Origin of the sequence: Lachnospira multipara ATCC 19207 (assembly GCF_000424105.1) — a bacterium.
In the GTDB taxonomy this organism is placed as follows: Bacteria; Bacillota; Clostridia; order Lachnospirales; family Lachnospiraceae; genus Lachnospira; species Lachnospira multipara.
In genome coordinates this window covers 1-57671 of record NZ_AUJG01000010.1, presented here as the reverse complement: position 1 = coordinate 57671, position 57671 = coordinate 1, and the positions used below count along the sequence as shown (strand labels likewise).

At 36.0% G+C, this 57671-nt stretch carries 50 protein-coding genes and 1 riboswitch (1 of these 51 running past the window's edge); of the genes, 5 read left to right on the top strand and 45 right to left on the bottom strand.

Features of this window, described 5'->3' with window-relative positions; translation table 11 throughout:
* A protein-coding gene (locus G600_RS0108730; RefSeq protein ID WP_027431602.1) for a 5-methyltetrahydropteroyltriglutamate--homocysteine S-methyltransferase crosses the window boundary here: on the bottom strand, nt 1–891 show its 5' portion. The gene continues 222 nt to the left of window position 1, outside the view; 891 of the gene's 1113 nt are visible here — the first part of the coding sequence; the start codon lies at nt 889–891; the stop codon falls past the left edge of the window.
* A 130-nt stretch (nt 892–1021) separates the two neighbouring features.
* On the opposite strand from G600_RS0108730, the gene G600_RS0108725 reads away from it, so the two are divergent.
* Complete coding sequence (locus tag G600_RS0108725) at nt 1022–1918, top strand: LysR family transcriptional regulator (protein WP_027431601.1); 897 nt, start codon at nt 1022–1024, stop codon at nt 1916–1918.
* Nucleotides 1919–2046: 128 nt separating this feature from the next.
* Here G600_RS0108725 and G600_RS14175 read toward each other — a convergent pair whose 3' ends face one another.
* Nucleotides 2047–2472 (bottom strand): MarR family winged helix-turn-helix transcriptional regulator, encoded by a 426-nt coding sequence (locus G600_RS14175; RefSeq protein WP_051195445.1) that lies wholly within the window; start codon nt 2470–2472, stop codon nt 2047–2049.
* A 21-nt stretch (nt 2473–2493) separates the two neighbouring features.
* A complete protein-coding gene (locus G600_RS0108715; protein WP_027431600.1) occupies nt 2494–3867 on the bottom strand; it encodes an MATE family efflux transporter in 1374 nt (457 codons plus the stop codon).
* 210 nt (nt 3868–4077) lie between these two features.
* Here G600_RS0108715 and G600_RS0108710 point away from each other — a divergent pair, with 210 nt between their 5' ends.
* From G600_RS0108710 to G600_RS14170, 3 genes are read left to right on the top strand one after another with little or no spacing between them, the layout of a single operon-like run.
* Complete coding sequence (locus G600_RS0108710) at nt 4078–4458, top strand: PH domain-containing protein (protein WP_027431599.1); 381 nt, start codon at nt 4078–4080, stop codon at nt 4456–4458.
* Complete coding sequence (locus G600_RS0108705; protein ID WP_027431598.1) at nt 4458–5393, top strand: DMT family transporter; 936 nt, start codon at nt 4458–4460, stop codon at nt 5391–5393. The genes G600_RS0108710 and G600_RS0108705 overlap by 1 nt, the downstream gene beginning before the upstream one ends.
* Before the next feature lie 17 nt (nt 5394–5410).
* Complete coding sequence (locus tag G600_RS14170; protein WP_051195444.1) at nt 5411–6286, top strand: pyridoxamine kinase; 876 nt, start codon at nt 5411–5413, stop codon at nt 6284–6286.
* A 173-nt stretch (nt 6287–6459) separates the two neighbouring features.
* Here G600_RS14170 and G600_RS0108695 read toward each other — a convergent pair whose 3' ends face one another.
* The 9 genes from G600_RS0108695 to G600_RS0108655 all read right to left on the bottom strand — a co-directional run bounded on the left by G600_RS0108695 (nt 6460) and on the right by G600_RS0108655 (nt 19032).
* The gene (locus tag G600_RS0108695; protein ID WP_207637196.1) at nt 6460–8793 is read right to left on the bottom strand and encodes an RICIN domain-containing protein; all 2334 of its coding nucleotides are present in this window, start codon (nt 8791–8793) and stop codon (nt 6460–6462) included.
* 261 nt (nt 8794–9054) lie between these two features.
* On the bottom strand, nt 9055–10956 hold the full coding sequence (locus tag G600_RS0108690; RefSeq protein ID WP_027431596.1) for a heavy metal translocating P-type ATPase: 1902 nt from the start codon (nt 10954–10956) through the stop codon (nt 9055–9057).
* Between the two features lie 97 nt (nt 10957–11053).
* Nucleotides 11054–11269, bottom strand: coding sequence for a cation transporter (locus tag G600_RS0108685; protein WP_027431595.1), 216 nt, complete (start codon nt 11267–11269; stop codon nt 11054–11056).
* 82 nt (nt 11270–11351) lie between these two features.
* On the bottom strand, nt 11352–11711 hold the full coding sequence (locus G600_RS0108680; RefSeq protein ID WP_027431594.1) for an ArsR/SmtB family transcription factor: 360 nt from the start codon (nt 11709–11711) through the stop codon (nt 11352–11354).
* 134 nt (nt 11712–11845) lie between these two features.
* On the bottom strand, nt 11846–13204 hold the full coding sequence (locus tag G600_RS15070) for an HD-GYP domain-containing protein (RefSeq protein ID WP_051195443.1): 1359 nt from the start codon (nt 13202–13204) through the stop codon (nt 11846–11848).
* 121 nt (nt 13205–13325) lie between these two features.
* Nucleotides 13326–15242 (bottom strand): ABC transporter ATP-binding protein, encoded by a 1917-nt coding sequence (locus G600_RS0108670; RefSeq protein ID WP_027431593.1) that lies wholly within the window; start codon nt 15240–15242, stop codon nt 13326–13328.
* A gap of 11 nt (nt 15243–15253) precedes the next feature.
* Nucleotides 15254–16996 (bottom strand): ABC transporter ATP-binding protein, encoded by a 1743-nt coding sequence (locus tag G600_RS0108665; protein ID WP_330361994.1) that lies wholly within the window; start codon nt 16994–16996, stop codon nt 15254–15256.
* A gap of 31 nt (nt 16997–17027) precedes the next feature.
* The gene (locus G600_RS0108660; RefSeq protein ID WP_027431591.1) at nt 17028–17465 is read right to left on the bottom strand and encodes a MarR family winged helix-turn-helix transcriptional regulator; all 438 of its coding nucleotides are present in this window, start codon (nt 17463–17465) and stop codon (nt 17028–17030) included.
* Between the two features lie 259 nt (nt 17466–17724).
* Nucleotides 17725–19032 carry a glutamate-5-semialdehyde dehydrogenase gene (locus tag G600_RS0108655; RefSeq protein WP_027431590.1) on the bottom strand — a complete coding sequence of 436 codons (1308 nt, stop codon included), beginning with the start codon at nt 19030–19032 and terminating at the stop codon, nt 17725–17727.
* A 143-nt stretch (nt 19033–19175) separates the two neighbouring features.
* Here G600_RS0108655 and G600_RS0108650 point away from each other — a divergent pair, with 143 nt between their 5' ends.
* The gene (locus G600_RS0108650) at nt 19176–20120 is read left to right on the top strand and encodes an NmrA family NAD(P)-binding protein (protein WP_027431589.1); all 945 of its coding nucleotides are present in this window, start codon (nt 19176–19178) and stop codon (nt 20118–20120) included.
* A gap of 85 nt (nt 20121–20205) precedes the next feature.
* On the opposite strand, the gene G600_RS0108645 is transcribed toward G600_RS0108650, so the two are convergent.
* The 33 genes from G600_RS0108645 to G600_RS15830 all read right to left on the bottom strand — a co-directional run.
* The gene (locus G600_RS0108645; protein ID WP_027431588.1) at nt 20206–21885 is read right to left on the bottom strand and encodes a sensor domain-containing phosphodiesterase; all 1680 of its coding nucleotides are present in this window, start codon (nt 21883–21885) and stop codon (nt 20206–20208) included.
* 404 nt (nt 21886–22289) lie between these two features.
* A complete protein-coding gene (locus G600_RS0108640; RefSeq protein WP_027431587.1) occupies nt 22290–23741 on the bottom strand; it encodes an aminoacyl-histidine dipeptidase in 1452 nt (483 codons plus the stop codon).
* Between the two features lie 116 nt (nt 23742–23857).
* The gene (locus G600_RS0108635) at nt 23858–24322 is read right to left on the bottom strand and encodes a MarR family winged helix-turn-helix transcriptional regulator (RefSeq protein WP_027431586.1); all 465 of its coding nucleotides are present in this window, start codon (nt 24320–24322) and stop codon (nt 23858–23860) included.
* Between the two features lie 347 nt (nt 24323–24669).
* Complete coding sequence (gene fabZ, locus G600_RS0108630; RefSeq protein WP_027431585.1) at nt 24670–25107, bottom strand: 3-hydroxyacyl-ACP dehydratase FabZ; 438 nt, start codon at nt 25105–25107, stop codon at nt 24670–24672.
* A 32-nt stretch (nt 25108–25139) separates the two neighbouring features.
* Nucleotides 25140–26393, bottom strand: coding sequence for a beta-ketoacyl-ACP synthase II (gene fabF, locus G600_RS0108625; protein WP_027431584.1), 1254 nt, complete (start codon nt 26391–26393; stop codon nt 25140–25142).
* Nucleotides 26394–26617: 224 nt separating this feature from the next.
* Nucleotides 26618–27355, bottom strand: coding sequence for a 3-oxoacyl-[acyl-carrier-protein] reductase (gene fabG / locus G600_RS0108620; protein ID WP_027431583.1), 738 nt, complete (start codon nt 27353–27355; stop codon nt 26618–26620).
* On the bottom strand, nt 27355–28344 hold the full coding sequence (locus tag G600_RS14160; protein ID WP_034246027.1) for an ACP S-malonyltransferase: 990 nt from the start codon (nt 28342–28344) through the stop codon (nt 27355–27357). Before G600_RS14160 ends, fabG begins: the two co-directional genes overlap by 1 nt.
* A gap of 10 nt (nt 28345–28354) precedes the next feature.
* Nucleotides 28355–29293, bottom strand: a complete 939-nt coding sequence (locus tag G600_RS0108610; RefSeq protein ID WP_027431582.1) for a nitronate monooxygenase — start codon at nt 29291–29293, stop codon at nt 28355–28357.
* 13 nt (nt 29294–29306) lie between these two features.
* Complete coding sequence (locus G600_RS0108605) at nt 29307–30275, bottom strand: beta-ketoacyl-ACP synthase III (protein ID WP_027431581.1); 969 nt, start codon at nt 30273–30275, stop codon at nt 29307–29309.
* Nucleotides 30263–31120 carry an acetyl-CoA carboxylase carboxyltransferase subunit alpha gene (locus tag G600_RS14155; RefSeq protein ID WP_034246025.1) on the bottom strand — a complete coding sequence of 286 codons (858 nt, stop codon included), beginning with the start codon at nt 31118–31120 and terminating at the stop codon, nt 30263–30265. The genes G600_RS0108605 and G600_RS14155 overlap by 13 nt, the downstream gene beginning before the upstream one ends.
* 12 nt (nt 31121–31132) lie before the next feature.
* Nucleotides 31133–31882 carry an acetyl-CoA carboxylase carboxyltransferase subunit beta gene (locus G600_RS14150; protein WP_051195442.1) on the bottom strand — a complete coding sequence of 250 codons (750 nt, stop codon included), beginning with the start codon at nt 31880–31882 and terminating at the stop codon, nt 31133–31135.
* A gap of 21 nt (nt 31883–31903) precedes the next feature.
* Nucleotides 31904–33286 (bottom strand): acetyl-CoA carboxylase biotin carboxylase subunit, encoded by a 1383-nt coding sequence (gene accC, locus G600_RS0108590; protein ID WP_027431580.1) that lies wholly within the window; start codon nt 33284–33286, stop codon nt 31904–31906.
* Nucleotides 33268–33795, bottom strand: coding sequence for an acetyl-CoA carboxylase biotin carboxyl carrier protein (locus G600_RS0108585; protein ID WP_051195441.1), 528 nt, complete (start codon nt 33793–33795; stop codon nt 33268–33270). Before G600_RS0108585 ends, accC begins: the two co-directional genes overlap by 19 nt.
* A gap of 141 nt (nt 33796–33936) precedes the next feature.
* Nucleotides 33937–34173: an acyl carrier protein gene (gene acpP / locus G600_RS0108580; protein ID WP_027431578.1), complete on the bottom strand. Its 237-nt coding sequence runs from the start codon at nt 34171–34173 to the stop codon at nt 33937–33939.
* Between the two features lie 490 nt (nt 34174–34663).
* Nucleotides 34664–35107, bottom strand: a complete 444-nt coding sequence (locus G600_RS0108575) for an Hsp20/alpha crystallin family protein (RefSeq protein ID WP_027431577.1) — start codon at nt 35105–35107, stop codon at nt 34664–34666.
* Between the two features lie 263 nt (nt 35108–35370).
* Nucleotides 35371–36066, bottom strand: coding sequence for an MIP/aquaporin family protein (locus G600_RS0108570; RefSeq protein WP_027431576.1), 696 nt, complete (start codon nt 36064–36066; stop codon nt 35371–35373).
* A gap of 93 nt (nt 36067–36159) precedes the next feature.
* On the bottom strand, nt 36160–37773 hold the full coding sequence (locus tag G600_RS0108565; protein WP_027431575.1) for a bifunctional diguanylate cyclase/phosphodiesterase: 1614 nt from the start codon (nt 37771–37773) through the stop codon (nt 36160–36162).
* Nucleotides 37766–38698, bottom strand: coding sequence for a zinc dependent phospholipase C family protein (locus tag G600_RS0108560; RefSeq protein ID WP_027431574.1), 933 nt, complete (start codon nt 38696–38698; stop codon nt 37766–37768). Before G600_RS0108560 ends, G600_RS0108565 begins: the two co-directional genes overlap by 8 nt.
* A gap of 188 nt (nt 38699–38886) precedes the next feature.
* Nucleotides 38887–39849, bottom strand: a complete 963-nt coding sequence (locus tag G600_RS14145) for an alpha/beta hydrolase (protein ID WP_051195440.1) — start codon at nt 39847–39849, stop codon at nt 38887–38889.
* A 185-nt stretch (nt 39850–40034) separates the two neighbouring features.
* On the bottom strand, nt 40035–41588 hold the full coding sequence (locus G600_RS0108545; protein ID WP_027431573.1) for an ABC-F family ATP-binding cassette domain-containing protein: 1554 nt from the start codon (nt 41586–41588) through the stop codon (nt 40035–40037).
* A gap of 357 nt (nt 41589–41945) precedes the next feature.
* Complete coding sequence (locus G600_RS0108540) at nt 41946–42827, bottom strand: YitT family protein (RefSeq protein ID WP_027431572.1); 882 nt, start codon at nt 42825–42827, stop codon at nt 41946–41948.
* Between the two features lie 378 nt (nt 42828–43205).
* On the bottom strand, nt 43206–44921 hold the full coding sequence (locus G600_RS15065) for a DUF975 family protein (protein WP_242826369.1): 1716 nt from the start codon (nt 44919–44921) through the stop codon (nt 43206–43208).
* Nucleotides 44922–45176: 255 nt separating this feature from the next.
* Nucleotides 45177–47168: a sensor histidine kinase gene (locus G600_RS14135; protein WP_051195439.1), complete on the bottom strand. Its 1992-nt coding sequence runs from the start codon at nt 47166–47168 to the stop codon at nt 45177–45179.
* 6 nt (nt 47169–47174) lie between these two features.
* On the bottom strand, nt 47175–47930 hold the full coding sequence (locus G600_RS0108525; RefSeq protein WP_027431570.1) for a response regulator: 756 nt from the start codon (nt 47928–47930) through the stop codon (nt 47175–47177).
* Nucleotides 47931–48011: 81 nt separating this feature from the next.
* Entirely contained in the window at nt 48012–49388 is a 1377-nt protein-coding gene (locus G600_RS14130) for a glycoside hydrolase family 28 protein (protein ID WP_051195438.1), read from the bottom strand.
* Between the two features lie 32 nt (nt 49389–49420).
* The gene (locus G600_RS0108515; RefSeq protein ID WP_027431569.1) at nt 49421–49777 is read right to left on the bottom strand and encodes a PqqD family protein; all 357 of its coding nucleotides are present in this window, start codon (nt 49775–49777) and stop codon (nt 49421–49423) included.
* 166 nt (nt 49778–49943) lie between these two features.
* Nucleotides 49944–51863, bottom strand: a complete 1920-nt coding sequence (locus tag G600_RS0108510; RefSeq protein ID WP_027431568.1) for an OPT family oligopeptide transporter — start codon at nt 51861–51863, stop codon at nt 49944–49946.
* 23 nt (nt 51864–51886) lie between these two features.
* On the bottom strand, nt 51887–52744 hold the full coding sequence (gene folK / locus G600_RS0108505; protein WP_027431567.1) for a 2-amino-4-hydroxy-6-hydroxymethyldihydropteridine diphosphokinase: 858 nt from the start codon (nt 52742–52744) through the stop codon (nt 51887–51889).
* Nucleotide 52745: 1 nt separating this feature from the next.
* Nucleotides 52746–53555 carry a dihydropteroate synthase gene (folP, locus tag G600_RS0108500; protein WP_027431566.1) on the bottom strand — a complete coding sequence of 270 codons (810 nt, stop codon included), beginning with the start codon at nt 53553–53555 and terminating at the stop codon, nt 52746–52748.
* A 13-nt stretch (nt 53556–53568) separates the two neighbouring features.
* Nucleotides 53569–54051: an HD domain-containing protein gene (locus G600_RS0108495; RefSeq protein WP_027431565.1), complete on the bottom strand. Its 483-nt coding sequence runs from the start codon at nt 54049–54051 to the stop codon at nt 53569–53571.
* A gap of 1 nt (nt 54052) precedes the next feature.
* On the bottom strand, nt 54053–54604 hold the full coding sequence (folE, locus tag G600_RS0108490) for a GTP cyclohydrolase I FolE (protein WP_027431564.1): 552 nt from the start codon (nt 54602–54604) through the stop codon (nt 54053–54055).
* A 42-nt stretch (nt 54605–54646) separates the two neighbouring features.
* A complete protein-coding gene (locus G600_RS0108485; protein ID WP_051195437.1) occupies nt 54647–55945 on the bottom strand; it encodes a bifunctional folylpolyglutamate synthase/dihydrofolate synthase in 1299 nt (432 codons plus the stop codon).
* Nucleotides 55946–56002: 57 nt separating this feature from the next.
* Nucleotides 56003–56100: riboswitch (THF riboswitch) on the bottom strand.
* 749 nt (nt 56101–56849) lie between these two features.
* Nucleotides 56850–57671: hypothetical protein (locus G600_RS15830; protein WP_027431562.1), on the bottom strand; the 822-nt coding region annotated here is incomplete at its 5' end.

Below are 57671 nucleotides of genomic sequence, written 5' to 3'. Positions count from 1 at the left end.
ATTTTTATCCTCACTTACATACTTTAAAGGTTCAAAGCCGCCACTTCTTGCGTCATCAAATTCAAGATAATAGCTATTCACATTTTCACCGGCAAATAAAACCTTAGCCACTGAGTCGTAAGGACCGGAATTAGCATAAGTAGAATGAAAGTTACCTCTACAAATATGAGTAGTAATATCCATATCCTTAGGAAGTGCGTCAATTACTGCATTATTAAGGTCTTTATGGAATTCCTGAACCTTAACTGAATCTTCCTTTGAAACGCCATAAGCTAGGTGTCCCTTGTCATCTGCAAGCATCCCCCAAGTACAGTCATCTAGCTGTAAATGTCTACAACCTGCATCGTATAACTGCTTGCAAACTTCAGTGTAGGCAGAAGTTAAATCCTTCGCCAATTCATTTTCATCCTTATAAAACTGAAGACTAGGTTCTCTAAGCACTGGCATCCAAAACTGAGCAAAAACCTGGGCTGGGGCAGGAATTGTTTGTTTTGCAAATGTATTCTCATCCTCAAAGTTTTGTACAAACTTGAAATGCTCCACAAAAGGATGCTCCTTAGGTGCTCTAAACTTTCCAGTTAAATAAGTATCATCAATCATTGCTGCCTCATCATGGAAAGGAAGGCCTGTAGCTGTCTTTTTATGGCCTACTCCCTCAAAGCCCCACATAAAGTCAAGATGCCAAGTAGCTCTTCTAAACTCACCATCTGTAATAACTCCATAGCCTAATTCCTTCTGCTTATCTATAAGTTCCTTTATACACTCATCTTCTACTTCTTTTAATTCTACTTGATTAATCTTTCCTTCCTCAAAGGCAGCTCTTGCCTCCTTTAACTTCTCTGGTCTTAAAAAACTTCCTACGTAATCAAATTTTAATCTTTTATCTGCCATAATTACCTCCAAATTTGTTTAAGTGTATACATTTTAATTGATAATTTCTTATAAATGAAATACAATAAATCTTGCTTTGTGATAAATTTTTTCTATGGAAATTATTTTTAGTTTAAACCGGAGGTGCATCATGACTCTTAAACAATTAGAATACATCGTTACTGCTGCCAAACTTGGTAACATTACAGAAGCTGCCAACAAACTCTTCCTATCACAGCCAAGCCTTACTCACGCAATACTTGAGCTTGAAAAGGAAATGGGCATTACCATATTTAATAGAAAAAATAAAGGTATCACTGTAACAAAAGAGGGGGAGGAATTTTTAGGTTATGCAAGACAGGTTCTAGAACAGGCCAACTTACTTACTGAGCGCTACACCGCCATTAGTAATAGAAAGCCAAGATTTTGCGTATCCTGCCAGCACTACTCTTTTGCTGTAAATGCTTTCGTTGACGTAATTAAAGAATATGATAGCAATCAGTACGACTTCATTTTAAGAGAAACACAGACAAACGAGATCATCTCTGATGTGGCTAATCTAAAAAGCGAAATCGGCATAATCTACTTATCAAAGGAGAATAGCGACGTACTAACAAAGCTCTTTAAGAAAAACGACTTAATCTTTGAAGAACTAATTAAGACAACGCCTCACGTATTTATTGCCAATAGTCACCCACTAGCTAAAAAAGATAAGCTAAGTCTAAAAGATTTAGAGAACTACCCTTATCTATCCTATGAACAAGGGGACTATAACTCCTTCTACTATTCAGAAGAATTATTAAGTTCTATAGATAGGAAGAAAAACATTATGGTTCGTGATAGAGCCACCCTATTTAACCTAGCTGTAGGCCTTAATGGCTACACTGTCTGCTCAGGTATTATTAGTAAAGAGCTAAACGGCGGTAATATTATTTCAAAACCCCTTATATCAGATGAGTACATGAGCATCGGTACTTTAAGAAAGAAGGGCCTTGTATCTTCCATTTACGGAGAGGCTTATTTGAATGCTATAAGAAAATATATCTAGAGATCAATTTTTTACAAAATAATTAAATGCCTATTTCTTACAAAAATTAAGGCAACTACTTAGTATTACTAAGTAGTTGCCTTTACTAATTATTATCTTTTACGTATCAGTAACTATATTTTATAAAACTAGAGCTCATCCAGAGCCTCATCCAGCTTTGTTAGATACTCCTTAAATTGTAGCTTTTCCTCTAAACTAAAGTCCTTTGTGGCACTTTTATTATTATCAGATAGAAGTTCTGAGACTTCCTTGTGAAAAGAAAGTGCTAGTTTTGTAGGATATACGTGATTAATTCGCTTATCCTTCTCATCCTTTTCTCTATAGATATAGCCCTTATCTTCTAAGCTTTTTAGAACTCTAGCAGTAAAGCCTTTATCAACGTACACGTATTCAGATATCTGCTCTTGCGTAAAACCCTTGTTATTACATATGGCCATATATATAGGAAATTCTCCAGCAGTAAGATTATACTTTGTCATCATTTTCGAAATCTTACTCTGTTGCTTTCTTGCTATGAAAGAAATAAGTCGAAGTATTCTTACATTTTCATCCATAATAATAAATCTCCTCTAATTCTACATTCTAGTTAGTCTCTTAATCTCCCTAAAGGCAAATACCCCTGAAACTATGGCTGCTACTAAATCTGCCACTGGACCTGCAAACATGATACCTTCTATATTTAAGAACAAAGGAAGGATTAAAATTAATGGCAATAAGAAAATGATCTGTCTTGTAAGGGATAAGAAGCCACCAATCTTTGCTTTTCCAATAGCTGTAAAGAAATTCGAGCTTGTAAGCTGTAGGAAATTAAGCATTGTAAAGAATAGATAGATTTTAAAATATCTCACTGCAAATAGGTAGTAAGTCTCGCTTGTTCCCTTGCCAAAGATAGAAATAATCTCTCTTGGGAAAAAGAAAAATAAAATCCAGGCAATACAAGATATAATAAAGCTTACTCTAATGGTCTTTTTGTAGACCTCAATAACTCTGTCATATTTTCTAGCACCGTAGTTAAAGCTAGCAATAGGCTGCATTCCTTGAGACATACCTATTACAAAGGATAGGTAAACCTGATTAACCTTTGTAGCAATACCAACTACTGCAATAGCTGTCTCTGCCCCATAAATTGAAATTGCCCCGTAATACTTTAGCGAATTATTTAAAACAATCTGTACAAGCATCATGGCAAGCTGATTTATAAAAGGCGCCACCCCAAGAGATATAGTTGGGAAAATGTATCTTGTCTGCATACGGAAATGCTTAAGCCCTAAATTCACCGACTTAGTATGAGCTAAATAGTAAATTACAAATAGGCAAGATACGCATTGTCCAATTACTGTAGCAATAGCTGCACCTGCCATGCCGTATCCCAGTACAAATACAAAAAGAGCATCAAGTATAGTATTAACAATAGCGCCCACTAAGTTACAAAGCATACTGATTCTTGGTCTGCCATCAGCTCTAATTAAGTGTCCACCTGTGGTTGTAAGAATTAGCATTGGAAAACCAATAGCAGTAATTCTTGTATATTCACAAGCTAATGGAAGAATTGAGCTTGAGGCTCCAAAAAATGTAAGCATAGGCACCAGAAAAATCTCAGCTATAAAAGATAGCACAATACCACAAATAAACGCTGTTATTGCTGCATTTCCCATAAAATATTCTGCCATATCCTCTCTTTGCTTACCCATATGAATATTAAAAGTTGATGCTCCTCCTATACCAAATAAAAGAGCAATAGCTATACATGAAGTAGATAGAGGGAAAGCAATATTAGTTGCGGCATTACCTAACTCTCCCACCTTCTGTCCAATAAAGAACTGATCCACTATGTTATATAGGGAACCTACAAGCATAGACACAATGCTTGGAATAGCAAAACTTCTAATTAGCTTGCTTACTGGCTTTACTGCCAATGGATTATTATTAAAATTAACCTCTTCCTTCATAAAATAAAACTCCTATAAACATTTTTTTCATCAATGATAATATTCTATATTAGTTGACTTGTCAACCTTTTTATCTATAAAAGATTGAAGGATTTTAAGATTAATGGTAAACTAATTTATGAAGGGCATTCGCTAAAGAAAGGCTTATATATATGCCCCTTGCCTAGCCTTAATTAAGCTGGCAAATTAAACAAAACGGAGGAAAATTTTATGTGGAAAGAACGTAAAAGATTATGGTGTGGATTGCCTTGGACTTTTACAGTATATAGCGGAGACGATCAAAGACTCTTTGTAGAAACTGGTTTCTTTAACAAGAGCCAGGATGAATGTCGTCTATATAGAATTCTTGACATTTCAGTTACAAGATCATTTGGTCAAAGACTTTTTGGTCTTGGTACAATAAAGCTTTGTACATCAGATAAAACACTTGGTGATTTTGAAATTAAGAATATCAAGCACGTTATGGCAGTAAAAGAAGAATTATCTCAGGCTGTTGAAATTATGCGTGATAAGAAGAGAGTAACTAGTAGAGAGTTCCTCGGGCATGAAGAAGATGAGCATAATATGTATGATGGAGACTATGAAAACTAATGAGTAAAGAATCATCAGTCTTTACAAAGCCTTGGCTTGTGTTTATTCTAGCGCTACTCTGTTGTTTTTTATGGGGTAGCGCTTTTCCATGCATTAAGATTGGTTATAAGCTTTTTAATATAGACTCTACTGATACAGCTTCCCAAATTCTTTTTGCAGGAATTCGTTTCTTCCTAGCCGGTATCCTTACAATTGCCATTGGAAGTTTAATTGATAGACGTTTCCTTTTTCCAAAAAAGGGCTCTTTTAAAATGATTTCAACCCTAAGTCTTTTCCAGACTATTATTCAGTACTTCTTCTTTTATGCTGGCCTTGCCCATGCATCAGGAGTTAAGTCATCAATCATTAATAGTATGACAACATTTTTTGCCATACTAATCGCTTGTCTTATAAGAAAGCAGGAAAAACTTACTATTTATAAGATTCTTGGATGTTTCCTTGGAATCGCAGGTGTTGTAATCGTTTCATTATCAGATGGCGACTTTGGTTCAAGCTTTGCCCTAAACGGCGAAGGCTTCATCCTTATTGCTGCTGTCTCTTATGCTATTTCATCAGTACTTGTAAAGGAATTCTCCCTTAAGGAAAATCCTGTAGTACTTAGTGGCTATCAGTTCCTAATTGGTGGCCTTTTTATGATAATTGTTAGCTTAATCCTTGGCGCTAGTATTTCAATAAATTCTGTTGGCGCTGTGATTCTTTTAATTTATATGGCTATGATTAGTGCTGTTGCCTACTCAGTTTGGGGCATTTTATTAAAATATAACCCTGTATCTAAGGTAACAATCTACGGCTTTACAAACCCAATCTTTGGTGCCCTACTATCTGCCATCTTCTTAAAGGAATACGATAAGCTAAACCTTAATTGCCTTCTTGCCCTAATCCTTGTATCCATCGGTATTTACGTGGTTAACAAGTTTGGTGGAAAGAAAGCCTAAACTTTGGAGGTAATTATATGAAGAAAGTAGCTGTAATTAACGATTTATCAGGCTTTGGAAAATGTTCTTTATCCGTAGCCCTACCTATAATATCGGTTTTATCAGTTCAGTGTGTTCCCCTAGCCACTGCGGTTTTCACATCTCAGACAGGCTTTGAAGACTATTCCTACACTGACCTTACAGACATGATTGAGGAATACATTAAAAACTGGAAATTAAATAACGCAAGCTTTGATGGCATTTACTCTGGCTACATCACAGATCACAAGCAGGCTATTCTAGTTAAGCGTTTCATTGAGGAATTTAGAAAAGAGGATACATTTTTACTAATCGACCCAGTACTTGGGGATGACGGTGAAACCTATAAGATGTTTACTAACGACCTACTAAACATCCACAAGGAACTTACAAGACAGGCCAATATCATCACTCCAAACCTAACGGAGGCTTGCCTTCTTGCCGACATTCCTGTAGGGGACATTTTAAAATGTAATAAAGAACGTGACTCACTAATTGCCCTTGCAAGTTCTGCAGCCACTATATTAAGTAAGAACGCCCTTACAAATCAGGAGGTTATTATTACTGGTATTAGTGTCCGTGAAGGAGATTCTTATTACGTTTATAATCTCGTTTTATCAGAGGGTGAGATTAACTTAAGTAAGACTCCTATGATTGATAAGAGCTTTTCTGGTACAGGAGACATCTTCGCCTCTATTATTACAGCACTTAAGCTAAACGGCCTTATGACTTTTAAGGCTGTGGAGATTGCCCAGGACTTTATAGCCGAGGCTATTAATGATACACCAAATGATGCTGATACAAGAGATGGAGTTTACTTTGAAAAGGAACTTGCAAATCTTGCCAGTGTCTTAAGAGATAATATTTATTATTAAAATCAGATTATATACTAAAAAGAGCCGCTAATTTAGCGGCTCTAGTGCATTAAATTTTTCTATTATTGTTTTATATTTTTACCACATTTCGGTAGTTTTCTCCTAGTAATTTTTAAATTTATCTATATGTCCATTATGTAAGCTTATGTACTAGTCAATAATAATTTGTAGGCCTAGTAATTGTAAATATCAAAGTAAATAGCACCTGGAATTCCATCATTTTCACAAGTAGAAATAATAGAATTCTTTGTTGAAGTTACAACACTTCTAATTGAAGACTGTGTTGATGAACTTGGTGTTGTAATTGAATATCCACTTGGTAACTTGTTGCTAGATGTACCAGAGAATGCGTATACCTTAGACCATGTCTTAATTGTAAGTGGCTGAATATAATAGTTATATCCATTATCAAATGCTACACAGTATGAGAATGAACCTGTTACTGAACTATTATTATTATCAAAGCCCTTCTTATCATGATCAAAAGTTAAACAGTGTGAGAAGATTCTTGTTGCTGTACTTGTTGAGTAAGCTGAACCCATCTTAAATCCGTTAGGATTACCATCATAGTTAGTTCCTGTCCAAGAAGATACTGAAATTGTTCCTGCACTTGTAACAATGAAACTTGATGTAGGTAATGAGAATGTTCCCTTAGCATAATTTGATGCAAATGATGAATCCTTAGCCATAATTAACTGAACTAATAAAAGGTTAGTATCAAGTTCGTCACCATTATCAAAATCATACTTTCCTGTGAATACGTCTGGATTACCATTGTTCCAGCATGCACACTGAGTATATGTAAGATCTGGAGTTACATCTCCTGACTTATCATAAGAATCCCAGCCATCATCTGAGTTATCCCATGCATAGCAGCAATAGAAAGTATTACCTGAACCTGCGCCAAGCTTTGGAGCAAATCCATCTGCATTACCACCAAGTGTATAAACGTCACAGTTACGGTAGCTTGAAACATACTCAATTGTGTTAGAATATGCACCACTTGTAATCTGTAAACCTGCATCGTTATTGTATCTTGTTACTACGTTAGAAACTGTATTGTTTCCTGCTGAAGAACCCTTAATCTGAATACCATTATCTGGTGCCTTCTGAACAATTAAGTTCTTAATTGTGTAATATGATCCTGTAATTCTAATACCTACAGCACTATCAGATGTAGACTTTCCAATATAGCTGCTTAAGAATGAAGAAAAATCAAGTACAGGATAAGAACCATCACTGTTTTGAACACCAATAATCTGTACATTTGCATTTGAAGCTGAAAGGGCAATCTGTCCTGAACAAGAGATTGTTGTTCCCTTTACATATACCTTACCGCCACCTGCTTTTTCAGCACTAGCAATAGCTGATACAAGGCTTGAGTAAGATGTAACTACAGTACCATCAGAAGTATCTGTTGTGCTAGATGAACTTGATGATGAACTGCTTGAGCTTGATGAACTACTTGAGCTTGATGAACTACTTGAAGAATCAATTGCCTCAAATACGAACTGCTGGCAAGCAAGTCCGTTATATGTCCAAGTATCAATATTTCCACCTGAAGCTGTTGACCAACCATAGACATCAAGGGCTTGAGCGCCACCACTAACTACAGTTGTTAAGCAATAAACGCCATCTGTTCCTGTTGTTACAACATTAAACTGCTGTGCAGTAGAACCGTTAGCACTACAAATATCAATGTTAGTACCATCTGTTGTTCCACCATAGTAAACATCAAGCATTCTTCCACCTGACATACCATTTGTAAGTGTAATTACGTTATTACCCTTATTAGTTACATACCATCTCTGGCTCTTATCACCAAGACCAGTTTCCTGATCTACGTTAGCGAAATCTGAATCGCTATCTCCAGTTACATCTAAGTACTTCTGGCTATTTACATTTTTAATGTAATACCAACCATCAGAAATCTCGTATGAGCTTGATGATGATGATGATGAAGAATTAGAATCTACCTGAATCTTATAGATGTTAATTCCGCTATTAGAAGAGTAAAGGTAAACATATCCTGATGAACCTGAATAGCTATAGCTTTGTGTGCTAGCTGTTGTAGATGCTGTAAGTGTTGTAAGCTGATTGCCTGAAGCATCTGCTACTACTAATGATCTACTTGATGAACCTGAGCTCATCATTGTTACCTTAATTGTGTCATTACCTGAAACAGGAACCTTTACGGCACGGTAAGAAGTTGAACCACTACCTCCTGTTGCTAGACAATATGTGTACTCTGTTCCATTGACAGTCTGTGTGTCTGCCTTAACACTCATAGTCTTTGAGCTTGTTGCAATAAGTGTTAAACCATCTACTGTTGTAGTAGATGAAATAGTTCCTAGGCTCTTAAAACTGCTATTCTTGAAATTCCAAGATGTAGTTGTAGATGCCGATGCAGTGAAACTCATAGAACTTGCAAAAGTAGCAAAAGCCACAACGAAAGCTAATACTGCTGTTAAGCTTGTTCTAAGGCCTCTTTTCAAAATCGATCTCATAAAACCTCCCATAAAATTTAATGCAAAAATATCTTAGCATTTTATAAAAACTTTTTATATAGTAAAAAAGTTGGTTTTAGGTCTTATTTTTTAGGCACTTTTAACATATAAATAGCGTAAAAGTATCATTTTCTTGTTAAATGTAATCATATACTAGTACTTAAGAACCAACAAAATACAATCTGACTAATCCTAGTCTAGAAGTATAAAAAAAATTCCCCCTCTTAGAGGGGGATTTTTAAAACTAACTTATATATTTGACTAATTTTTCTCATCATAATTGCTAGATAAGACTCTCATAGAGTTTAAAATTGCAATTACAGCAACACCAACGTCAGCAAAAACTGCTTCCCACATAGTTGCAAGTCCAAAAGCGCCTAAAGCTAAAACTATAATCTTAACTCCAAGTGCAAATACAACATTTTGCTTAACAATTCTAAGAGTTTTTCTTGCAATTCGAACTAATTTAGGAATCTTTCTTAAGTCATCATCCATAATTACAACATCTGCGGCCTCAATAGCTGCATCAGAACCTAAGCTACCCATAGCAATACCCACATCCGCTCTCATAAGTACTGGAGCGTCGTTAATACCATCGCCAACAAAGCCAAGCTTCTCGTCCTTCTTGCAAGCCTTAATAAGCTCTTCCACGTTAGAAACCTTGTCTGTTGGAAGTAACTCATATCTGCAATCTGTTAAAGAAAGCTCCTTTGAAACAGCCATGGCCACTTCTTTTCTATCGCCAGTAAGCATTACAAGCTTTGAAACGCCTACCTTTGATAAAGCCTTCATAGCTTCCTTAGAACCTTCCTTAATCACATCAGAAATAATGATGTAACCTGCAAACTTGCCATCAACAGCTAGGTAACAAATTGTTGCTGGACTGTCATTTATCTCACAGTCAATGCCATTTGCCTGCATTAACTTATAATTACCAATTAAAACTTCTCTCTTATTAACTACTGAGCTAATACCCTGACCTGATACTTCCTGCTGATTAGAGATAAGGCTTAAATCTACGTCTTTACCGTAAGCTGTAAGAATAGATTTAGCAATTGGATGTGTTGAAAATTTTTCAGCATAGGCAGCGTAGTAAAGAATATCTTCCTTACTAAAGCCGTTAAGATTAATAACTTCACTAACCTTAAATTCACCCTTAGTTAAAGTACCTGTCTTATCAAAGACAAGGCTCTTCATCTGAGCAATAGCCTCTAAATAATTACTACCCTTAACTAATACACCAATCTTTGAAGCTGCACCAATACCACCAAAGAAACCAAGTGGCACTGAAATAACCATAGCACAAGGGCAAGATACAATTAAGAAAATACATGCTCTGTGAATCCAGCTTACATAAGCAAAGATACCTGACATAATTCCAAGAATAGTTGGTGGAACTAATGCAAGTAAAACAGCGCCTATAGTAACTACTGGTGTGTAATACTTAGCAAATCTAGTAATGAAATTCTCCATTCTAGACTTCTTAGATGATGCATTTTCCACAAGCTCTAAGATCTTACTTACTGTAGAATCTTCATAAGCCTTAGTAGTTCTAATCTTAAGGGCTGTATCTCCATTGACACATCCACTAATTACATCTGCCCCAGGGCTTACCTTTCTTGGTACTGACTCCCCTGTAAGGGCTGCCGTATCTACAAAAGACTCCCCTTCTATAACAACTCCATCAATAGGAATCTTCTCACCTGGTCTAACTAAAAGAATTGATCCAACTTCTACATCTTCTGGGTCAACTTCTGATATGTTGCCCTCTTCATCTTCTAAATTTGCAAAATCAGGAGCGATACTCATCATCTCAGCAATTGAAGCTCTAGACTTACCAACTGCGTAAGACTGGAACAACTCACCTACCTGATAGAAAAGCATAACTGCTACACTTTCTGTAAATTCCCCTGTGGCAAATGCAGCAAATGTTGCAATCATCATAAGGAAATTCTCATCAAATACATGTCCTTTAGAAATGTTCTTAAAGGCTCTTAAAATTACATCATAGCCTATAATTAAATAAGGTACTAAAAAGGCTATGGCCACTGCAAGTATTGGAAAGCCTTCAAGTGCTCCTAGCTTATCTGCTATAAACAAACAAGCATAGAGAATACCTGAAACGATAATTCTTGCTCGCATCTTTTTTTGTTTCTTAGTCATACTATCTCCTATTGTCACAATCCTTAGTTTACGTAACTCTTGGGCTTTGTGACGCATTTTCCAATAAATCTAAATATAAATCTTTGACAAATAGAAATTATAAAATAACTTCGAATTCGTCTTCTGCCTTCTTACCTGCCTTAATTGCCTTCTCAAGTACTTCTTCAAAGCAATCATCTTCTGCTTCTAACATAAACTTCTGTGTGAGGAAATTAACAGATGCATCCTTTACACCCTCAACCTTCTTAATTGCTTCCTCAACCTTTGCTGCGCAGTTAGCACAATCAATTTCACACTTAAATTTCTTCTTCATAATGAATTACCTTCCTTTTCTTAAATATAGTTAATACTCTTAGAATATATATTCTCTTAAATTTATCCTATAAATTATCTTATTATTCTTCTATGTGTTCTCTTCCCTGGTCAATTATTGTTCTAACATGATCATCTGCTAGAAAATAAATAACCTGCTTTCCTTCTCTTCTGCTACCAACTAGCTTTGAATTTTTTAGAATCTTTAGCTGATGTGAAACTGCTGACTGAGTCATGTTTAGGGTGTCTGCTAAGTCGCATACACAAATCTCTGATTCGAAAAGAGCAAAGAGAATTCTAATTCTAGTAGAATCTCCAAAGACCTTAAAGAGTTCAGCTAAATCATATAACTCATCCTCAGAAGGCATAGCGGAAAATACCTCTTTTACTTTCTCTGTATGAACATGTTTAATATCACATCTATCTACGTCATTTATTGCCATCAGTTAAGACCTCCGTTTGTTTATTTAACTCCTATAAAACTTTTCTTAATGAGTTAAACATATGAGCAAGTGTTCATATGTTGTAATTTAAATATACCACTTTCTAAGCTGATGTCAATAGAAAGTGGTAATATTTATGAGAGTTCTTCCATTATCTGTTTAACCTTATCCTTATTCTCTACAAAGAGTCTACTAAGGATTGGATCAAAATGTTTACCTATATTATCGTTAATAATAAGCATAGCCTCATCAAAGCTGTAGGCTCTCTTATAGCATCTCTCCGAAACTAGGGCATCAAAAACATCTGCCACAGACATGATTCTTGCTGAAATTGGAATTTCCTCTCCCTTAAGACCATAAGGATAACCACTGCCATCCCACTTTTCATGGTGGAAAGTGGCCACATCTGAAGCTATATTAATAAACTCGATTTCCTCAATACTTCCAAGGGCTTCTCTAATAATTCTTCCACCCTCTTTAGTGTGGTTTTGCATAATGGTATATTCATCATGAGTTAAGATTCCTGGTTTCTTTAAAATGGAATCTGGTACATTAATCTTACCAATATCATGCATAGGCGCTGCCTTTACAAGGAATTCAATGTAATCCTTAGTGAGGATGTTAGTGTAATAACCTTGGTTCTTTGCAAGCTGCGCTAACATTTTCACATAAGCACTAGTTCTTGCAATATGCATGCCCGTATCTCCATCACGACTTTCAATTAAAGAAGCCATAGCATCTATAGTGCTATTCTGGATACTCATGATTCTATTATTATGTTCGTTTATCTCTTCGCTTTGCTTATTGACCTTAAACTCTAGGATATCACTGTAATCTTCTAGCTTTGAAGTTATCTGATTACATAAATAGACAATTACAAGTGTAGTAGCAATAATAACAATAATTGCTACCACTGAGATGATACTAATACTTATAAGTCGGTACTTAAGAGTGTCTTGTGCTACCTTTACCTCGTCATTAATCTGCTCCTCTAAAACATTTAATTCCTTATTTATGCTTAAGACCTTGTTATTAATAACATCGCTTACATAGCTTTCTGCCTCTTCATAATTTCCAGCCTCAATATATTCTTCCACCTTAGAAACCATATTTAAATACTCATTAAGCTCTTCGCTTATGTTACTATACATGGTTCCATAATTGTCGCTAAGGGCACTTTCTGAAAGCTCACTAAGTATTGCTCTTATATCCTCTTCAGTATTAATGGATTCATAATAGCTATTACCCACATAAGACTCTTCTGACCAAACCTTACCGTATACGTAAAAGTTCTCCTTATAAATATCTTCCGTCAAAGATTCTATATGATTCTTGTCTTGAAAATTCATAGTTACAATAGTTTCAAACTCATCTATTGCCCGCTCTATATTAATCTTCAAAACTAAAATTACTACAATACTAACAGCACCTAAAAATATAACTAACAATGCAGTTAAAAGGGATGTTGTTCTATCTGATTTTTTGCCAAGCATGTTATCCTCCCTGCATGCTGTAAAGCATAATAAAAATGACGTTGTTTAATTTTATTAAACAACGCCATAATTATAACATATATCTATATAGATAAAAATACTTTATTTATTTAATTTTTCTCTATTCTAGCTCAAAAGCACCAGTATATAACTGATAATATGTGCCCTTTTGATCAATTAAGGTATCATGGTCACCTCTTTCAATAATTCGACCATGGTCAAGAACCATAATTGCCTTACTGTTTCTAACTGTTGATAATCTATGGGCAATAACAAATACTGTTCTACCAAACATAAGATTATCCATACCCGCCTGAACAATAGCCTCAGTTCTTGTATCAATTGAAGATGTAGCTTCATCTAAGATCATTACAGGTGGGTTAGCTACAGCAGCTCTTGCAATTGAAAGTAACTGTCTTTGTCCCTGTGAAAGGTTAGCGCCATTAGCTGTAAGCATTGTGTTATAGCCATCTGGTAATCTTTCAATAAAGTGATGAGCATTAGCTAACTTAGCTGCTGCAATACATTCTTCATCTGTTGCATTTAATTTACCATATCTAATATTATCAAGTACTGTACCTGTGAATAGGTTAACATCCTGTAAAACAATACCAAGAGAACGTCTAAGGTCAGTCTTCTTAATCTTATTAATATTGATTCCATCGTAACGAATCTTACCGTCTTCAATATCATAGAATCTGTTAATAAGATTAGTAATTGTTGTTTTACCTGCACCTGTTGCTCCAACAAAAGCAATCTTCTGACCTGGTTTAGCGTAAAGAGATACGTCATGTAAAACTAACTTATTCTTAACATAACCAAAATCAACATCCTCTAAAACAATATCACCCTTTAAAGGAGTGTAAGTTACTGTTCCCTCTGCCTTATGTGGATGCTTCCAAGCCCAAAGAGAAGTGTCCTCATCGGCCTCAACTAGCTCGCCTTCCTTGGTATATTTTGCACGAACAAGTGTAACGTAACCCTCATCAAATTCAGGTTCCTGATCCATAAGTTCAAATACTCTTCTAGCACCAGCAAGACCCATGGCAATCATTGATACCTGCATAGATACCTGGCCAACTGTCTGTGATAACTGTCTAGACATGGAAAGGAAGGAAATAATAATACCCAGAGAAACTACTGAATTAGTTCCTGTAAAAATGCTCTGTAAACTTAAATTATAAACTGAATAATAAACTAATAAGCCACCAACAACTGCAAGAACTACGTACATAATATTACCAATATTACCTAGAGTTGGCATAAGCATATTACCGAATTTATTAGCTTTCTCACTAGCTTCAAATAATTCTTCATTCACCTTATTAAAGGCATTTTTACTTTCTTCTTCATGATTAAAGACCTTAATAACCTTAGCGCCTTCCATCATTTCCTCAACAAAGCCTTCCTCTTTAGCAAGGGTTCTTTGCTGAGCCATCATATATTTAGCAGAATTTCCACCGAAATTCTTAACTACTCTAGTCATTAAGAAAATAAATAACCCTACAACTATCGTTAACCAAAAACTATAAAAACACATCATTATAACAATGCCTATGATTGTTAAGCTTGACTGAAAAAGCTGTGGTAAACTCTGTCCAATTAACTGTCTAATAGCATCTGTATCGTTAGTGTAAGTACTCATAATATCGCCATGAGCGTTAGTATCAAAATACTTAATAGGAAGTGTCTGCATTCTCTCAAACATATCGTTTCTTAAATGCATTAAAGTTCCCTGAGTAACATTTGCCATAAGACGAGTGTATGTAAAGGAAGCTATAACACCAAGGATATAGATAACCCCCATAGTAATTATAATTCCAATAAATTTATTCCAAACTGAATCCATACCAAGGCCCATTGCTGGTGTAATAACTTCATCAATAATTCTTTGTAAAAAAATTGTTGCAATAACTGATGCAAGTGCTGCAATTATAATGCAGATAATAGTTACTATTAACTGAGGAGCATAATGCTTGAATATATAGCCTATTAATCTGCCAAATGTATTATCTTTCTCTACATTTTTCTTATTCATACATATACCTCCTATTCTTCCTTTGATTTAGTCTGTGATTCAAATACTTCGCTGTAAATTCCGCCAAGAGCCACAAGTTCATCATGTGTTCCCTTTTCAACAATTTTACCCTGATCTAAGACTATGATGACATCCGCATCCTGAACTGAAGAAATACGCTGTGCAATAATAATCTTAGTTGTCTCTGGAAGATATTTAGCAAGAGCTGCACGAATAAGCGCATCTGTCTTAGTATCAACAGCACTTGTAGAATCATCCATAATTAAAACCTTAGGATTCTTAAGAAGTGCTCTAGCAATACAAAGTCTTTGCTTCTGACCACCAGAAACATTAGAACCACCCTGTTCAATATAAGTGTCATACTTATCTGGGAAGCCCTGAATAAATTCATCAGCGCAAGCTAACTTACAAGCTTCTTCAATCTGCTCATCTGTAGCTTCCTTATTACCCCAGCGTAAGTTTTCTTTAATTGTTCCTGAGAATAGGACATTTTTTTGTAATACAACTGATACAGCATCACGTAGAGATACTAAGTCATAATCTCTTACATCAACTCCACCAACTCTTACCATACCCTTTGTTGTATCATAAAGTCTTGGAATAAGCTGAATAAGTGATGTTTTAGAATCACCTGTACCACCAAGAATACCTACTGTCTGACCAGATTTAATATGAAGATTAATATTAGTAAGAGCATAATTCTCACTAGTCTTCTTATATTTAAAGGATACGTCGTCAAAATCAATTGCACCATCTCTAATCTCTGTCTTACCATTAACAGGCGACTGTAAATCGCTTTCTGTTTCAAGTACTTCCACAATACGATCTGCAGATTCTGCTGCCATTGAAACCATAACGAATACAAAGCTTAACATCATAAGAGATGTAAGAATCTGAACACCATAAGTTAAAAGAGAAGATAACTCACCTGTTGTAAGGCTTGTAGCTCCTGAACTAACAATAATCTGTGCACCTATAAAACATACAAGTAAGATTGATGTAAACATACTAAGCATCATTGTTGGTGTGTTAAGAGCTAAAATCTTTTCTGCGTGTGTAAAGTCATTCTTTACATCACCACTAGCTTTAAAGAATTTCTTAGTTTCATAGTCTTCTCTTACAAAAGACTTAACAACTCTAATTGCAGAAACATTTTCCTGAACTGAATTATTCATTGCATCATACTTCTTAAAGATTCTCTTAAAAATAGGATGTACCTTAAAGAAAATTCCAAATAAAACAAGTGCTAAAAATGGCACAATACATACAAAAATAAGAGCCATCTTAACATTAATACTAAAACTCATTGCTACTGAGAAGATAAACATTAAAGGAGTTCTTACAGCTACTCTAATAATCATCTGATAAGCATTCTGCACATTAGTAATATCTGTTGTAAGACGTGTTACTAAAGAAGATGTTGAAAATTTATCTACATCTGCAAAGGAGAAATCCTGAATCTTATAAAACACATCCTGTCTTAAGTTTTTAGCAAAACCAGCTGAAGCTGTCGCTGCTTTTCTAGCTGACATAATACCACAGAACAAAGAAGCCATTGCCATAACAAATAAGATTAAACCGTACTTTATAATTGGTTCCATGGAATCGCCTGTCATGTTATTAATAAGTTCAGCCATAATTAATGGAATAATACATTCCAAAATAACTTCTAAAGTTACGTATGTTGGAGTAAGAATTGAAGCTTTTTTATACTCTCTAATACTTCTAGCTAAAGTCTTTACAATCTTAATCATAAATAACTTTCCTTTCTTATAAATTTAGTAATTATTCGTTTCTAAAATTCTTGATATTCTCAAGTATAATATTAGAAATTCTATCATATGTTTCTAAATCCTTAGGACTAATACCCTTTTGTATATATTCTTCTAAGCTGACAACATCATTAATGATTCTTTCTTCATGTTCTTTTGCCTTATCCGTAAGCGTTAACTTTTTAAGTCTAGCATCAGTCTTAGAAACTTCTCTAAGTATATATCCTTTAGACTCCATTTTTTTTAAGAGTTCAGATGCTGTAGATGGACGAAAGTCAAATTCAATTTCTACATCTTTTTGGAATATATCCCTGTCTTGATTTAAGATAAGAAAATGTATCACACGACCTTCCGTGCCGTTTATCCCTGTAGAATCTGCAAGCTTATCAAACTTTCTTTTAATACACTTTTCGATTTTTAAAATTTTTTTGATTACACTTTCATCATTCATAAAAGACTCCCTTTCATCTTCTAAGCATGTAATAGCTACTCTTTATGCTATCACTTAATTTTCTTAAATATAAACGAACCATGATTATTATAATTATATCATGTTATATAGTAATATTACTATACATAAAGTTTACTTATAATAAAAATACTTCGCATACGAATAGTTCGTTACCTAACTGTTCGTGTACGAAGTATTATAACACTTTTATTATTAACTTCAAGGGCTTTGTATACAATTTATAAAATGTTTATTAATGTTAATCTAAATCTCTATGCTTAAAAGTCTTAATTCCACTAGCATAGTCAGTAACAATCTGGCCATTACCTGTAAGCTTATACTTATAAGTAACTAAGCCCTCAAGACCCACTGGGCCTCTTGCATGAATCTTACTTGTACTAATACCAACCTCAGCGCCAAAGCCATATCTAAAGCCATCTGCAAAACGAGTTGAAACATTGTGATAAACCCCTGCTGAATCTACCATATTCTGGAACTTGTCAGCTGTTGCCTGATTCTCAGTAATGATGCTATCTGTGTGATGTGAACCATACTTATTAATATGGGCAATGGCCTCGTCAACATTTTCAACAATCTTAATACCAAGCTCGTAGCGAAGATACTCTACATTATATGCATCATCCTTAATTACATGAACCTCAGCATCAGAATCTTTCTTATAAGCATTGTAAACATTAGTTGTGTAAGCATCAGCATTCACCACAACCTTTGCCTCATTAAGAGCTCTAACTAACACTGGAAGTGCCTTTGCAGCAATTTCACTGTGCACTAAAACTGTCTCTACTGCATTACAAGCTGCGCTATACTGAGTCTTAGCATCCACAACAATAGGAATCGCCTTAGCAAGGTCTGCATCCTTATCTATGAAAATGTGACAAATACCGTCAGCGTGTCCCATTACAGGAATCTTAGTATTATTCATAATGTACTGGACAAAGGCGTTAGAACCTCGTGGAATAAGTAGGTCAACTAAGCCGTCACATTTTAATAATTCATCAATCTCAGAGTGAGCCTCTGCCTGAATTAAGCAGATTTCTGGAAGGCCAGCCTCAACAATTGCCTCTCTAATAACTCCAAAGAGGCATCTATTACTTTCAGCAGTTTCCTTACCACCCTTTAAAATCGCACAGTTACCACTCTTAATACATAAAGAAGCAATCTGCACTAGGGCATCTGGTCTTGCCTCAAAAATCACTCCAATAATTCCGATAGGACAAGTTACTCTCTTTAAAATCAAGCCCTCATCAAGCTCTCTATTTAGAGTTACCTTGCCCACTGGGTCTTCAAGTCCTATTAACTGATTAATACCATCTATAACATCCTCTAACTTGTGATTATCAAACTTAAGTCTTTTAAGTACTGACTCCTGTACCCCATTGGCATAGGCATTAGCTATATCAATTTCGTTAGCCTTAAAAATCTTGTCAGCATTCTTTCTTAAATTCTCCGCCACCATCTTAAGTGCCTTATTTCTTAATTCAATGTTTGAGCTAGCAAGCTCTGCTGCAACGCTCTTCATTCTTGTTACGTCTTCTCTAATACTCATAAAGCGACCTCCTACAAATACTACCAATCTATTATAAGTTATTGAATGACAAAACATCAATACGAAAAATTGTATAAAAATATATAAGATGTTATGATATATTACAAGTAGATATTTTTATAATTTAATATAGGAGGTTTTTCATGGGTAAATTATTATTAACTGGTGTCGATGGAAATCTAGGCGGCGAGGCTGCTAGAGTATTACTTACTTTAACAGATAAGTCTAATATCATTTTAACAGGCTATAATCCTGAAGTTTTAAAGACTTACAGCGACCAGGGCATCGAGACTCGTGTGGCAGATTTTAACAACATTGAAGGATTAAAAGAAGCTTTTGCTGGTGCTGAAAGACTCGCACTTATTTCCATGCCTTTCGTTGGAGCTAAAAGACAGGCTGCTCATAAAAATGCTATCGATGCCGCAAAGGCTGTTGGCGTAAAGCAAATCATCTATACTTCTTTAGTTAATGCAGCAGACGAGACAAATCCATCTGTTGAAAAGAAGGATCACATTTACACTGAAGAGTATGTAAAGTCTTTGGGACTTGATTACATTTTCCTAAGAAATTCTCAGTATGCCGAGGCTATGATTACTAATTACTTTACATATGTAAAATCCGATGGCGTATTAAAGAATTCCCAGGGCGATGGTAAAATGGCCTATATCTCAAGACGTGACTGTGCTAAGGCTGTAGCTCACGCTCTTGTAAAGGGAGATAAGTATCCAAAGAAGGTATTTGATATTAATGGTCCTGAACTTATGACAATTTCTGAATTCTGTGAGATTGGTAACAAGGCTACAGGAAATCACGTAACATATAAGTTCATCACTGATGAAGAGAACTATCAGGTATTTGATGCCATGGGCGTTCCAAGAACAACAGATGGCGTATTTAAAGATGGTAGCGAAGCTCCTTTCTCTTCTGATGGTATGGTTACCTTTGCTCAAGCTATTCGTGAAGGCAAAATGGATAACTTCACTAAGGACTTCGAGGAACTTACTGGAGACAAGGCTTTAACCGTTCAATACATGTTTGAGCACAACGCAGACTTCCAGATTGGTGATAGACATTCAAAGGATAAGTAATGCCCTTTGATAAGATAATAGAAAATAAAAATAAGCCGGTAGATTATTTAAATCTACCGGCGAAAAAGCATATCATAGTCATCATCTATTTATTCATCTTCTCATAAAGCTCTCTAAACTTAGTTAAAACCACAGGCTTTGAATAATAATAGCCCTGTGCGTAACGTATATTATAATTATCCACAAAGAATTTTAAAACTTCTTCGGACTCTATACCTTCAATACAAACCTCCTTATCTAGCTGTCTAATACAGTCAATTATGGCATTTAAAGTTATTTGCTTAGTCTTACTCTTATCAATATCCTTTACAAATTCCCTGCTAATCTTGATTCTATCTGCAGGATAATTAGAGAGCAAATTAAGGGAAGAATAACTACTGCCATAATCATCAATAACTAGTCTTACCCCCTTATTAAACATAGTAATCATCTTATCCCTAATTTCTTTGCTTTCAAGAATCCTACAACGCTTTGTAAATTCTAGATTTAAGTTTTTATAAGGAATATCTTCCTCTTTTAAAATGCTATCAAGATCTGACATAAACCTATCATTATGTAATTGCGCATGAGATAAATTTACACTAATAAAAAAGTCTGGGTCCTTTCGCATAAATTCCTTACTATCTTCAATTGCCCTTTTAATAATCCAATTTGAAAGACCATAAAAAGCAGCTTCCTTTTCAATCTGATCAATAAAGTTTCCCGGTGTAATAATGCCTCTCTGGCTATCCTGCCATCTAAGTAAAGCCTCCATACCAATGATTCTATTTTCCTTAACATTCATAATTGGCTGATAAACAATTAAGAAGCCTCTGTAATTATCATTTAAACAGCGAATAACGTCATATATCATCTCCTGTTGTCTTCTATTACTTAGTAAAATGTTTTCGTTATAATAAACAAATTTATCACTGCCACTGTTCCTACCCATAGTGAAGGCTTGATATAAAACGTTATTTATATACTCTGAGGAAGAAATAAAGTCCTTAGAATTAATCATACCGCCATATATTCCAATAGAAACCTTATTAGAATTAATTGTTAAATCGTTTTCTACAAAGTCCCTTATTTTCTCATATATTCCCTTAATTTTTTCTTCCATTCCCTCAACATCTTGGTCAAAAAATACTGCAAACTTTGTTCCACTACATCTATATATTATGTTAGATCCTGATAATTCCTTTAGTTTTACAACAATCCGAATAATCAAGTCACTACCATTGTCATACCCATAAGAAGAATTGATATAATCAAAATTTCTAAGGCCAAAAAACATAAGACCAAAGTTACGTTCTTCAGAAATGAAATATCTTACCCTAGCAATAAGTGCCAACTTGTTGCCAACTCCAGTTAAATCATCTATTTCCACATCTGCATCATGATTTATAACCACTCCAAGATAAACGGATGGCACACCATTTCTATCTCTTAAGAGCTTAGACCTAGTTGTAAAGGAAACATAATCCCCATTCTTATTCTTAATAAGATAATTACAATTAAAGCCCGCAGTTTCCCCTCTAAACATGGCATCTGCGCCTTCAATATATCTAACTCTATCCCTTGGATGAACTATAGCATTATAAAAACACTCTGCATCATTTACATCCATTTCACTAGATGGAAAACCTAAATATTCAGTTATTTCATCTGACCAATATACAAGCCCCTCATTGTAATCGGCCCAGAAAGGATAGATGTTTCCTGAAACCTCAGAAAAAATCTTAAACATCTCCTTAAAAAAAGCAATCTTTTCCTCAATACTCATCTATTTTCCCCCAATAAATAATAATTTTCATAGTTTTGTATTCAATTGTGATTTCGTAGTTTATAACTATATTTTATCATAGCAAAGTAATCATATCAAATGAATAGTTAAATATTTTGCCTAATGCTAGTAACTTTTGAAAATGTTACATTTTCATAAAAATAAAAAAGCTAGGAGAAAAATCTCCTAGCTCTAAAGTAAAGCGGACATTCGGAATCCGCTTCGCTACTTCCTCATGAACGCAGTGGCACTTTGTGCCACCTGTCAGAAGGGGCTTTAACCCCTTCTGACACTAGTAAGCTTTATACCCCCGCTTAAAGCTTACGCTTTTGAAGCGGGGGATTGCTTACACTGCGTTCAAATAGTAAATTGTTATTACAAGGGCTTAAATAAGCTGCCTTATTCTACTTTAAGCTTGCAAGTACGTCAACTAAGTAATCCCAAGTTCTCTTAACACTTGCAACATCCATTGATTCATTAGGTGTATGAACATCCTTCATATCAGGACCAAAGGAAACTGCATCAAGTCCTTCAATCTTACCTGCAAATAAACCACACTCAAGACCTGCATGGATTGCCTGAATTTCAGGATCATGGCCATATTGTCTCTTAAAGGATTCAACCATTATGCTACGAAGTTTAGAATCTTCCTTGTATTCCCAAGCTGGATATTCACCCATTGAAGTTACGCAACCACCAAGAAGTTTAGCTAAGCTTTCAAGCTGTAAATATAAATCCTGCTTTTCAGATTCTACTGAACTTCTTACTGAATATGAAAATGCTACTTCAGTCTCTGTTGTCTCTAAAATACCTAAGTTAAGAGATGTCTGAACTAAACCTTCAATATCAAAGCTCATGCTCTGAATACCTAATGGAAGGTTCATTAAACCAGTAATTACTCTAGATGTTGAGTCTGCGTCAAAAGCTGTGATCTCATCTTCACTAACAGCTGTTAAGCTAACCTTAACTTTAGCATCTGTTGTCTTATATTCATGCTTAAAAGCAGCATCAAAGTCTGCAAGACAAGCCTTAACTGCTTCTAAATCAGTGTTAGGAGCAAATACAAGTTCTGCCTTAGAAGCTCTAGGAATAGCATTATCCTTAAGACCACCATTAACTGAAACTAAGTTAAAACTAAATTCCTTAGAAAGACCGTAAAGCACTCTACCAACTAACTTGTTAGCATTAGCTCTACCCTTATTAATTTCAACACCTGAGTGTCCACCAACTAAACCATCTACTACTAAAGCTGCCTTAGTTCCCTTAATTGCTTCCTTCTTTACTGGAACATGAACTGTTGCTGTCATACCACCAGCACAGCTAGCAAGTAAGATACCCTCTTCCTCTGAGTCAATATTAATCATAAGCTTTGACTTAAGAGGTGTTGTATCAAGATCTGCTGCACCAAGCATACCGATTTCTTCATCTACTGTAATAACTACTTCTAATGCTGGATGAAGAATTGTATCATCATCTAAAATAGCTAGAGCATAAGCTACTGCAATACCATCATCACCACCAAGAGTTGTACCCTTAGCGCTAATGATTCCGTCATTAACTTCAAGTCTTAATGGATCCTTGCTAAAGTCGATATCACAATCGTCTTCCTTCTCGCAAACCATATCCATATGACCCTGAATGATTACTGAATCTGTATTCTCGTAACCCTTACTAGCGTCCTTAAATATAATAACGTTATTTAATTCATCCTGAATATACTTTAAATTATGTTCCTTAGCAAATCCTACTAAATAGTCACTAATTCTTTTGGTATCTCTTGAACCATGTGGGATTTTAGTAATTTCCTCGAAATAGTAAAACACCTTCTCTGGCTCTAAACCTGTTAAAATTCCCATTTCTTTACCTCACTTGTATAGATTCTTGCAATACACATTTACTTTAGCCATTTTATAATAAAATAGCCATCACTTCAACCCTGAAGTGATGGCTTAAAAATTATTGATTTATTGTCTTACTGTGGTATTTCACGATTCTTGAAATCTGGTACCTCAGGCATCATCTCTGAAGTCATGATATTAAGAATTCTTGTAAGTGCCTCTAAATCTTCTTTTGAAAGGTTATCTTTCATTCTCGAAATAACAGTATTTGCGTAATTTACACTGAAATTGAAGTAGTCAAGATACTTATCTGTTACTTCAAGGTAAGCCTCTCGTCTATCTGCGCTTGAAGGAATTCTGTTTAAGTATCCCTTCTTTACAAGGCAGTTTACCTTGTATGCTGCATTAGGAGGTGAAATACCAACAAACTTGGCAAATTCACTAATTGTAGGCTTGTTCATTGCATAAATAACTTCCATACAGAATGTTTCTACTGTAGTTAGAGTTGCTTCACGATTGCCAAAATTCACGAAAACATCCTTATAGAAGTGCAACTTAAACTTGTTATAGACGTCGAAAAATAGTTCTTCCATTGTCATTGTTTAAATCCTCCAATCATGAGATTTTTTATCTTTTAAGACAAAATATGCACAACGTCTCATAGCTTAACATGATTTTATCATAAAATCAATATTTTTACTTAAAAAATTACGAAAAATTTTCCTAACTAAAGTGCACGTCTTATAAGATTTAAACTTTAACCAATTGTCACCGAAACTTAACTTAAGTGTATTATATCATACATTTTTAAAAAAATCTAATATATCAATGAATTTATCAAAACCGCTTATTTACTGAATTTATTGAGCTATTAAAAATCTTGATAGCCCGCAAAGCCAGTAAACAAGCGGATTCTAATTTTTGATATTTTTTGTAATTTTTTTTATTATTCGTTTCTGTCGCCAATAGCGAAAGTTAACTCACCCATTGCAGCAACCTTGCCATCTACCTTAGCTACAGCCTTGCCGATACCAACGTTTGCACGTCTTGTAATAATCTCGCAGCTAAGCTCTAACTTATCACCAGGTACGACCTGCTTCTTAAATCTAGCATTCTTAATACCACCAAAGAATACTACCTTTCCCTTGTTTTCTTCCTCTGAAAGAAGTGCAACAGCGCCAGTTTGAGCTAAAGCTTCCATAATTAATACTCCTGGCATTACATGCTGTCCTGGGAAATGTCCCAGAAAATGCATCTCGTTAGCAGATACACACTTAACGCCTACTGCATATTCTCCTGGTTTATAATCTAGAATTCTATCCACTAAAAGAAATGGATATCTATGAGGTAAAATCTTTTCGATTTCATTTGAATTTAATTCCATTTTTATGCCTTCCTCTCTCTACTATAATGTAATTATTCCTCTACTGCCTTAAATACTAAGGAAGCATTGTGGCCACCAAAGCCAAATGAGTTAGACATTGCATAGTTAATCTTGCCAGTTCTAGCCTTATCGCCTAAGCAGTAATCAAGATCTAATTCATCATCTAATTCCTTTGTGTTAACTGTTGGTGGAATGATTCCATTTTCCATAGCAAGGCAAGTAATAACAGCTTCAACTGCAGCTGAGGCACCAAGTAAGTGTCCTGTCATAGACTTTGTTGAACTCATTACTAATTCCTTAGCATGGTCCTTAAATAAGCTCTTAACGGCTCTTGTCTCACCTAAATCGTTAAGGTGAGTTGATGTTCCGTGAGCATTGATATAATCAATTGCCTCTGTTGAAAGATTTGCATCCTTAAGGGCAAGTTCCATACACTTAGCAGCGTACTTTCCTTCTGGATGTGGAGCTGTAACGTGGTGAGCATCACAGTTTGCACCATAACCTATAACTTCAGCTAAAATCTTAGCTCCTCTATTCTTAGCATGCTCGTATTCTTCAAGTACGAGACAAGCAGCACCTTCACCCATAACAAAACCATTTCTTTCCTTATCAAAAGGAATTGAAGCTCTGTTCTTATCTGTTGCTGTTGAAAGAGCTGTAAGACTTGTAAATCCACCAATTGATAACTCAGTAATTGAGCTTTCTGAACCACCAACTACCATTAAATCAGCATAACCATCTCTAATGTAGTGGAAGCCATCACCAATAGCGTTACCACTTGAAGCACAAGCTGTTACAGTACATGTTGTGTATCCATGAAGGCCAAATCTAATAGCAACATGACCTGCTGCCATATTAGAAATTGCCATTGGAATATAGTGTGGGCTTACCATATCGTAACCACGCTTCATTCCTCTCTCATGCTCTCTTTCAGTTGTAGAAATTCCACCGATACCGCTGGCAATAATACAACCATATCTTTCTCTATCATCTGTCTCTTCGTCATGCTCTTCCTTAATTCCAGCCATGTGACATGCATCTGTTGCAGCTGCAATAGCAAACTGGCTGTATGGATCTAACTTTCTAGCATCCTTCTTTTCTACATACTTTGTAATATCAAAGTCCTTTACTTCTGCTGCAAGGCTAACCTTACGGCCTGTTGTGTCATATTTTGTAATCTGGTCAATACCACACTTACCATTCTTAACACTCTCTAGTACTTCCTCTAAACTGTTACCGATAGGGCTTACGATACCCATTCCAGTAATAACAACTCTCTTTCCCATATTTATCCTTTCCTACTGCTCGCGCGGGGCGAGGGCTACATCTCAACTGCTAAAGCGATTACGACATTAGAGAACCCTCTCGCATTAGAATTTGCCTTTGGCAAATCTGCTCGGGGCTACATCGCAACTGCTTCGCAGTTGCGACATTGGGGAACCACCCGCCATTAAATCAGCCTTTCGGCTGAGGGCGGGGGCTACATCGTAACTACTTCGTAGTTACGACATTACATGCTCATACCACCATCGACGCTAATTACCTGTCCTGTTATATAGCTTGCTTCTTCTGAAGCAAGGAATGCTACTGTATTTGCAATATCCTCTACGCTACCCATTCTCTTTGTTGGAATTGATGCAATAGCGGCTGTCTTTGCATTTTCATTCATTGCTGCTGTCATATCTGTATCAATAAAACCTGGAGCTACTGCATTAATTGTTACCTTCTTTGCAGCAAGTTCCTTTGCCATTGATTTTGTAAGACCAATAATACCAGCCTTTGAAGCTGAATAATTAGCCTGGCCTGCGTTACCGTGAAGACCAACAACACTTGTAAGGGAGATGATTCTTCCATACTTAGCCTTAAGCATTAACTTATAGGCTTCTCTCATACAGTAAAATGTTCCATAAAGATTAGTCTTTACAACTGCATCGAAATCCTCATCGCTCATTCTAAGGGCAAGACCATCTCTTGTAATTCCGGCATTGTTTACTAAAATTTCAACCTTACCTGTAAGAGTTAAGGCTTCCTCAAAAAGCTTCTTACAATCCTCTGAATTAGATACATTTGCCTGAACACATAAAGCTTCAACGCCTAATTCTCTAATTTCCTTTGCTGTCTCTTCTGCTGCCGTACTGCTTGAATTGTAGTTAATTACAATATTGCAGCCTTTCTTTGCAAGTCCAAGCACTATTGCCTTACCAATACCCTTAGCACCGCCAGTTACAATTGCTGTCTGTCCCTTCATTAACTTGCCATCTCCTTTACTAGATTTTCATAATCAGCATAACTATCTATTGAATAGACCTTAATGCCCTCAACTGTCTTTTTAACAAAGCCAGCTAAAGTCTTACCTGGTCCGATTTCTACGATTGTGTCAACGCCTAAATCCTTAAGCTTTACAATAGTCTGTTCCATTCTTACAGGATTTTTAACCTGTGCAATTAATAGATCAGAAACTTTTCTTTCCTGCTTCTCATCTGCAATAGCATTGAAAAGTACTGGCTTAGATAGCTTTCTTTCATCTACTAAAAGGCCATTGTTGTTGTCGTTAAAATATTCCTCTAGCTTTTTGCTAGCAGGTGCCATGTAGCTTGTGTGGAAAGCTGAGCTAACCTTTAGAGCTACACATCTTTTTGCACCGGCTTCCTTTAACTTTTCTTCAGCCTCAGTAACTAACTGGCTTGCACCAGAAATAACTACCTGACCCTTGCAGTTAAAGTTAGAGATTTCAACGCTTAAAAGCATCTCTCCCTTGCTTTCTCTTTCCTTATTCTCTGCCTCATATTTTTTATTTATTTCATCTAAAACTGGCTTAATGTCCTCACCTGTTAAACCTAAGATTGCACTCATCTTAGTATCAAGGCCATTAGCAGCCTCCTGCATTGCTGCACCCCTAAAGCCTACAAGCTTAACTAATTCCTTCTCATCCATAAGACCCGCTGCATGAAGTGCACTGTATTCCCCAAGCGAAAGGCCTGCAAGATAATCTGGGCTAATGCCAGCCTTGTTTAAAAGCTTTGTAACCCCTGCTGCAAAAGCTGCAAGACAAGCCTGTGTATATCTTGTGTTATTGATTCTGCCTTCCTTATCTTCAAAACAGATTTCCTCTAAATCAAAACCTGCCTCGTTTCTAACTTCATCAAAAATGTTCTTAAAATCTGTACTGTTATCGTAGAAATCCTTACCCATTCCTACCTTCTGGCTTCCCTGTCCAGCGTAAAGAAATGCTATCATTTTTATCCTCCTATACTGCAATTGATGATAATGAGTTTAATCTTTCCTTTGTTTCCTTCATTAAGTCTTCAAGGATTGTCTCAAGTGGCTTAATTTCATTTAACTGACCACATACCTGACCTGACATTAATGAACCCTCATCAACATTGCCGTCAAATACAGCTTTTCTTAAAGAGCCAAGTGTATACTTTTCAAGTTCATCTCTTGTAGCACCACTCTTTTCAGCTCTTGTATATTCTCTAGCCATCTTATTCTTTAAAATTCTAACTGGAGCATTTACAGATCTACCTGTAACGATTGTTCCATTGTCCTTAGCTTCAATAATAGCCTTCTTATAATTTTCATGAATTGGGCACTCATTACTTACAAGAAGTGATGTACCAATCTGAGCACCACAAGCACCAAGGCTAAGGGCTGCTGCAAACTGTCTGCCATCTGCAATACCACCGGCTGCAATAACAGGAACATCCACTGCATCTACCATCTGTGGAACAAGTGTCATTGTTGTCATTTCACCAACATGACCGCCACTTTCTGTACCCTCTGCAATAATTGCATCAGCGCCACTTTCAATCATTCTCTTAGCAAGCATAACTGAAGCAACAACTGGGAAAACCTTAATTCCAGCTTCTTTAAAAGAATCCATGTACTTACCAGGATTACCAGCACCTGTTGTAACTAAGCTAATCTTTTCTCTGCAAACAAGTTCTGCCATTTCATCACAATGTGGATTCATAAGCATTAAATTTACACCAAAAGGCTTATCTGTTAACTTCTTAGCCTTGTGAATTTCCTCTTCAAGCTTTGCTGCATCCCAGCCACCAGCTGCAATAATTCCAAGTGCGCCTGCATTTGAACAATCTGCTGCAAACTGACCTGTTGCAATATTTGCCATAGCACCCTGAATAATTGGGTATTTAATATTTAAAATCTCATTAAGTAGTTTCATTTCATCCTCCTATTTACTTACCGCTATAATTAACTAAAATTCCGCCCCAGGTTAAACCTGCGCCAAATCCTACTAGGTAAGCATCATCACCAGTTTTTAATTTTCCCTTTTCCTGCATTTCCTTTAAAGCTATTGGAACGCTGGCTGCTGATGTATTGCCATAGTGCTCTAAATTCATAAAGAACTTTTCCTCTGGCTGTTTTGTTGAACGAATTACATGATTAATAATTCTTTTGTTGGCCTGATGACAAACTATATGTCTAATTTGTTCTAAAGAAATTTTACTTTCTTCTACTAACTCTCTTAATAACTGTTCTATTGCTCCAATGGCAAATCTATAAACTGTGTTACCCTCCATAGATAACTTTCTAGTGCTTGCAACCCCACCTGATATTAGGCAAATGTCATCGCCTCTTGTATGGTTTGCACTAGCATAGGCCTTAGTCTCATCGATTTTTACAACTGCTGCCCCTGCACCATCACCAAAAAGTACACATGTGGATCTATCTTTAAAATCTAAAATCTTACTGAATTCCTCTGCTCCCACAACTAAGGCGTATCTATCTTTTCCCTTAGTTAGTAACATGTCGTGGGCTACATTTAGAGAATATATAAAGCCTGAACAAGCTGCACTTAAATCAAAGGACATGCAATTTTCTGATAGACCTAATTCCTTAGCTACCATACAAGCAGTAGCAGGGAAAGCATACTTTGGAGTTGCTGTGGCTACTATGCAAATGTCGATTTTATTCAAATCTATTTTTGAATCCTCTAGAGCTTCCCTAGCCGCTGCAACAGCAAGACCTAACTGATCTTCTTCTCCCTTATATCTATCTTCTAAGTTACAAAGTCGTCTTTCTTTAATACCTGTTCTTGTGCTTATCCATTCATCTGATGTATCTAAAAATTCGCTGAAATCATCATTTGAAAATGTCTTTATAGGTAAGGCCTTACCTAAACCTACAATACTTAATCCGCCCATTTTAATACCTCACCATTAGTTGTTTCCTTTGGCGCTCTCTCGCCTTCAATATGACGATATTTTTCATATCTTTTTTGAACTAAATCTTCTTTGTCCATTTTCTTCAAAGAACTAAGTTCCCTTTCTAGCTTGCCATCAAGCTCTTCTATCATCATCTTGAAGCCATCTTCACTAGTAATAGGCTTAACCTCGCTTATAACATCATCAACGATTCCATACTTCTTAAGGCTATCTGCTGTAATATTCATTACCTCGCAAGCTTCCTTAACTCTCTTACTATCTTTCCATAAAATGGATGCGAAACCTTCTGGTGAAAGTACTGCATAAATTGCATTCTCTAACATCCAAATTCTGTCTGAAACGCCAATTGCAAGGGCGCCGCCGCTACTTCCCTCACCAGTTACAATACTGATAATAGGTACTTTTAAATTGCTCATCTTAGCAATATTTGTTGCAATTGCAATTGACTGACCATTCTCCTCAGCTTCCATTCCAGGATATGCTCCAGGAGTATCTATAAATGTAATTACAGGTCTGTTAAACTTCTCCGCTTGCTTCATTAAACGAAGAGCTTTTCTATAACCTTCTGGACTTGTCATACCAAAATTGTACTTTACATTTTCATCAAGATTCTTACCCTTTCTGTGACCAATTACTGTTACTGGCATGCCATGAAAACTAGCAATTCCACCAAGTAGGGATAAATCTTCTTTTCCAAGTCTATCTCCAGAAAGCTCTATAAAATCATCAAATAGCGCATCAATGTAATCCGTTACCTTTGGTCTATCCTTATGTCTAGCTGTCTGAACTCTTTGGTATGCGCTTATTTCCTTCTTCTCCTTCATAAAGTCTCCTTTTTACAATTCCTTGCATCCGTGTAACTTCAAAATCTTATAAAGTGTCTCTTTCATCTCTTCCAAAGGAACAATCTTATCTACAAGACCGTGATCCTTTTGGAATTCAGATCTTTGGAAACCAGCTGGGAGCTTCTGCTTAATTGTCTGCTCAATAACTCTAGGACCTGCAAAACCAATTAATGCATTTGGCTCAGCTAAAATAATATCTCCAAGAGTTGCAAAACTTGCACTAACTCCGCCTGTGGTTGGATGTGTAAGAACTGAGATGTAGAGGCCTCCATTTTCCTTAAACTTCTCAACTGCCGCACTTGTTTTAGCCATCTGCATTAAAGAAAACATACCTTCCTGCATTCTTGCGCCACCGCTGGCTGAGAAAATAATAAGTGGAAGATTTAGGCTATCTGCTAACTCGCAAGCAAGTGTTACCTTTTCACCAACTACAGTTCCCATACTTCCCATCATGAAGCCCTTATTTAGCTCAACGCCAATAAAGTCGATTCCATTAATCTTTCCGCGGCCCACTAAAGCTGCGTCGTTAGAACCTGAGTTTTTATAACCCTCTTCTAACTTTTCTTCATATTCAGGGAATTCTAGTGGATTATTAAACTTAAAGTCTCCATACATTTCTGAAAATGTACCTGCATCGGATACGAAACGAAGTCGTCTTCCTGTCATAGATAGCATTTTATTCTTTGTACGAAGCTTTCTATAAGCTAATAAAACCTGTCTTTTATTGCTAAACATATTCATGTTAAAAGCTTCCTTTCTTCATTACTGAGCTTCTTTTCTGCTTTCCTTGCCCCACTTAATAATTCCTTCGCAATTCTTTTCAAGGAAGGAAGTATCAATTCGGCCCATGATGTATTCTGGGTTATACATAAGCAAATATAAGAAGTCGATGTTTGTATCTATACCCTCACATGTAAGCTCTTCAAGAGCTACTCTCATTTTTCTAATAGCCTCAAGTCTTGAAGGTGCATTTACAATAACCTTAGCAATCATTGAATCATACCAAGGACTTACCATTGCGCCTGAGTACATAGCACTTTCAACTCTAACTCCTGCACCACCTGGTAAATGAAGAAAATCAATTTTACCTGGATTTGGAGCGAAATCCTTTTCAGGATTTTCAGCATTAATACGACATTCAATAGCATAACCATGAGTCTTAATGTCGCTTTGCTTAAAGGAAAGTGGAAGACCTGCTGCCACTCTAATTTGTTCTTTTACAAGGTCAACTCCTGTAACCATCTCAGTTACTGGATGTTCCACCTGAATTCTTGTGTTCATTTCAATGAAATAGAAGTTCTTATCGTGATCAACTACAAATTCCACAGTACCAACTGAGGAGTAGTTAACTGCCATAGCTGCCTTAATGGCTGCCTTTTGCATTGCTGCTCTTTGCTTTTCATTAAGGATTGAAGCCGGTGCTTCCTCGATTAACTTCTGATTTCTTCTCTGCATTGAACAATCACGTTCTCCAAGAGAAACAATATGTCCATGTTCATCACCAATAATCTGGAATTCTACGTGATGAGGATTTAAAATGAGTTTCTCAATATACATTGAATCATCACCGAAAGCAGATAAAGCCTCAGCTTTTGCGCTTTCAAAAGCATTAGCAAGCTCTGACATATCATAAGCTCTTCTCATTCCTCGACCACCGCCACCAGCAGAGGCTTTAATAAGAATTGGGAAACCAATCTTTAAAGCAATTTCCTTAGCCTCTTCAAGGCTATTTACTAGACCATCTGAACCTGGAACTACAGGAACGCCCTTAGATTTCATAAGACTTCTAGCTGTAGATTTCTCACCCATGTTTCTAATCATCTCACTACTAGGTCCAATAAATTTAATTCCTGCATCTTCACATTTTTTTGCAAAGTCAGGATTCTCTGATAAAAATCCATATCCTGGATGAATCGCATCACATTTATAACTAATAGCTGCTTGAATTAATGCATCCTGATTTAAGTAAGACTTTGTTGGGGATGCAGGTCCAATACAGACGCTAACAGGTGAAAAAGTAACTGGTAATGTGTTTGCATCTTCGCTCGAATAAGCAACTACTGTTTCAATACCCATTTCCTGACAGCAACGAAGTATCCTCATTCCTATCTCGCCACGATTGGCAATTAACAATCTTTTAAACATATTAACTCCTGTCCATATTCTACAAATGTTTCATCAGAAACATTAATTTTCTCAACTACACCATCTCTTGGAGCTAGAAGTTCATTCATAACCTTCATAGCTTCAATAAGTCCTAGCACATCTCCTTTTTTAACCTTATCGCCAATCTTAACAAAATCAGCTTCTCCTGGCTTACTAGCACTATAAAAGATTCCTGAAACTGGAGCTGTAACAAAGCTTCCTTCTAACTTCTCTTCTTTCTTTGCTGACTCTTCTAAAGGAGCTTCTACAGACTCATTTGCTGCAACTACATTTGATTCCTTAGCAGACACTGTAACTTCCTTTGCCTGATTTACTAAATTATTGTTTGTATACTCAACTGCACTTGCACCAATATTCTTCTTAAAAACAAAACTAACCTTATTGTCATTAACTGACATCTCGCTTAATGAACTCTTTTCAAACTTGTCCATTAATCTCTCTATATCTTGTATTTCTAAACTCATACCCTTATCATCACTAAATAGCATTATTTAGTCCCTTTCCTTAAAAATTAACGGGGCTTGTTAAATAACAAGCCCCTTCTTAAAGAACATCAGCCATTAGAATTTTGCTTGAGCAAAATCGGGCTGACGCTACATCGTAACCGCTTAAGCGGTTACGACATTGCCTTAGGCTGCCTTATTAGCATCGATATAATTTACGATAGCTTCAACAGTTGTTAAGTTAGGAATTTCTTCGTCTGGAATTGTTACGTTGCACTTCTCATCGATAGCCATTACTAATTCCATAACGTCTAATGAATCAATACCTAAGTCATTGATTAAATCGCTTTCTAACTTAATCTCGTCTGCATCAAGGCTTAATGTGTCTACAATAATTTCTTTTACGTTTTCAAATGTTGTCATAATAATTACTCCCTTTACTGTTTGATTTTTTTGTTTACAAATTGTTTAACTGAAAACGTTATGACTATAAAACAATTAAATTTTTTTGTCAAGCTAGTTTGAATATCAAAACAGTATACGTATAAACCCTTTAAAACCTAGTTTTTTAAACCACTTCTTAGCGTGGGTTTCCAATCTCGCTCCAGCACTTATTTTGATAGTCAAATAGTTGTATACAATCTATTTATTTTTTTATACAATTTCCTTATGAATTAAAAATATTAGAAAAAAGCAAAAAAATAAACCCGCTTAAAGCTTACGCTTTTGAAGCGGGGGATTGCTTACACTACGTTCAAAAAAGTTTAAATCAGGTTTATTATTTAGTAGTTGATTCTCATCATAAAACTAGCTGCCCCTAAAGGCAGCTAGCCAAGAAATTTTCTATTGTAAGTTTTTTGTAATATTACCCTTGTAACATTAACTTGTATGTTTATTTTTGATCTATATTTGATTAGTCAATTGCAATGTACTTCTTCTCTTCAACCTTCTTAGTTTCAAGCTTCTTAGGTACAATTACATTTAAGACTCCATCCTTGAAGGATGCCTTAATATCGTCATCCTTAATTTGATTTCCGACATAGTAGCTTCTGCAAACCTGTCCAGAATATCTTTCTCTTCTTAGGAAGTTGCCATCCTTATCTTTCTTTTCATCATCTGATTCTCTAGATGCCTCAATGCTTAAGTATCCATCGTTTAGAGAAATCTTGACGTCATTTTTATCATATCCTGGTAAATCGATTGCAAGATCATAGCTTGTCTCTGTCTCTTTTACATCTGTGTTAAGATGTCCAAGACAAGGGCTTACATAGCCAGAAAATAAAGCTGGTGTCTTATCCATGAAATCCTCAAATAAATCATCAAACATACCATTTCTAACCAATAATGAATTTAACATACTCAATTCCTCCTTAATCTTCAAGAGCTATTTTTTAACTTCTGTTCTTATCCTCTTGACAATTATGTTATAACACCTGTTAGCACTCACGTCAATAGAGTGCTAACAAAACATTTTATAAACTTTATTAAGAAAAAATTAAGCCTGCCCTCGAAATCACTCGAAAGGCAGGCTATTACTGCATTTGTAATGCATAGTAAATTCTGTTTTGTTAGTTTAGTATTATCTATTACTATTCTTTTTTCTTATATTTATCTTTTATATTACTCGTTCTTACCCTCTAAGAGCTTTGTGCAAAGGGCTGCAAGAGCTGCACCAATAAGTGGAGCCACAATAAATACCCAAACACACTTAATAGGATCTGAGTTACCATCGATTGCTGCTACAATAGCTGGGCCTAAGCTTCTAGCTGGGTTTACAGATGTACCTGTAAGGCCGATGCCTAGGATATGAACTAATGTAAGTGTTAAACCGATTACAAGACCAGCTACATTACCATGCTTAGCCTTCTTTGATGTAACGCCAAGAATTGCCATTACAAAAATGTATGTAAGAACAATTTCAACGATTATAGCTGTTGCATAGTTGTCGCCAACACCCGATACGCCATTGCTTCCATAACCCCCAGTCATGTCCACAAGCTTACCTGTGTTAAATATAAATGCAAGAATACCTGCACCTGCAAGTGCACCTAAAATCTGAGCACAAACGTATGAGCAGAAATCCTTAATAGATAAATCTCCCTTAATTAAGAAAGCAAAAGAAACTGCTGGGTTTACATGGCAACCTGAAATGTTACCAATTGAGTAAGCCATAGCTACAATTGAAAGGCCAAAGGCAAGAGCTGTTAAAATATAACCTCCACCCATTACAGCGTTACAGCCAACAAGCATAGCAGTTCCACAACCTAGTGTCACAAGTACACATGTACCGATTAATTCGGCAATAAATTTTTTCATACTTATCCCTCCCGATAATCTTTTTAGAAATAATTATTTAGTTTTAGATAACACTAGGTTAAGTATATCATTTATATTTTTAGAAATAAACATTTATTTTAAACTATCGTAAAATTCATCCATTGGAATAGGCCTTGAATAATAATATCCCTGAATTACATCACAGCCTAAGCGAGTCAAGAGATTTAGCTGTTCCTTGGTCTCAACCCCCTCTGCAATAACCGTCATTCTAAGGGATTTTAAAAGCTTAATTATACCCTCTAAAATTATTAGGCCGCTTTCTTTATTTGAATCTTCCCTAACAAAATTCATATCAAGCTTTACCACATCAATGGAGATTTTCTGCAGCATATTAAGAGATGAATAACCACTTCCAAAGTCATCAATCTCCACTAAGAAGCCGTTTCGCCTTAGATCCTTTACAACTCTAATTAACTTCTCGTCTGAAGCAATAGCACTTTCCGTAATCTCAAGTCTAATTAGGTCATGAGGAATATTATATTTCTTTGTTAATATGCAAAATGCATTGTTAACATTTATCTTATCAAAGTCCTTGCAAGAAACGTTAACTGCAATTGGCACTACTTCTGACTTGTTGTCGATACATTTTCTTAAAAATCTACAAGCCTCTTCCCAAACGTAATAGTCCATCTCAGTTATATAGCCATTCTTTTCTAAGATTGGCACAAAATCATAAGGAATCGAAATACCACTTTTCCTCTTTAAACGAACCAAAGCCTCAGCCCCCACTAAATTGCCAGTTTTGCAGTCGTATTGAGGCTGCATATAAACTAGGAACTTGCGCTCCCTAATATACATGGCAAAGTGCTTTAAAATGTGCTGCTCCTTTATTAGGTTTTCCTTCATAACCTCGTTATAAAAGCAAACCTTCTTTTCAAGTCCATCATGCTCAAGGGCCATTCTAGCTCGCTCGCACATAGTTGGCACATCTATTTCTTCCTTATCACTAATCTGATAAATTCCAAAGACGTTGTGAACCACAAGGTCATAATCATCCTTCTTTATCTGAATCCAGGAATGCTTCTTAATTAAGTCCACATCTAGTCTGTCATCTGGCATACAAAGTGCAAAGTGATCTGCCTCTAGCCTACCAATTACCGTATTAGTTTGTGGGAAGTTCTTTAAAATCTCAGCAATTGAGAGTAAAACTTCATTACCCACATCTTGTCCGTAATTTTCATTAATTAATTTAAAGTCCTTTATATCAGAATAAATAATATCAAATTTAATATCCGGATGATTCTCAATTAATTCCTCCGTATATCTATAGAAGGCAGATTTATTGTAGAAGTCCGTGATTTCATCGTGTTCAGCAATATATTTTTGCTTTCTAAAAAGTAATTCTTGGCAGGTGAAATCATTGAAAATCAAAAAGCAGCCCACATAGGATTTCTCTTTAAAAACCCTACCGTAATTGCAATTATATTTTCTTTCCTCATCATTTACCTTTAAATTTATGGCCTTTACAAAGGATTCGCTTAAATCCTCAAGGCCTGATAGGTGCCTATTGCTACTTATGTTAGTCAAATGGCAATTATCCGGATCAATATCAAGCAATTCTAATAAGTCTTTGCCGTTGTCATTAGTCAAATCAAGACGTCCTTTTTCATCAAAAACAAGAACTGCATCAAGAGATGATTGAATTAAGTTTTCCATAATAGCACATCTATTATTGTAATTATCCATAATTTTCTACCTCATCGTCTTCGTAAAATGCATCATCTAGCCTTTCGCCAGAATGATAAGAGAAGTTCCCTATTTCTTTGAAAAATTCGTACTCCCTATTCCATTTTTCTTCTTCTCCGTACAATTCGCCACGGGTTGCATAATTAAAGCATCTAAGTATCTCTGCGGCTCTTTTAATGCCCATCTCCATCTTTTCATTAAAGAGCTTGTAGTCTTCTTTTGTGTAACCATAAAGGTTGTTATTTACATAAAGGGCTGAATGAAAATTGTGTCTATAAATTACATTTTCAAAAGCCTCAAAAAAATTCTCCTTAATCTTAAACTTATCGTTAAAGTGATTCCTTACAAAAGCATAGGAAAAATACATCATATAGACGGAAAGTAGGTTTATCTTTCTTGCATGGTAGGTCCTGCTTACTGCCCTATTAAAGACGCGCATAACCACTTTCTTTTCCATGCCCCAAAGCCTTGTAAGCTGCATTATCTTTACATCTGTCACTTCACGTTTTAAATAATCTCTTACGACATAATTATCCATTGCGGCTTCATATCGAAAATGTTTTCCCAGAGATTTCATCTTTGTATCCTCCTCACACAAACTGTAAACGAGAGGATGAGCGACTGTATCAAGGGCGTAGTGGCCAAGAAAGCCAGCATAGTAAGCAAGGGCTATTCTTCTACTTTCTCCCTTTAATTTCACGCACTCTTTATATAAATTTCTAAGGAAAAGACCGCATTTTTCCTCATGCATAATGCTACCCAAACTTCTCTTTCCAAAGGTTACATTAAAGAAAACGAAATCCGGGCCCTCAAGTCCAAAGCAGTATGCATGTCTGTGGTCTGATATACATTTTTTCAAATATGATATTGGAATTGACTCATAAGCTTTTACCCCACATGTATAGTGAGAAAAATAAGCTGGCATCTAGTCACCTCCTAATATTGCCACTTTTGTAAAGCGGACATTCGGAATCCGCTTCGCTACTTCCTCATGAACGCAGTGGCACTTTGTGCCACCTGTCAGAAGGGGCATTAACCCCTTCTGACACTAGTAAGCTTTATACCCCCGCTTAAAGCTTACGCTTTTGAAGCGGAGGATTGCTTACACTGCGTTCAAGTCCCATAAAGATCCCTAGTTTTGAAATCCTTTTCTGCCTTGATAATAAATTCTTTTAGTGTCTTAGTATAATTTTTTCTATCCACATAGTAACTAAGACAATGATTTGCACCGTCAATTAGTAGCAACGAAGTGTCCTGATTACTTTCGTTGTAGTTTTCTATTGACATGCCAAAGGGGACAAATTCATCTTCTTTTCCATGGATTAATAGTAATGGTGTTGTATTATTTTTCATAGCGTCTGCCACACTAAATGATTTTAATCCCACACCTATTCTTCTACGCACCATTAGATTTAAGACATCCATAAATGGATGTTCCGGTACATGGGCTATATTCCAGCCTGTATAAGCAATAATGTCATATGGCGAACTAAAGCCACAATCAGCAATAATCCCTGCTACATTAAATGGTAATCCATCGGTTCCTGATGCCATAAGTACAGTACTTGCCCCCATTGACACGCCATACAAGAATATCTTCTCGGGCCTATACATTTTATTTAACCAGTTACACCAGCTAACACAATCAAGTCTTTCAAAAAGTCCATAAGTTGTGTATTTGCCTTGACTAAATCCGTGTGCTCTTTGATCTATTAGAAGCATGTTGCAGCCATTTTTATAAAACCACTTAGAAATACCTGCTAAATCACGTTCCCAGCTTCCTCTCCATCCATGACACATTACAATAGTTCTCTTTGCATTTGGTGCTTCCACATAGTAGCCAGACAATTTTAAGCCATCAAAGCTGTTAATGGTGCCCACTGGTACTGCGTGGCATTTTAACCAAATTCTCCCCTCTTCTATTTCCTCTTCCCAAGGAGAGCCCTTTCCTAGTCTAGGGAACTTTTCTAGCGTCTTTCTCTCAAAAGCTGCATTAAAAAAATACCTAGTGGCTCCATATAATCCTAAAGCTACAGAAGCAGAAGCTCCAATTAAAACTTGTTTATAAGTCTTCATTTTAAGCCTCCACCTTACGTTTATTTTGTTATGTCCTCACGATTAGAATACTACTAATAATATAACAAATATATCTGAAAAAGTCCACCTGTATAAGCTCCTACAAATAAAGCCACGCCCTCTAATCCCTTAAAAGGACTAGAAAAACGTGGCTTTTCTCCATCTATAAAATTTTAAATATAATCCTATAATCTTGTTGTATACTTTTCAAGGTCAATTACCTGAGTTGCAAGACCCTCATAGAATTCTGGCTCATGACAAACCATAAGCACTGAACCCTTATATTCCTTAAGAGCACGCTTTAACTCATTCTTAGCGTCCTGGTCTAAATGGTTTGTAGGCTCATCAAGTACAAGTAAATTAGACTCTCTATTAATAATCTTACAAAGTCTAACCTTAGCCTGCTCACCACCGGATAAAACTCTTACCTTACTTTCGATGTGCTTAGTTGTAAGTCCACACTTAGCAAGGGCTGAACGCACCTCGTACTGAGTAAAACCTGGGAACTCCTCCCAAATCTCTTCAATACAAGTTGTTTCAATATCCGGTCTTGTCTCCTGCTCAAAGTATCCAATCTCTAAATAATCTCCAAGCTCAACACTACCTGAAATAGGCTTAATCTGGCCTAAAATGCTCTTTAAAAGTGTTGTCTTACCAATTCCGTTTACGCCTCGAATTGTAGCGATATGACCGCGTTCCATCTCAATATTAATAGGCTTTGAAAGGGGCTCATCATATCCAATTACAAGGTCATGAGTTTGGAAAATGTATCTAGAAGGTGTACGTGCCACCTTGAAGTTAAATTCTGGCTTAGGAGCTTCCTTTTCAAGCTCAATAATATCCATGTTATCAAGCTTTTTCTGGCGCGACATAGCCATATTTCTTGTAGAAACTCTAGCCTTATTCCTAGCAACGAAATCCTTAAGGTCAGCAATTTCCTGCTGCTGCTTATTATATGCAGCCTCAAGCTGAGACTTCTTCATCTCGTAAACTTCCATAAACTTGTCGTAATCGCCCACATATCTGTTAAGCTGTCTGCCATCCACATGATAAATAAGATTTACAACCTTATTAAGGAATGGAATATCATGGGAAATAAGAATAAATGCATTCTCATATTCCTCTAAGTATCTTGTAAGCCAAGCAATGTGTTCCTGATCTAGGTAGTTTGTAGGCTCATCAAGAAGTAGAATATCAGGCTTTGCAAGAAGTAACTTACCAAGTAAAACCTTAGTTCTTTGACCACCAGAAAGCTCTGTAACGTCCTTATCAAGTCCAAGCTCTAAAAGGCCTAGAGCTCTTGCAACTTCTTCTACCTTAGAATCAATTAAGTAAAAATCTCTGTTAGTTAAGACATCCTGAATAGTACCAAGCTCTTCCATGTACTGTTCCATTTCTTCTTCACTAGCATCACCCATCTTAGCGCAGATGTCATTCATATGATTCTCAAGTTCAAAAAGATCATCAAAAGCCATCTTTAAAACTGCCTCAATAGTCATGCCCTTCTCAAGGACTGCATGCTGGTCAAGATAACCAACCTTCACATTCTTAGCCCATTCAATCTTACCTTCATCAGGCATGAGCTTACCTGTAATTATATTCATAAATGTTGACTTACCGGCACCATTATTACCAACATAGCCAACATGTTCTCCCTTATTCAATTTAAAAGATACATCTTCAAAAATTGCTCTATCACCAAATCCATGGGATAAATGCTCTACTGTTAAAATACTCATAAATACTCCTTTTTAATTAGCGTAGCCGTAAAATTATATCATATTAGAAAATTTGTCTCAATCTTAATTTAGTGATAAAAATAAAAATTAATAGCCGAATTTTGACCCAGTTTTGACCCAGTTTTTAACTCATTTATATCCTTAATAAAATAAAAATGCACGAGGGACAAAAGTCCTTCGTGCATTCCTGTTAGGGTGCAACACCCTAACGTGGGAATGTTTCCATTCTCCGATATGTAGTAAATGTGTCTTGTAAGCTTAGGAAAAAGTTTCTTAATCTCCTTACTAAGAAACTATTAGCTTAAAAAAACGGGATTCTTCTTCCCCTCTACCGTTATGAGGAAGGAAAATGATTTATTAATTACTGCTCATATTACGTTTACCTTCAATAAATCCCTCACCAAAAACCTCACTGGTCTCAGTGATCATTATGAAGGCATGAGGATCTGCTTTATGAGCCAAATCAGTAACCGCATAAGTCTGATTCTTTGAACATGCACACAACACAACGTCTCTATCATCACCGGTATAACTACCTATGGCTTTGATGATGGTAGATCCACGATCTGTCATGGAACCTATCATGTCCGTTAGCTCTTTACTACGAACAGTAATTATTATTATCAACTTACCTGCTCCCATACCGTAAAGGATCTTGTCCATTACGATGGAACAAGTAAATGCTGATATCAAACCGTAAAGTACTGAATCAATGTCCTTATAGATGAGACCACCTGCTGCAATGACAATGAAGTCAGTAACTATTGTTACGAAGCCAAAACTAAAATATGGCTTCTTTACCTTGACTGTCATAATGAGGAAATCCATTCCTCCTGAACTTGAACCTCTCATATAAAAGAGTGCCATTGATGCACCAAGGCAAACTCCTGAGAATAACGAAGCTGTTATTCTGCTTCCTGTATAAAGAGGTGTCATTGGGGCAATGACATCAAGGAAGATAGTACAAAAAATAAGTGTCTTAGCCGTCTTAAATAAGAACTTCTTACCAACAACCTTATAACTTAGAATCACCAGCGGTATATTAAATATCAAAGTAAAGATACCAACTGGAACCGAATACAAATAATTAAAGATTAAAGCGACACCTGATACACCGCCTGGTGTGAAATCACCCATCTTTGCAAATGTGTAATAACCAACCGCGTATAAAAAGCCGCCCAGAATATCAAATAGGATATCCACAAGTGTACTACCGATTCTTTTTTCTAGTTTCTGCATATATGCCCCTCCACAAAAATAAAAAATAGTTAAAACTACAACTACCGCGTGAGCCAATACTCAACGATTATTTTTTGGGGAGCGTTTCTGCAATCCTGCCAAAAAAGTTATCACGCTTTCTTAACAAGCTCGGGAAAAAGGACAAAAAAAATAAGCGCTCTTCCCTTCGCCTAAGCTATTATAACACCCGTGCAATATTTTGTCACTAATGTTTTTTTATTCATACTATGCAGTATTTATGCATATTTATACATAATATTCACGCTGTGAGAACGGTTCCATAAATGCACATTTTAAGGCATTTGTTGTCATAAATCGTCAAGCATATTAAATTTTTAAAAAGAATATTTTTATTAAAATATTCACTCTATTTTGCTATCACTTTATTGCAAAAAAGTACGCATTTTGGCGCATTAAAGCGATAACTTTATGGGTTATTCCTGCCCCTGTATTTGGATGCATAGATGAATAAAATACATCAATAATGAATAAAAATACCAAGGCAATCAAAATTATTGACAGAATTCTAGAATCCATCTTTTTTAGATGTCCTTCTATATATGGTATAAGCCAGTAAACAACGGCACATCCCCCAATTCCAAATATAATTAAGCCCTCAAGACAGATTCTTCCGTTTAGATTTAAATAGTAACCATTATATGACCACCATCTAAGTCCTGTGGCAAGTTCCATCAAATATGAGGTTGTATACTCGATTATTCCGCTTATGATTACAATAAAGATAAACTCTCTTAATGGTTTAGCCCTAAATCTGTAACCTAATGTAATGGAAACTACAGCTCCAACTCCATAAATTGGAATCCACGGACCGTTTAGTGCGCCTCTATTTACAAAGCTTCCTTTTTGAATCAAATGTAACATTCCCTCCCAGGTCCAGCCAACAAAGCAGCCAATAAAGAAGATAGATACAATTGAAAACATAGAATACATGCGAATGTAATCTGCCTTCATTCGTCTTTCCTTATATGGAAGGCTTGATAATCTCTCTGGGTAGATTTCTCCATTTTTAATCTTGTTATAGTCATCAACCGCAGCAAAAGTAAGGCTTAGACTCTGCTTTAGGCGGTTATATCTTGAGTTTCTAAAGCTAAGGCCTAGATTATCCTCAAACCACTTAAAGATTCCCGTACTTTCCTTATAATCGTTTTCATCAAAGGACTCACCCCTTTGCTTTCTTAAATTATCAATGGCGCTAGCAAGCCAAAGGTCCGCATCTAAGTCGTAATCCTCACCATCTATGCCCTTGTTGTACTCTAGCACCAAGTCGTTATATTTTTCATTAATCAAGGCCGCATCAGCAATCTCATATAGGTAAATGTCATTTAATAGCGATACATTTTCAAGACCCCTCTCATAAGCTAGGCCTCGCAAATACACATAATATTCGCTAACTGTTGCAATCTTATAGGCATTTACAAAAAGAAGGCCTAGGGCTCCTAAAGTAAAAGACGAAAGCACATACCACAAAATAAAAGACATATCTAGTTTAAAAGCTTCCCACTTGTGGCCTCGCATCATATCTCTTGAAAGCTTAAGTGCCTGTCTTGGCTTAATTGCTGGATTTTCAGCCAAAATGTAGGAAAGCATCTTGTATCTATAATAACTAATTGGAAGGCCCACAATAGTAAAGGTCCATAAAAATAGATATAGGGCCCTTAAAGCCTGCGAAATAGCTACGTTTAACAAACATTTGTTATAAAAAAGATACACTAACTTTTGATAATCCACCTTCTTATAGGTTCTAGCTTCTAGAAAGACTCGTCTGAAGCTCACAGAAAAAGGATTTGTAACCAAAAACCATATTAAAAAATACAGTATCATAAAAATAACCACAAAGATTCTTATGGCTATTTTTTCTGAACTTACAAAGGAATTAATGGACTGTAATACTCTATAAAAAAGCAGACCATCACTTGTTCCGTTAATTAACTGAGCAAGAAAACCCTTATTTCTTGCAAAACTTGTACCAGAACTAGCCTCCTTACTGTATTCAATTTCCTCATTTATGATATCTATAAATTTGTCCGGCTCCATAACCGTTGAAACCTGGACCACCTGTGTAACTTCATCCACCAATCTCCTAGGGGAAACCTTTGAACTGTTAATAAAGGAGCTTGAAAAATCTACTCCTAAAAAAGAGGCCATTAAACAAGCAAATATCAAAATAAAATAATGTTTTCTTAAAACTTTTCTAGCCGATTTTTTTAATTCTTTTCTACTCATATGCATATTCCTTTAAGCTTTCTAGTGTTGTATCTGTAAAGTTTCCACTTTCTAGATATATATAACCTAACATTTAAAACTAATTATGTAAATATAGGACATACATTATAAAATTTCTAGTAGGCCTTTTGCATCCACATTAAGGCTATATTCCTTAACCTTTTCAAACTTTTCCCTCTCGTTTCCTGGAATTTCATAATCAAGTAAATGTTTCATAATCTGATCCACATTTCTAAAATCTCCAATTTCTGCATATTCCTTAATGGCCAAATAGGCTTCAGAGAGCTGTTCTTTTGATATAAGCTCCTTTTTATTGTCATCCTTTAAAGGGCTTAATACATTTTCTAAATCTGCCTTTAATCTCGTAAGTAAAACACATAAGGCGTCATATTCCATATCAAGATTTTTGTAATTTTGGGACTTGCACAAATCCTCTATATGTGCCGCCTGTCCTGAGATTTCAAGGGCTCCAATAAGTTTTAGAGAGCTCTTTAGGCCATGAACTAGAATCTCTAAATTTGCATAATCCTCTGCCTTATAATAACTCTCTAATTTTTCTAAATTGTTAAGAAGTGTGGAATTTATAGTAATTATGCTATTTATAAGTGTATTTCTTGTCATGCAGTTTCTAAGAGCCTGCTCATAATCGATATAACTAATATCTCCAAAGAGGCTTAAAATCTGGCTATCGCTATCATTTTCAAAACTATAAAAATCCCATGTAGCAAAAAGATCCGAACCTGATTTAGCATCATTAGCAACAGCAGATTCTAGGCTAGAGTCAGCTAAATCGTTATTATCAATCTTATCTTCTGGCAGATACTTTATAAGTAGCCTCTCTAATTCCTCGTAAAAAACCGGCTTTGCTAAATAATCCGTAAAGCCTTTTTCTATGTAAATGTCACGCACTCCGTTAAATACATTAGCCGTCAAAACAATGACAGGTGAATTAAAAGATAAGTACTCCTTATCCTCTCTTAGTTTTTTAAGAGTTTCCTCTCCATCCATCTTTGGCATTCTGTGATCTAGAAATATAATGTCGTATTTTTTTAATTTTGCTTTTTCAAGCGCCTCTTCTCCACTAAGGGCAATATCAAGCTTTACATGGCTTCGTGAAAGTAGTCCCTTTACTACATTTGCATTAACCTCCACATCATCCACCACTAATATGTTAGCCTTACTAGCCCTAAAAGCCTTCTTATACTTATTTATTTTACAAAGGGAATCCTCATAGTTTTTAACCACATCCCCGCACTCAAGCCAGCCAACAATTAGTTGCTTTAAGCTAAAGGCAAAGGTAGTTCCAAGACCGTAAACCGACTCTATCTCAAGCTTTGAACCCATCATCTCAAGTAATCTACTAGTAAGACTAAGGCCAAGCCCCATACCCTCAATGCTGCTATTATTGATTTCATCAAGACGCGTAAAAGCATTGTTTAGCTTATATAAGTCTTCCTTTTTGATGCCCACTCCGGAATCTGAAATAATTACATATAGCTCTACATTTTCAGAATCCAACTTCTTAAAATCTATGCGAAAGCTGATGCTGCCTTCCTTTGTGTACTTTATAGAATTAGTAAGTAGGTTAAGTAGGCACTCCTTGATTCTTACCACATCCCCGTACATTCTAAGGGGAATCTCAGGGTTTATGTGAATATCAAAGCACAGGCCCTTAGCCTTGGCCTTCTCATAGGTCAAGGAGAGCACCTCATTTATTAAATTATCAAAGCGATATTGGATTGGATTTATCTTTAAATCTCCTGATTCAAGCCTGCTATAATCAAGAATTTCATCCACTAGGCCAAGTAGCGCCTTTGAAGAATCCTCGATATTTTTAGCGTGGGATATAATTGTCTTATCCTTGCTCTCCCTAATTATCATTTCATTCATGCCAAGAATAGCGTTTATAGGCGTTCTAATTTCATGAGACATGTGAGTTAGAAAACTAGACTTTGCCTCATTTAGTGCCTTTTCCTTTATAATATCTTCCTCCCTTTTTAGCTTCTCTTTTGTATGTCTATTTTGTACAATTATTCTGATTAATAAAAATGTCTCGCAGATTAGAATTAACGACAAAACTATAAATCCAATCCCCATAAGCACCTACTTTCTGCTATCTAAAAAATCGTCGATGCTAAGAATTAACTTGTCTGGCTCCATGGATTTTAATAGATACTTTACTGGGTGCAAACTTAGGACATTCATAACCACGTCTTTTTCTGAATTTCCAGTTAAAAACATAATTGGAATGTCTCTTGTTGAGGGCTCGTCTTGTAGCATCTGGAAAACTTGAGTGCCATCTACTACTGGCATACTCACATCTAGAATAATTAAATCCACCTTTTTCTTAGTTAGAAACATAATGGCATTCATGGCAGAATTAGCCATGTAAACCTTGTATTTTACCGATAGGAAGTCGCTTAGGGCTCGCAAAGAAGAAGGATCATCATCCACAATGAGAATTGATTTCTCTTGCTCGACCTCCTCCTGCTTTAAAACCATCAGCGAAAAATATTTGTACATACTAGACATATCCACCGGTTTTTCAAAGGCATGCTTAATTAAATGCTCTGGAATATATCTGTGGACGTCCCTAATTTCACTATCTGAGGCAATCAAATAAAGCATAACATCATTTGATATTACTGCCTTTTTTATATATTCGAAAATCTTTACATAATCCGTTACTTCGTTCTCAATATACAAGAGCCAAATCTTAGATTCTGACTCTTTTCCCATAATATAAGCAATATCTGAATTCACTGAGATAATATTAAAGCCCTGCTCTTCAAGTCCCTTCTTTATAGAACCATAAACAAAGCCCTTATCATTACCTATAAAGACTATTTTTTCATGCATACATTTCTCCATTAATCTTCAATTGTTCACAGTTAAAATATTAATTATATTATAGCAAATGTAACTAGATATTGCAAAATTTTATAATAATTTTGCTATATTTATGTTCTCACCTTTAATTAGAGCTTCGCCACAATCTTCAAATCTAGAATTTGTAATATTTACATTTGAGATTGTATCCATGCGGCCTTCTAATGGCTCGATCTTTACTGAATGCTTAGCACCAACGCAGTTTACATTGTTGATATTGATATTCTTAAAGAATGGGATGTCTTCCTCATTTTCCTTAGCAATAGTCTCGTTTCTGTTAAGAGAATTTAAAACATAAGACATAGTCATAATTACGCCTTCGTTTTTAATTCCCACCATATTTACATTTTCAATATTAATATTCTCAACTACGCCACCACGACCAAGGGCACTCTTCATTCTAACACCTACGTCTGTGCCAAGGAATGTACAGTTATCAACCCAAACATTCTTAATGCCACGGCTCATCTCTGAACCAATTACAAAGCCGCCATGACCTTCGTTTACAAGACAATCATGGATGTAGATATTCTCTGAAGGGCCAGTGATTGTTCTAGCAATAGCATTCTTTCCTGACTTTAAGCAAATGGCATCATCGCCTGTTTCAAATCTAGAATTCTTAACTTCCACATTCTTGCAAGATTCAATATCGATACCATCGCCATTTTGTGCATGATAAGCGTTGTTTACGTTAATACTATCTACTGTAAGGTTTGTACAGAAATATGGATGAATATTCCAAGCAGGTGAATTCTTAAAAGTTACACCCTGAAGTAAGACCTTATCGCAGTGCTTAAGGCTTATTAATACTGGTCTATAAAAATCATAGTAAGGAGTTGCAAGCTTTAAAACTTCGGCATCTTCCTTTCCTTCAAAAGCTAGCTGGATATTGTGTGTGTTTCCGTCAAATGCAGTCTTTGTAGGAAACCAAACACCGCCCTCCTTAGTATCAAGAACGCAGTCGCTTTTCTTTAAATTCTCCTGCCATGCTCTAGCAGTAAGCTTAAATTCCTTAATAGGTCTCCATTCATCACCGCTACCATCAATTACTCCATCACCTGTAATAGCGATGTTTGTTGCATTAATTGCTGTAATTGGAGATACTGCACGGATACAGTCCTGACCTTCATAATTAGTTACGATTAGAGGATACTCCTCTGGATTTTTAGAAAACTTTAAAATTGCATTTCTTTCTATATGTAACTCTACTCCACTAAGAAGATTTATAGGTCCTGTAATCCATAAACCCGCTGGGATCACAAGCTTTCCACCGCCATTTTCTGATAAATCCTTAATTGCCTTATTAATAACTAAAGCATTGTGCTTACTTGTTTCTAAGTCTGCCTTATTGGCAACTGGCTTATAGTCTAATAAGTTGACTTCTTTTTCCTTAAATACTGGTAATTCTACCTTAAATTCCATCTTCATAAATTCCCTACCTCTTTAATTTCCTTTTATTTTTAATTTTCCTTAAACTTAATAAAGCTTAGATTCTCAAGTGTCTTCATATACTGTGACAATCTTTCATATAAAGGCTCTGCCTTATCTGCATACTTATCTGCCACAAGAATTCCTATATCGTAAATGCTTCTCTTCCCGTCAATCTGTTGCCATATAAAACTTCCAAGTCCCTCTAGCTTAATCTGACTTGTCTTTGGAGTCTTAAAAAGTTTCTGGGCAATCTTATTGTAGAAGCCTGAATTTATCTGTGTTACATAGACAATCTTACCCTTAACTTCCCACTGTCTATCCTCTGGAATATAAGGGATATTGTCTAGATAATTTTTCTTTTTATCCTTAGCTTTTTTCTTAGCCATCTTAAAATTTCACCACTTTCTTTTATTTGTAAAAGCATCGATTGTTTTACTAGTCACTTTATCTATTGTGACATAATAAATAATGAACCGTCAAGGTAAAAAAATCCCCCTCTATCCTTAGATAGAGAGGGAAAATTAAGTATTATAAACTTAGTATCTTTACCGATTACTTCTTATAGTTTTTCTTATCCCAAATTGAGAACTTGAGTAAGCAAAGAATTAAAATAGCAAAGAATACAATACTTCCGATAGCACCAAGGTCAATGCCATGAGCTGTTAAATCAATTACATCAGCAAAAGACTTTCCGCCACCTACTGAAATTACAGCAAACACAGCAAGTAAAATACCAATTAAACCTTCACCAGCTATTAAGCCTGAAGAGAAGAGGATACCCGCTGTTGTAACACTTTCCTTATCGCTATCATCTTTATACTTCTTATGATCAAACCAGTATCTAATAAGACCACCAATCATAATAGGTACTGAAAGGTAAATTGGTAAGTATAAACCGATAGCAACTGGAAGTACTGGAATACTTAATAATTCAATTACAACTGCAATAAATACACCGATAAATACAAGATTCCATGGTAAGTCGCCACCCATAACGCCTTCAACTACAAGCTTCATTAAAGTAGCCTGTGGAGCTGGGAGCTGATTTGTACCAAAGCCCCATGCGTTATTAAGTAAAACCATAACACCTGTCATTGCAAGACCTGCAGCGATTACACCAATAACTTCACCGATCTGCTGATTTCTAGGTGTTGAACCAATAATATAACCTGTCTTTAAATCCTGTGATGTATCACCTGCAATAGCTGCAATGATACAAATTACAGTACCAATCATAATAGCTGTTGTCATACCAAGGCCACCGTCGTTACCTGTAGCCTTTAAAATAACAGTTGTAATGATTAGTGTAGCAATAGCCATACCTGAAACTGGGTTATTTGAGCTACCAACTAAACCTACCATTCTTGATGAAACAGTAGCAAAGAAGAAACCAAATACCACAATAAGGATAGCTGTGAAAACATTAATATGTACTGAAGGAACAGCAACTAATACAACTAAGCAAATAAGAGCGATTAAAAGGATTGTCTTGATGCTTAAGTCCTTATCTGTTCTAAGTGTTGATACTGTGTTGTCTGAATTCTTGAGTGACTTAATATTCTCACTAAATGTTCTGATAATTAGTGGAAGTGACTTAACAAGGGAAATGATACCACCTGCAGCTACGGCACCTGCACCAATATATCTAACGTATGAACTCCAGATTTCATCAACTGACATCTGAGAGATAGCAACTTCTGCTGGGAAAATTGTAGCGTCTGCACCAAATGCTACGATAAGTGGCATAATTACAAGCCAAGCAAGTACACCACCGGCTAACATATAAGCTGAGATCTGAGCGCCGCAAATGTAACCAACACCAAGTAATGCCGGAAGAGTATCTGCGCCAATACCAGAACCCTTATAGCTCTTAAAACTGTATGAGATTTCGCTTGGGAATAGCTTTAATCCATCAGTTAAAAACTTAAATACTGAAGCGATACCTAAACCTGCAAATACTGTAGTTGCAGCGTTACCGCCCTTTTCTCCTGCGATTAATACTTCGGCACAAGCAGTTCCCTCTGGGTAAGGTAAACTACCATGTTCCTTAACGATTAATGCCTTACGAAGAGGAATCATAAATAAAACGCCAAGTAAACCACCACTAATTGAAACAACAGCGATAGCAACTACTGAAAGTGTTACATCATATCCTTCTTCGATCCACATAAAGATTGCAGGTAATGTAAAAATAGCACCTGCAGCAACTGATTCACCAGCGGAACCAATTGTTTGAACCAAGTTATTCTCAAGAATAGAATCCTTTTTAAGGATCATTCTAATAACACCCATAGAAATAACTGCAGCTGGGATTGATGCTGAAACAGTCATACCTACTCTAAGTCCTAAATATGCATTAGCTGCACCAAAAACAACAGCTAATAAAATACCTAAAATAATTGATGTTGGTGTTACTTCTGGCATAACCTGGTCAGCCGCGATATACGGCTTAAATTCCTTATTATCTGCCATAATAAAAGTCTCCAATCTTCGATTTAAATAAATTGTTTGTCTTTGATATAATCTTTTTTATTTGCCTCAAGAAGCTCTGCAACGGTTGTACCAAAAATTGGATGTCGTACCCAAGGTGCAATCTGAGCCAACGGAACCAAAACAAAATCTCTTAAATGCATTTGCACATGCGGTATAATTAGTTCCTTAGTACTCATAACTAAGTCGTCATAAAAAATTATATCTAAATCAAGGGTTCTTGGACCCCAGTGTATTTTTCTTTCTCTTCCTGCCTCGTTTTCAAGTCGATGTAGACAATCTAATAACTCCATCGGTGTATATAAAGTCTTTATTGCTGCACATCCGTTTAGAAAATCGTCTTGACTAACGCCACCGTATGGTAACGTTTCTATGAAATCTGATACATTTTCCACACGTACATAATCTAGATTATCTAACGAATTAATAGCCTCGTCAAGATATTTTTTCTTGTCACCCATATTAGAACCTAACGCAATGTAGGCCTCATGCCAACTTCTTGTAATTTTAACTGACACATTTTTTAATGGAAGTAAAACTGGTGCCCAAGGTTTTTGAATCTCTAATGTAATTCCTTCTAAGCGTTCAGTTTCCATAAGAAGCTTTTGAGCAAGTTTTTCAGCCACAGTTTCAATTAACTCAAATGTGTTCTCCTGCATAAACTCTACTATCTTCTTACTTATCATGCCATAGTCTATGGATGCTGTTAAATCATCACTAAGGCCGGCTTTTCTAGTATTTGTGTAAAGAGTGGCATTTACCACAAACTTTTGTCCAAGGAACTGCTCTTCCTTAAAGACTCCATGTTTTGCAAATACTTCTAAACCTTCTATATTTATCTTGTCTAGACTGTTTAAATCCATATTATTTGCACCTTTCTATTGCCATTGTCATATCGAGAGCTCTTTTATTATCCTTAACATCATGGACTCTAAAAATTCTAGCTCCCTTCATAGCACCAATTACTGTTGTAGCTATTGTACCCTCAAGTCTTTGATCCTTATCTAAGTTAAGAGTTAGGCCAATCATTGATTTTCTTGATGTAGCAAGTAAAACAGGATAGCCTAGTTCCTTTAAAGCCTCTAACTTATTAGTTACCTCAAGGTTTTGCTCAAGGGACTTTGCAAAGCCAACTCCCGGGTCAAGCATAATATTTTCCTTACTTATACCTGCCTTTAGAGCGATATCAATAGACTGCTTCATATCGTTTAGATAGTCTTCAAAGAAATTATCATATTTAGCTTCTTCTCTGTTATGCATAAGGCAAACCGGCTTATTATACTTAGCCACAACTGCTGCCATCTTAGGATCCTTTTTAAGGCCCCATATATCATTAACCAAATCAGCTCCTGCCTTAATTGCAGCCTCAACTACTTCTGACTTATAGCTATCAATGGAAACTGCTACGTCAAACTTTTCCTTAATAGCCTTAATCACAGGAACTACTCGGTTTATTTCCTCTTCATTACTAATAACTGTGTATCCAGGTCTTGTGGATTCACCACCTACATCAATGATTGCAGCACCTTCCTCAATCATATCCTTTGCGTGGGCTACTGCATTTTCTAAAGTATTCCACTTACCGCCATCGCTAAAAGAATCCGGTGTCACGTTTAAAATTCCCATGATGTAAGCTTCATTTTCAAAATCAAATTCCTTATTTCCTATTAACATGTTGCCTCCTAATCTAGTCAACTATTAGATGATTCTTCTTCTCCTCGCTCCATTTACAAGTCTTTGTGGCAAGACAATCAAAACAGGTTCTAGATTTCTTATCTGCCCTATAAAGAAGCCCCGCAAGTCCATCATCTAACATACCCTTTTCGTCTCTATGCGCAGCAATTGCCCCGCAAATGCGCTTAACTTCCTCATTATTAAAACCGCATTCAGGCAATATTTCCTTTGCTAACTGCACACTAGCCTCATTATGTGGGATTTGCTTAGTATATTCTAAAACTCTTCCCAAATCGTGAAGAAGGGCTGTTCCATAGATTATCTCCTTCTCTATTGCCAGCCCTTTTTCTAAGTCCTCAATGTAGGCAAGCCTTGCCACATCTAACAAGTGGTCAATGCCATGCCTACAGTATTGTCTATCTTTTTCAAGCCTTTGCAAATGTAACATATTCTCTTTAAATGTCTCATTTGCCAAAATTCTATTCACTCTCTCCATATTAACCTAACATTCTGTAAAATGTATTTTCTAACTTTTCGTCCTCAAATGCCCCACGCTTTACAACTGTAACTGTCTTTGAGCCTGGCTTCTTAATGCCACGCATTGTCATACACATATGCTCAGCTTCAATATGAACCATAACGCCCTTGCAGTTTAATTCCTTCATAAATGCATCAGCAATCTGATTTGTTAATTGTTCCTGAATCTGTAAACGTCTTGCATAAACTTCAACTGTTCTAGCAATTTTACTTAATCCAACTACCTCTCCGTTAGGAATATAAGCAATAGCTGCTTTTCCATAGAAAGGTAACATATGATGTTCACATAAAGAATAGAAATAAATATCCTTCTCCATTACGATATCTGAATTATCTACATGGAATCTCTTTGATAAATGCTCCTTAGCGTCATCACTATACCCCGCAGCAAGTTCATGGTACATTTTAGCTACTCTGTCGGGAGTTTCAAGTAAGCCTTCGCGATTAACATCTTCACCAATTCCTTCAAGTATAAGTCTTACGCCTTCCTTTATTTTCTCATCATCAAACATTTCTCACACCTAACCTTCCTTAAAAAATACATTTTCTAGATATTAAAAAATACCTAAAAATTCTTCTTTTATTAAACCAACATAATAAAGAGAACCAAATGCTACTATAACATCGTTTTTCTCTGCCTTCTTAAGACTTAAGCTTGCAGCCTCTTTTAGGCTTTCTGCAACTTCCGTCTTTATGCCGTAATTTTCACTAATAAACTTGCTTAAATCACTAGCAGATAGCGCTCTCTTATTTGGTGCTGTTACACATATTATTTCTTTGGCCAATTTTGAAATCTTATTTATCATATACTGATAATCCTTGTCTGCCATAACACCCATAATAAAGATCAATTTCTTGTCTTTAAAATGTTTATAGAGACTTGAGACTAAAACATCAATTCCCTTTGCATTATGTCCACCATCAACAATGACAATAGGTTCTTTATTTATGCATTCAAATCTACATGGCCATCTGCACTCAATTAAACCTTGCCTTACAGTTTCTGCTGTAATCGACTTATAGCCCTTATTCTTTAAAATGTGGGCAGCAGTCACGGCTAATGCTGCATTATAGATTTGATAATCTCCTGCTAAATTGATTTTTAAAGTGCCAATTCCATTCATAGTAAAAGTCTGTCCATCAAGACTTATACAATCAGCCTTCATTCCTACTGGTAATTCTGAGTTATGAAGTCTTGCCTTCTTATTCCTAGCACTTTCTTCAATAACATCCATTACCTCGTCTTCCTGATCACAGGTTAAGACGTCGATACCTTCCTTAATGATTCCGCATTTATGTAATGCAATTTCTGTTAATGTGTTGCCTAAAACTCTAACGTGGTCGAAACTAATAGATGTGAGAATAGCAAGTTCGCAGCTTTCAATAACATTAGTAGAATCAAGTAATCCGCCAAGGCCTACCTCTAAGATACATATATCGCAATCCTGAGATAAGAAGTATAGAAAACTCATAGCTGTAGTAATTTCAAATTCTGTTGGATGGCCTAAACCATCTTTTACCATTTGATCGCAAGCAGCTTTTAAAACTGTTGTTAGCTGTGCTAAATCAGCTTTTGAAATACTTTCATTGTTCACTTTTATAATTTCATTGTAATCAAGTAACGCAGGGGATGAATAGACTCCCACTCTTAAGGATGACGCCTTAAGAATGCTAGATAAGAATGCTACCGTAGAGCCTTTGCCATTCGTTCCTGCAACGTGAACAAACTTCAACTTCTTATGAGGGTTTCCAACATAGTGTAATAAATTAGTAATTCTCTCAAGCCCAAGCACCATGCCATAGCTATTAGTCTCCTTAAGATACGCAATAGCTTCCTCGTAATTCATTGGCATAAAAAACCTCCTTATGTAATTCCTCAACTACATAGGGAGGTAAAACTCTCGGTATGTAGCAGCGGGATGCGACTTTGAAACCGCAAGATACTCTTTTCGTCTAAGTGACAACTCCCTGTTCACATAGCACTTAACGCTTCAAAATCTACTCTGCATATTGTTAGTACTAAATCGTCTTAAAATACAGGCTTTTTAGTACTGATATATACGAACATATAGTAACCATTTTCATATAAAAAAGCAAGAAGATTTTATGATTGTTCTTTATCATTTAATAATTGTGACTATTGCTGATTAGCTTTGAGTTTTATTGATTTCATATTTTGATTTCATATTTTGATTTCTTTCCCTCTCACGGGAAATTTACGGCGGTAGGAACTTGCTCTTGTGCCTTTTGGCTTTTGCTTCCCTTCTTTTAGCCACTGCTCTTCCGGCCTCTCTTCTTTAAATTTTGATTTCTTTCCCTCTCACGGAAGATTTACGGCGGTAGGGACTTGCTCTTGTGCCTTTTGGCTTTTGCTTTCCTTCTTTTAGCCACTGCTCTTCCGGCTTATACCAAGAAATTATAAGGCTACTTTTCGGGCTTTTTGACTTTCCTAAAAGAAACCATGAAAAACAAGCACAAATTTCTCTCACTGTGAAGCTCTCAAAAAAATTTCTAGCTATTGATTTTGGCTGTAAACACCGGATATCAAAAATAAAAGCACAAGATTTCAGAAATCAACTTCCTTCTTCACTAACATCTTGTGGCTATAATCGCAACAATCGGAAATTTTAGTGAAATTTTTATTCAAGAATTTCAAGTAATGCCTGTGTTTTCTATAAAAAAGAGTGCCTAAAAAGCTTCTTATTCTTCTTTCTAGGCACTTTTACTCAATTATTCAATTTTCAACACAATAGGTTTCTAATCTAATTCCACTAGAATTCCTGCTTCAAGCTGAATAGAAGCAATCCAGTTTTCATCTATCTGAATGAACTTGTGATGAACTGCTTTTTCAGCATAAGCCTGATCTATTGTGATTTCATAATCATCATAACTTGGTCGTGTTTCAAAACCATCCAGATAGCTCTCATAATCTGTAAAAACTGGTCTATCTTTATTGGCTTCATCCATAGCACTCATGTCGATACTAATATCAATATCAGGCTTGGCTTCTTGTGTCATCATATCCACCATTCCATCGACATCTACCTCAATTTCTGGCAACTCATCTTCTGGTAATGAAGGTGTTTCCATGACCGGCATTTCTGTAGGAGTTTCTTCAGCTACTGTTTCAGTTACTTCTGTAGCTGCTGGCTCTTCTATTACTTTGCTTACATTCTGTGCGCCCTCGCCATCATCTACAAATTCCACAACTTGAGGAGTTGCATCAGCTAACTCAAAGTTAGAATTTTCAAGTTCTGCAAGAATATCAACATTAGGATCAACGATTTCTATGTCATCAGATTCAATATCTAAAATGTTATCTAATACTGACTTTGTACCTTCAATCTTATCCATTGTTGCTTTTTCAGCTTGTTCTGTGAGTTCAAGCATCTCAGCAACTAGTGACTTAACAGGATTTCCGTTGGCAGCAGTTTCTTCAACAGGAGCTTCGGCTACTGACTCTTCAACTAATGCCTCTGCTACCATCTCTTCAACCGGCATTTCTGCTGTAGATTCTTCTGCAACTGATTCTGCCATCATTTCTTCTACTGGCATCTCGGCTACTGGCTCTTCTGCAAC

Bases quoted from the DNA above. Each gene is read 5' to 3' on its own strand.
- G600_RS0108525 (WP_027431570.1), bottom strand. From the start codon at position 47,930: ATGCATGAAAAAATAGTCTTTATAGGTAATGATAAGGGCTTTGTTTAT.
- folK (WP_027431567.1), bottom strand. From the start codon at position 52,744: ATGGATTTAAACAGTCTAGACAAGATAAATATAGAAGGTTTAGAAGTA.
- fabG (WP_027431583.1), bottom strand. From the start codon at position 27,355: ATGAAGGGACAGACAGCAATTGTAACTGGCGGTGCTAAGGGTATTGGT.
- G600_RS0108640 (WP_027431587.1), bottom strand. From the start codon at position 23,741: ATGGGAATTTTAACAGGTTTAGAGCCAGAGAAGGTGTTTTACTATTTC.
- G600_RS0108705 (WP_027431598.1), top strand. From the start codon at position 4,458: ATGAGTAAAGAATCATCAGTCTTTACAAAGCCTTGGCTTGTGTTTATT.
- G600_RS0108545 (WP_027431573.1), bottom strand. From the start codon at position 41,588: ATGAGTATTTTAACAGTAGAGCATTTATCCCATGGATTTGGTGATAGA.
- G600_RS0108495 (WP_027431565.1), bottom strand. From the start codon at position 54,051: ATGGAGAGAGTGAATAGAATTTTGGCAAATGAGACATTTAAAGAGAAT.
- G600_RS14150 (WP_051195442.1), bottom strand. From the start codon at position 31,882: ATGAATATGTTTAGCAATAAAAGACAGGTTTTATTAGCTTATAGAAAG.
- G600_RS0108510 (WP_027431568.1), bottom strand. From the start codon at position 51,863: ATGGCAGATAATAAGGAATTTAAGCCGTATATCGCGGCTGACCAGGTT.
- G600_RS0108670 (WP_027431593.1), bottom strand. From the start codon at position 15,242: ATGAATAAGAAAAATGTAGAGAAAGATAATACATTTGGCAGATTAATA.
- G600_RS14160 (WP_034246027.1), bottom strand. From the start codon at position 28,344: ATGATAGCATTTCTTTACGCTGGACAGGGAAGCCAGAAGGTAGGAATG.
- fabF (WP_027431584.1), bottom strand. From the start codon at position 26,393: ATGGGAAAGAGAGTTGTTATTACTGGAATGGGTATCGTAAGCCCTATC.
- G600_RS0108605 (WP_027431581.1), bottom strand. From the start codon at position 30,275: ATGGGCGGATTAAGTATTGTAGGTTTAGGTAAGGCCTTACCTATAAAG.
- G600_RS0108610 (WP_027431582.1), bottom strand. From the start codon at position 29,293: ATGAAACTACTTAATGAGATTTTAAATATTAAATACCCAATTATTCAG.
- G600_RS0108665 (WP_330361994.1), bottom strand. From the start codon at position 16,996: ATGATTAAGATTGTAAAGACTTTAGCTAGAAGTATTAGAGAGTATAAA.
- G600_RS0108570 (WP_027431576.1), bottom strand. From the start codon at position 36,066: ATGAAAAAATTTATTGCCGAATTAATCGGTACATGTGTACTTGTGACA.
- G600_RS0108635 (WP_027431586.1), bottom strand. From the start codon at position 24,322: ATGACAATGGAAGAACTATTTTTCGACGTCTATAACAAGTTTAAGTTG.
- G600_RS0108650 (WP_027431589.1), top strand. From the start codon at position 19,176: ATGGGTAAATTATTATTAACTGGTGTCGATGGAAATCTAGGCGGCGAG.
- G600_RS0108685 (WP_027431595.1), bottom strand. From the start codon at position 11,269: ATGAAGAAGAAATTTAAGTGTGAAATTGATTGTGCTAACTGCGCAGCA.
- folP (WP_027431566.1), bottom strand. From the start codon at position 53,555: ATGTTAATAGGAAATAAGGAATTTGATTTTGAAAATGAAGCTTACATC.
- accC (WP_027431580.1), bottom strand. From the start codon at position 33,286: ATGTTTAAAAGATTGTTAATTGCCAATCGTGGCGAGATAGGAATGAGG.
- G600_RS0108660 (WP_027431591.1), bottom strand. From the start codon at position 17,465: ATGAATGATGAAAGTGTAATCAAAAAAATTTTAAAAATCGAAAAGTGT.
- G600_RS0108710 (WP_027431599.1), top strand. From the start codon at position 4,078: ATGTGGAAAGAACGTAAAAGATTATGGTGTGGATTGCCTTGGACTTTT.
- G600_RS15070 (WP_051195443.1), bottom strand. From the start codon at position 13,204: ATGCTTGGCAAAAAATCAGATAGAACAACATCCCTTTTAACTGCATTG.
- G600_RS0108645 (WP_027431588.1), bottom strand. From the start codon at position 21,885: ATGAGTATTGAGGAAAAGATTGCTTTTTTTAAGGAGATGTTTAAGATT.
- G600_RS0108565 (WP_027431575.1), bottom strand. From the start codon at position 37,773: ATGGATAATTACAATAATAGATGTGCTATTATGGAAAACTTAATTCAA.
- G600_RS0108515 (WP_027431569.1), bottom strand. From the start codon at position 49,777: ATGGCTAAGAAAAAAGCTAAGGATAAAAAGAAAAATTATCTAGACAAT.
- G600_RS0108575 (WP_027431577.1), bottom strand. From the start codon at position 35,107: ATGTTAAATTCATTATTGGTTAGAAATGGTATGTTTGATGATTTATTT.
- G600_RS0108690 (WP_027431596.1), bottom strand. From the start codon at position 10,956: ATGACTAAGAAACAAAAAAAGATGCGAGCAAGAATTATCGTTTCAGGT.
- G600_RS0108485 (WP_051195437.1), bottom strand. From the start codon at position 55,945: ATGCCAATGAATTACGAGGAAGCTATTGCGTATCTTAAGGAGACTAAT.
- G600_RS14130 (WP_051195438.1), bottom strand. From the start codon at position 49,388: ATGAAGATGGAATTTAAGGTAGAATTACCAGTATTTAAGGAAAAAGAA.
- G600_RS14135 (WP_051195439.1), bottom strand. From the start codon at position 47,168: ATGGGGATTGGATTTATAGTTTTGTCGTTAATTCTAATCTGCGAGACA.
- folE (WP_027431564.1), bottom strand. From the start codon at position 54,604: ATGTTTGATGATGAGAAAATAAAGGAAGGCGTAAGACTTATACTTGAA.
- G600_RS14175 (WP_051195445.1), bottom strand. From the start codon at position 2,472: ATGGATGAAAATGTAAGAATACTTCGACTTATTTCTTTCATAGCAAGA.
- G600_RS0108680 (WP_027431594.1), bottom strand. From the start codon at position 11,711: ATGGCAATAAATGACGTAGATAGATGTGATATTAAACATGTTCATACA.
- acpP (WP_027431578.1), bottom strand. From the start codon at position 34,173: ATGACAACATTTGAAAACGTAAAAGAAATTATTGTAGACACATTAAGC.
- G600_RS0108655 (WP_027431590.1), bottom strand. From the start codon at position 19,032: ATGAGTATTAGAGAAGACGTAACAAGAATGAAGAGCGTTGCAGCAGAG.
- G600_RS14170 (WP_051195444.1), top strand. From the start codon at position 5,411: ATGAAGAAAGTAGCTGTAATTAACGATTTATCAGGCTTTGGAAAATGT.
- G600_RS0108725 (WP_027431601.1), top strand. From the start codon at position 1,022: ATGACTCTTAAACAATTAGAATACATCGTTACTGCTGCCAAACTTGGT.
- G600_RS0108560 (WP_027431574.1), bottom strand. From the start codon at position 38,698: ATGCCAGCTTATTTTTCTCACTATACATGTGGGGTAAAAGCTTATGAG.
- G600_RS0108540 (WP_027431572.1), bottom strand. From the start codon at position 42,827: ATGCAGAAACTAGAAAAAAGAATCGGTAGTACACTTGTGGATATCCTA.
- G600_RS14145 (WP_051195440.1), bottom strand. From the start codon at position 39,849: ATGAAGACTTATAAACAAGTTTTAATTGGAGCTTCTGCTTCTGTAGCT.
- G600_RS0108695 (WP_207637196.1), bottom strand. From the start codon at position 8,793: ATGAGATCGATTTTGAAAAGAGGCCTTAGAACAAGCTTAACAGCAGTA.
- G600_RS14155 (WP_034246025.1), bottom strand. From the start codon at position 31,120: ATGAAGGAGAAGAAGGAAATAAGCGCATACCAAAGAGTTCAGACAGCT.
- fabZ (WP_027431585.1), bottom strand. From the start codon at position 25,107: ATGGAATTAAATTCAAATGAAATCGAAAAGATTTTACCTCATAGATAT.
- G600_RS0108715 (WP_027431600.1), bottom strand. From the start codon at position 3,867: ATGAAGGAAGAGGTTAATTTTAATAATAATCCATTGGCAGTAAAGCCA.
- G600_RS0108585 (WP_051195441.1), bottom strand. From the start codon at position 33,795: ATGCTATTTAGTGATGATAAGGGTATGAGTTTAGAAATACAAGATATA.